Below are 57,671 nucleotides of genomic sequence, written 5' to 3'. Positions count from 1 at the left end.
GAGACCGTCGCGTGCGGCAGCCGTGTCGCCCGTACGGCGTGTCCCTGCGGTGCCACCCCGCCGTGCCGGGCCCCCTGGACGACGACCAGCGGCTTGACGGCCGCCGTCCGCCGGGCCAGGCGGGTGAACTTGCGCGGGTTGCCGATGGACTCCAGGTACATCAGCGCGACGTCGGTCTCCGGGTCGTCGTACCAGTACTGCAGGACGTCGTTGCCGGAGACGTCGGCCCGGTTGCCGGACGAGACAAAAGTCGACACACCCGTCACACCCGTCACACCCGTCACACCGGTGACCCCGCCACCGCGCCGGTGCAGCCGGGACAGCAGGGCGATGCCGATGGCACCGGACTGGGCGAACAGGCCGATCCGGCCGGGGCGCGGCATCTCGGGGGCGAGGGAGGCGTTGAGCCGCACGTCCGAGGAGGTGTTGATGACCCCGAAGGCGTTGGGCCCGATGATCCGCATGCCGTACGTGCGCGCCTGCCGCACCAGCGCGCGCTGGCGTTCGCGTCCCTCGGGGCCGCTGTCGGCGTATCCGGCGGAGACCACCACCAGACCCTGTACACCGTGCTCCCCGCACTCGGTGACGACGTCGGGGACCTGCTCGGCGGGCACGGTGACGACGGCGAGGTCGACGGGTCCGTCGATGCCACGTACGCGGCGACGGGCCGGCACCCCGTCGAGATCCTGCCGGTCCTCGGAAAAGGCCCTGTTCACGGCGTAGAGCCGGCCGGTGTAGCCCGCGTCGCGGATGTTGCCGAGGATGCTGCGGCCGACGCCGCCCGGGGTGCGGCCGGCGCCGATGACCGCCACGGAGCCGGGTTGCAGCAGCCGCTGGACGGAGCGCGCCTCCGCGCGGTGCTCGCGCGCGTACTGCACGGCGAGCGAGCGGTCGGTGGGTTCGAGGTCGAACTCGAGGCGGACCACGCCGTCCTCGAAGCTGCGCTTCTGGGTGTACCCGGCGTCCATGAAGACCTTGATCATCTTGGTGTTGGCGGGCAGCACCTCGGCGGCGAAGCGGCGGATGCCGCGCTCGCGGGCGACGGCGGCGATGTGCTCCAGGAGCGCCGAGGCGACGCCGCGTCCCTGGTGGGCGTCCTGGACGAGGAAGGCGACCTCGGCCTCGTCCGCCGGTGCGGGAGCGGGTGTCCCGCCGGTGCCGATCCGGTCGTAGCGTACGGTGGCGACGAACTCGCCGCCGATGGTGGCCGCGAGTCCCACCCGGTCCACAAAGTCGTGGTGCGTGAAGCGGTGGACGTCCTTGGCGGACAGGCGAGGGTACGGCGCGAAGAAGCGGTAGTACTTCGACTCGTCGGAGACCTGCTCGTAGAAGCTGACCAGGCGCTCGGCGTCATCAACGGTGATGGGGCGGACGCGCGCGGTGCCGCCGTCGCGCAGCACCACGTCGGCTTCCCAGTGGGCGGGGTACTCGTGCCGGTCCGACGAGGTCTGCATGGGCCCCAGAGTACGGCTCGCGTACGACAGCGGCGCGGGGCAGTCTGTGGAGGACGGAAGGTCGGGCCGAGGCCGCGGTCCGACGGCCACACGGGGCGGCGCACAGCCGTCCCGGCACGCTTCACGATGTGGGAAACTGGTCTAGACAAGAGTGGTCTAGACAACATCAGACCCCCCTGAACACCTGAAGGGCAGCATCACATGGCTGAGCGCCGCGTCAACGTCGGCTGGGCCGAGGGTCTCCACGCCCGCCCCGCCTCCATCTTCGTCCGAGCCGCCACGGCCACAGGCGTCCCGGTCACGATCGCCAAGGCCGACGGTTCGCCCGTCAACGCGGCCTCCATGCTGGCCGTCCTGGGCCTCGGCGCCCAGGGTGGCGAGGAGATCGTGCTCGCCTCCGACGCCGAGGGCGCGGACGCCGCCCTGGACCGGCTGGCGAAGCTGGTCTCCGACGGTCTCGAGGAGCTTCCCGAGACCGTCTGACCGACGGCACCACCGGAAAGGCCCGCCCGGACACCGGGCGGGCCTTTCGTTTCACTTTTCCCCGGTAATCCATTCGCCTTTCACGGGCAGCGGAAAACAGCCCTCCCAATTCCCCTGTCCTTGTATACGGCGCACGTGTTAATGCCGCAGGCTCGGCATGTTTACGGCACGTTGCGGGTTCCTCACACGCTCCGCCCGTTCACCGCCGGAGGCGAAGCGCAGCCGGTGCGCCGGCGCCGACCGCTCGATGTGCAGCGTCATGAGCGCCCGCGCTCGCTCGCCGTCACCCCGGGCCACCGCGTCGACGATGGCGCCGTGCTCCGCCCAGCACCCCACCGGGTCGGCCGGAGCCTGCACGACGTACATCCAGGCGATCTTGTGCCGCAACTGGGTCAGCAGCGCCGCCAGGGAGGGACTGCCGGCGGTCTGGGCGAGGGTCTCGTGGAACCATCCGCCCAGCGAACGCAGGTCCTCGCCGCCCCCCTGCCTGGCGCGTTCCTGCCCCAGCCGCACCAGCCCGCGCAGGACCTTGAGGTGGGCCTCGGTGTGGCGCCGGGCGGCGCGGGAGGCACCGAGGGGTTCGAGGAGCATGCGGGTCTCCAGCAGGTCGGCCGCCTCCTGCTCGGTCGGTTCCGCGACGCACGCGCCCGCGTGCCGCCGGGTGACCACGAACCCCTCGGCCTCCAGTGTGCGCAGGGCCTCGCGGACGGGGACGCGGGAGACGCCGTAGCGGCGGGCCAGGAGTTCCTCGGTGAGGCGGCTGCCGCGCCCGTGGACACCGGAAACGATGTCGTCCCGGATCGCCGTGCACACCGAGTGCGCCGGAATACGCATGCCCGACCTCCGCCTTTATCCCCGTGAAACGTCGACGATTGACGTGTGTTCAGCGACTCTAGGCCAGTACAGCGGATATTCCGACGGGGAGGGGGATTTCATGGATACTTTTTGGACAGCGGCCCCGCCGGGACCGGTGGTGGAAATGCGAAAGCCCCGGCTCGGGGAGCCGGGGCTTTCGGATGCCGTACCGTCCGCCGTCAGACGTTCACGCCGTGGGAGCGGAGGTAGGCGACGGGGTCCATGTCCGAGCCGTACTCGGGGCTCGTACGGGCCTCGAAGTGCAGGTGCGGCCCGGTGACGTTGCCGGTGGCGCCGGAGAGGCCGATCTGCTGCCCGGGCTCGACCGCCTGACCGACCGAGACGCCGATGGACGACAGGTGGCCGTACTGCGTGTACGTGCCGTCGTGCATCCTGATCACGACCTGGTTGCCGTACGCCCCGCCCCAGCCGGCCTCGACGACGGTGCCGACGCCGACCGAGTGCACGGAGGTGCCGCTGGAGGCGTGGAAGTCGATGCCGGTGTGGCTGCCGGACGACCACAAGGAGCTGCCGGCCCGGTAGGCGGTGGAGACGTAGGAGGCGGTGATCGGCGACACGAAGGTGTTGAGGCGCTCGCGCTCCGCCTCGCGTGCGGCACGCTCCTTGGCCTCACGCGCCTCCTCGGCCGCCTCGGCAGCCCGCTCGCGTGCGGCTTCCTGGGCCGCCGCGCGGGCGGCGGCGTCCAGCGCGGCCTGCTTCTGCGCGGCGGCCTGGGCGTCGATCTCGTCCGCCACGGAGTCGCCGATGCTGATGACGGGGGTGAGCCCGGTCTGCTCGGCCTCGGGCTCGGCGGCGAGCGCCGGAGCCGCGAGGGTGCCGACGACGCCGGTGGTGGCGAGGGCGGCGACACCCGCCGCGCGGGTGGTGGTGCGGTGCATCCGGCCGGGGCGGCGGTGCTTCCCGGTGGCGCGCGTGAACGCCATGTAGAGGCTGGTCCTTTCCTTCCCTCTCGCCTACCGGGTTAGCTGACGGGTTCGGAGGTGGAAGGTCTCCTACGGACCCCCTCGCTGCACGCGCGGGCGCCCGATTCACCCCAGGGACTACGGTGGGTCCCCGGCTCCCCTGGCTCGCGCCGTACGGGGACTCGGCGATGACTGTCCGGTGCCGCGGGTGCGGCGCACTGCCTGACGAACAGCCCGGAAGACGCTAAACGCGGTTGTCTTCGAAGCTCAAACGCAACCGGTCTTTTGTAGCGCATGCCACAGGGCAGACAGGTAGCCTCTCCCTCAATTCGGACAAAGAAGCGGCCCTGGTGACGCTGGTTCACCAGGACCGCCACGCGCGCGTGCCGCTATTCGGCCGCCACCACGGTGACTTCACCGATGCCGAGGGCCTCGACGGGCTCCCTGATCTGCGCCGCGTCGCCGACGAGGATCGTCACCAGACGGTCCACCGGGAAGGCGTTCACGACCGCCGCCGTCGCCTCCACGGTGCCCGTCGCGGCGAGTTGGCGGTAGAGCGCGGCCTGGTAGTCGTCGGGCAGGTGCTGTTCGACCTGGTCGGCCAGCGTGCTCGCGACGGCCGCCGCCGTCTCGTACTTCAGCGGCGCCACGCCGACCAGGTTCTGCACGGCGACATCGCGCTCGGCGTCGGTGAGTCCCCCCTCCGCGAGCTTGCGCAGCACCGTCCACAGGTCCTCCAGGGCGGGGCCGGTGTTGGGGGTGTCGACGGAGCCGCTGATGGCGAGCATGGCGGCGCCCGTACCGTCGGGCGCGGAGCGCAGGACCTGACCGAACGCCCGTACGCCGTAGGTGTAGCCCTTCTCCTCGCGCAGGACGCGGTCCAGACGCGAGGTGAGGGTGCCGCCGAGGCAGTAGGTGCCGAGCACCTGAGCGGGCCACACGCGGTCGTGCCGGTCGGAGCCGGTGCGGCCGATCAGCAGCTGGGTCTGGACGGCGCCGGGGCGGTCCACGATGACCACCCGTCCCCTGTCGTCGGCGGTCACCGGGGGCACGGGGCGCGGCTCGGCGGCGGAGCCGGTCCACGCGCCCAGCGTCTCGCCGAGCAGCGCGTCGAGGTCCACACCGGTGAGGTCCCCGACGACCACGGCGGTGGCCGTGGCGGGCCGGACGTGCTTCTCGTAGAAGGCGCGCACGGCCGCGGAGTCGATGTTCGCGACCGTCTCCTCGGTGCCCTGGCGGGGGCGCGACATGCGCGTCCCGGCCGGGAACAGCTCCTTGGAGAGCTCCTTGGCGGCACGACGGGCGGGGTTGGCCAGCTCGTGCGGGATCTCGTCGAGCCGGTTGCGGACCAGCCGTTCCACCTCGCCGTCCGCGAACGCGGGCGCCCTGAGGGCGTCGGCGACCAGGCCGAGGGCCTTGGCGAGACGCGAGACGGGCACCTCCAGGCTCAGCCGGACGCCGGGGTGGTCGGCATGCGCGTCCAACGTGGCGCCGCAGCGCTCCAGCTCGGCGGCGAAGTCCTCGGCGGAGTGCTTGTCGGTGCCCTCGGAGAAGGCCCTCGCCATGATCGTGGCGACACCGTCGAGACCGGCGGGCTCGGCGTCCAGGGGCGCGTCGAGCAGCACCTCTACGGCGACGACCTGCTGGCCGGGGCGGTGGCAGCGCAGCACGGTCAGGCCGTTGCCGAGGCTGCCGCGCTCCGGTGCCGGGAACGCCCACGGCCTGGGCTCGCCGGCCTGCGGCTGCTGGTGGAATTCCATGGTGGCGAGCTCGGTCACTTGGCCGCCTCCTCGTTCTCGTCGGTGGCGTCGTCCGGGCCGGCGGCGGTCGCGTCGGCGGGTGCGGTGGGCTCGTAGACGAGCACCGCGCGGTTGTCGGGGCGCAGGCGGGCCTTGGCGATCTCCTGGACCTCCTCGGCCGTCACCTCCAGCACCCGCTGCACGGCGGTGAGGGCGAGCTGCGGGTCGCCGAACAGGACGGCGTACCGGCACAGTTCGTCGGCGCGGCCCGCTACCGTGCCCAGGCGGTCCAGCCACTCGCGCTCCAGCTGGGCCTGGGCGCGCTCCATCTCCTCGGCCGTGGGGCCCTCCTCGGCGAACCGGGCGAGCTCCTCGTCGATGGCGGCCTCGATGACCGGCACCTCCACGTCACCGGACGTCTTCACGTCCAGCCAGCCCAGGGAGGGCGCTCCGGCGAGCCGCAGCAGACCGAAGCCGGCGGCGACGGCCGTGCGGTCGCGGCGCACCAGCCGGTTGTACAGGCGGGACGACTCGCCGCCGCCCAGGACGGTGAGGGCCAGGTCGGCCGCGTCACATGCGCGCGTGCCGTCCTCCGGCAGGCGGTAGGCCGCCATCAGGGCGCGGGCCGGCACCTCCTCCTCGACGACCTCGCGCAGCTGCTCGCCCATGACGTCGGGCAGCGAGCCGTCCCTGGGCGGCTGCTTGCCGTCGTGCGAGGCGATGGAACCGAAGTACTTCTCGATCCAGGCGAGCGTCTGCTCCGGATCGATGTCGCCGACGACCGACAGCACCGCGTTGTTCGGCGCGTAGTACGTGCGGAAGAACGCGCGCGCGTCCTCCAGGGTCGCCGCGTCCAGGTCGGCCATGGAGCCGATCGGCGTGTGGTGGTAGGGGTGGCCCTCCGGGTAGGCGAGGGCGGTCAGCTTCTCGAACGCCGTGCCGTAGGGGACGTTGTCGTAGCGCTGGCGGCGCTCGTTCTTGACGACGTCCCGCTGGTTCTCCATCGACTCGTCGTCCAGGGCGGCGAGCAGCGAACCCATGCGGTCGGCCTCCAGCCAGAGGGCGAGCTCCAGCTGGTGGGCGGGCATGGTCTCGAAGTAGTTGGTGCGCTCGAAGCTGGTGGTGCCGTTGAGCGAGCCGCCGGCGCCCTGCACCAGTTCGAAGTGACCGTTGCCCTTGACCTGGGCGGAGCCCTGGAACATCAGGTGCTCGAAAAGGTGAGCCAGGCCGGTGCGCCCCTTGACCTCGTGGCGCGAGCCGACGTCGTACCAGAGGCACACCGCCGCGACCGGGGTCAGGTGGTCCTCGGAGAGCACCACGCGCAGGCCGTTGGCCAGGCGGTGCTCGGTCGCTGTCAGGCCGCCGGAGTCTGCCTGGGCTGTGGCCGTGTGACCCATGGGCATGTACGTCCCTTCGATCGCGAAATCCTCAGTGGAATCGTCGGGCGGAACTGCGGAATTCCGCCGGTCCTGCCACTGTATGCAAGCGTGCGGGCCGCCGGTGGAGTTCCCGTGCCTCGTACGCCGAGAGCGAGAACGGGGTTGGCGGGCCTCCGGGTGCGAGGGCGTACCCTGCGGGCAGCGCCGGGCCGGGCAGCCCGTGACGGGTCCTGGTCGGTCGCTGTCAGTGCCGCGGTCCACAATGGACCGCGTCAGATCACCGTTCACGCTCAGCAAGGAGCCGGCAGCGATGGCCCGCCGTAGCACGAAGACCCCGCCGCCCGACGACTCGTTCGAGGAGAGGATCCTCGACATCGACGTCGTCGACGAGATGCAGGGCTCCTTCCTCGAGTACGCGTACTCGGTCATCTACTCCCGTGCGCTGCCGGACGCCCGCGACGGCCTCAAGCCGGTGCACCGCCGCATCGTGTACCAGATGAACGAGATGGGCCTGCGGCCCGAGCGCGGCTACGTGAAGTGCGCCCGTGTCGTCGGCGAGGTCATGGGCAAGCTGCACCCGCACGGCGACGCGTCGATCTACGACGCCCTGGTGCGCATGGCCCAGTCCTTCTCCATGCGCGTGCCCCTGGTGGACGGCCACGGCAACTTCGGCTCGCTGGGCAACGACGACCCGCCGGCCGCCATGCGGTACACCGAGTGCCGGATGGCCGAGGCGACCAGCCTCATGACGGAGTCCATCGACGAGGACACCGTCGACTTCGGTCCCAACTACGATGGCCAGGAGCAGGAGCCGGTGGCACTGCCCGCCGCCTTCCCGAACCTGCTGGTCAACGGCGCCTCGGGCATCGCGGTCGGTATGGCCACGAACATGCCGCCGCACAATCTGCGCGAGGTGATCGCGGCCGCCCGGCACCTGATCCGGTACCCGAACGCCGACCTCGAAGCCCTGATGAAGCACGTGCCGGGCCCCGACCTGCCCACCGGCGGCCGGATCGTCGGTCTGCCCGGCATCCGGGACGCCTACGAGAGGGGCCGCGGCACGTTCAGGATCCGCGCGACGGTGTCCGTGGAGACCGTGACGGCCCGCCGCAAGGGCCTGGTCGTCACCGAGCTGCCCTTCGCCGTCGGCCCCGAGAAGGTCATCGCGAAGATCAAGGACCTGGTCGGTTCGAAGAAGCTGCAGGGCATCGCCGACGTCAAGGACCTCACCGACCGCCAGCACGGGCTGCGCCTGGTCATCGAGATCAAGAACGGCTTCGTGCCCGAGGCGGTCCTGGAGCAGCTCTACAAGCTGACGCCGATGGAGGAGTCCTTCGGCATCAACAACGTCGCCCTGGTGGACGGCCAGCCCCTCACCCTGGGCCTCAAGGAGCTGCTGGAGGTCTATCTCGACCACCGCTTCAACGTCGTTCGGCGCCGCAGCGAGTTCCGCCGCAGCAAGCGCCGCGACCGCCTGCACCTGGTCGAGGGCCTGCTCACCGCCCTGGTCGACATCGACGAGGTCATCCGCCTCATCCGCTCCAGCGAGAACTCCGCACAGGCCAAGCAGCGCCTGGTGGAGCGGTTCTCGCTGAGCGACGTGCAGACCCAGTACATCCTGGACACGCCGCTGCGCCGGCTCACCAAGTTCGACCGCATCGAGCTGGAGTCCGAGAAGGACCGGCTGAACGCGGAGATCGAGGAGCTGACCCGGATCCTCGACTCGGACGCGGAGCTGCGCAAGCTGGTCTCCGCCGAACTGGCGGCGGTGGCGAAGAAGTTCGGCACCGACCGTCGTACGGTCCTGCTGGAGTCCTCCGGGGCTCCGGTGGCCGCGGTGCCGCTCCAGGTGGCGGACGACCCCTGCCGGGTGCTGATCTCGTCGACGGGGCTCATGGCCCGCACCGCGAACGACGCACCTCTGGTCGCGGAGGCCGGCGCCAAGCGCGTCAAGCACGACCTGATCGTCTCGGCGGTGCCGGCCACGGCCCGCGGCGAGGTGGGTGTGGTGACGTCCGCCGGCCGGCTGCTGCGGGTGAACGTCGTGGACCTCCCCCAGCTCCCGGAGTCCATGCCCACGCCGAACCTCTCCGGCGGTGCACCGCTGGCGGAGTTCGTCTCGCTGGAGGACGACGAGACGGTCATCTGCCTGACCACGCTGGACGAGTCGTCGCCGGGGCTCGCGCTCGGGACCGAGCAGGGCGTCGTCAAGCGCGTGGTGCCCGACTACCCGTCCCACAAGGACGAGTTGGAGGTCATCTCCCTCAAGGAGGGCGACCGGATCGTCGGCGGCGCCGAGCTGCGCTCCGGTGACGAGGACCTGGTCTTCATCACGGACGACGCGCAACTGCTGCGCTACCAGGCCGCGCAGGTCCGCCCGCAGGGCCGCCCGGCGGGCGGTGTGGCGGGCGTGAAGCTCGCCGACGGAGCCAAGGTCATCTCCTTCACGGCGGTGGACCCGGCCGCGGACGCGGTGGTCTTCACGGTCGCCGGTTCGCGCGGCACGCTGGACGACTCCGTGCAGACCACGGCCAAGCTCACCCCGTTCGACCAGTACCCGCGCAAGGGCCGTGCCACGGGTGGCGTGCGCTGCCAGCGGTTCCTGAAGGGCGAGGACTGCCTGGCCTTCGCCTGGGCGGGCGCCAACCCCGCGCTCGCCGCGCAGAAGAACGGCTCTCCTGCCCAGCTCCCGGACATCGACCCGCGCCGTGACGGCTCGGGCGTGTCCTTGCCGAAGACGGTGGCCGTGGTGACGGGTCCGGCTTAGACCGCACCCTGGGAGCCGGGCGGCGGCGCCTCGACGTAAGGTCCGGCGCCCGGGTCCCCGGCATCCGGGTCCGGTACGTAGCGCAGGACGCCCCACATGCCGTGTTCGTCGGCGGGCGGGGCGTCGGCGGGCCGTCGGCACGCGTCGAGTTCCTCGCGGAGGGCCGGCGCGTCGATGCCGGAACCGATGAGCACCACCTGGGTGCGGCGGTCGTCGTCGGGCGCCCACGGCTCCGGGTAGAAGCGCAGGAACCGGCCGACGGCGTGGACGGCGTACCGGTTCCGCGTGTCGTACGGGCCGAAGTCGACGTAGCCCTTGATCCGGTACAGGCCCTCGGGCCTGCCGTCGAGGAAGGCCATGAGCCGGCGCGGGTCGAGCGGAAGGCCGGAGACGAACGACAGGGTGTCGTAGGCGGCGTGCAGATGCCCGTCGTGCGCGCCTCCCCCGGAGTGGTCGTGCAGGTCGTCGAAGGACAGCTGTCCCACCCGCTCCTCACTGGGCCGGCAGTCGTAGAGGAACTCGGGGTCGACGCGACCGTAGGTCGCGGGCACGACGGCCGCGCGGTCACCGAGCGAGCGGACCAGAGCGAGCACGCGCTCGGGATCCGGGACCCGGTCGGTCTTGTTGACCACGATCAGGTCGGCGAGGGCCAGATGCCGGTCGATCTCGGGATGCCTGGCGCGCGTGGCGTCGAACTCGGCGGCGTCGACGACCTCGACGAGTCCGCCGTAGACGACGCCGGGCTGCTCGCTGGCGAGGAGCATGCGCACGAGTTCCTGCGGCTCGGCGAGACCGCTGGCCTCGATCACGATGACGTCGATGCCGGCGTCGGGACGGGCCAGGCGCTCCAGGTAGCCGTCCAGCTCGCCGGCGTCGACGGCACAGCACAGGCACCCGTTGCCGAGCGAGACGGTGGAGTCGCCGAGTGCGCCGGCGACGGCCATCGCGTCGATCTCGATCGAGCCGAAGTCGTTGACGATGGCGCCGATGCGGCTGCCTCCGCTGCGGTGGAGCAGGTGGTTGAGGAGTGTGGTCTTCCCGGAGCCGAGGAATCCGGCGAGTACGACGACCGGGATCTGCTGCGGAGTCGGGCGCTGCCCCACCGTGCGACCTCTCTCTCACCCACGTGTACGCCGACGCGTACACCCACGTACGGAATTGCCTGCTCAGGATACGAGCCGACGCGGCCGGCACGGAGTGAACGACGACCCGGCCCCCCCCGTCCTGCGGGCTCCACCCTGCCCCGGTGCCGCCCCATCCACGACCGGAGCAACGCTCAGGCGCGGCTGGAAGCGACCGGGAGGAAGTCAGGTTAGGCTCACCTCTGTGAGTACGTGCTCAACCGTCTCCCGGGACCTCGACGAACCCGTTTCGGGCACCGCGCCCGTCGCGAGGACCTGGTTGCTGCTCGAACAGCCCGGCCCCTGGGGTGCCAAGGCGCTCACGTCGAGTCACCTGGATCCGGTGCTGGGACGCGCTCTGGAGGCGGCCGCGAAGGGTACGGGCGTACGCGTCGCGCTCATCCGCCGCCCAGGGCGCCACGCCGACCGCGGCGCCCCCGACGAGCGCCGGGTGTACGCGGCCCACACCGTGCCGGGAAACGTGTGGCTGCACAGCGCCGCGCTCACGGACCCCCGTCGCCTGCTCGACCTCGATCTCGCCGCGCTCGGCAGAGGCGACGACCGTACCTTCGACTCGGCGCTCGAAGGCGGCCCCCACCTCGGTGATCCGCTGGCGCTGGTGTGCACCAACGGCAAGCGCGACCGGTGCTGCGCGCTCCTCGGCCGGCCGCTGGCCGCCGAGCTCGCCGCCTCCGGGGCGGGGGACGTCTGGGAGGTCACCCACCTGGGCGGTCACCGCTTCTCGCCGACGGTGCTCGTGCTGCCCGACGGATACGCGTACGGCCGGGTCCGGGCGCACACCGTCAAGGAGGTCCTCGGCGGTGCCCGGGAGGGGCGGGTCGTCACCGACGGCTGCCGCGGGAACTCCGCGTGGGAGCGCCCCGGACAGGCGGCCGAGCTGGCCGTGCGCGCGGCCGTCGGGGAGGATGCGGCCCAGGCCCTGCGCGTCGTGCGGACGGACGGAGCCGCACCGCGCTGGGAGGTGACCCTGGCCCACCGCGACGGCCGGCGCTGGCGGGTCAGCGTCGCGCAGGGCGCGTCCGCTCCCCCGCGTCCGGAGAGCTGCGGGGCGTCGGTGCTGGGCTCGCCGGCGCGGGTGCGGGTCACGGCGGTGCGCGAACTGTCGGTGACGGCGGCGCTCGCCGGCTGAGCGGCCCGTCGGCGCACGGCGCCCGCCGCCGGTGGCGATCACGAGATACGCGCCACACCCCTCCACGGCATGCCGCCTCCTCCTCCCACGTACCGTCTTGGGCATGAGCCCCACTCCCCCCGCGCGCCGCCTGCGCCTCGGCCTGCCGCGGCGGGTGTTCTCCCAGGTCCTGCTGATGCAGCTGGCGATCGCCGCGGGAGTCGCCGTACTCGCGACCGGGCTGTTCCTGGCTCCCCTCGGTGATCAGCTGGACGACCAGGCGATGCGCCGGGCGCTCGCGATCGCGCAGACCACCGCGCAGCAGCGGCAGGTGGTGCAGGAGCTGCGCACCACCCGGCCGGCTCCGAACGGCCCGGTGCAACGGGAGGCGGAGCGCATCAGGAAGGCCACCAGGGCGGAGTACGTCGTCGTGATGGACCGGCAGGGCGTGCGCTGGTCGCACACCGACCCGCAGCGGATCGGCCAGGTCGTCTCCACCGACCCCGGGCAGGCCCTGGCGGGCCGCGAGGTCATGGAGATCGACGACGGAACGCTCGGCCGCTCCGCGCGCGGCAAGGTGCCGTTGCGCGACGGCGACGGCGCCGTCGTCGGAGCGGTTTCGGTCGGCATCGCGTACGACAGCGTCCGGGCCAGGCTGGTCCACGCCATTCCCGGCCTGTTGGCGTACGCCGGGGGCGCGCTGGCCGTCGGCGCGCTGGCCGCCTGGCTCATCTCGCGCCGGGTGCAGCGGCAGACCCGGGACCTGGCCTTCTCGGACATCGCGGGGCTGCTCGCGGAGCGGGAGGCCATGCTGCACGGCATCCGGGAGGGTGTCGTCGCCCTGGACCGCGGCGGTCTGGTCCGTCTCCTCAACGACGAGGCGCAGCGCCTGCTGGGCATCGGCACCGAGGCCGTCGGCCGCTCCCCCGAGGAGGCACTCGGCGCGGGCCGCACGGCCGACGTCCTGGCCGGCCGGGTGACCGGCACCGACCTGCTCACCGTCCGCGGCCAGCGGGTGCTGGTCGCCAACCGGATGCCGACCGGCGACGGCGGTGCCGTGGCCACCCTGCGCGACCGCACCGAGCTGGAGCAGCTCGGCCGGGAGCTGGACTCGACGCGTGGCCTGATCGACGCCCTCCGCGCCCAGGACCACGAACACGCCAACCGCATGCACACCCTGCTCGGGCTGCTCGAACTGGAGATGTACGACGACGCCGTGGAGTTCGTCGGTGAGGTCGTGGGTGATCACAGGGTCACCGCGGAGCAGATCACCGAGAGGATCCGGGACCCGCTCCTGGCCGCCCTGCTGGTCGGCAAGGCGACCGTCGCGGCCGAACGGGGAGTCGCCCTGTGGGTGTCCGACCGGACGCGGCTGCCGGACCGTCTGGTCGACCCCGGAGGGCTGGTGACCATCGTCGGCAACCTGGTCGACAACGCGCTCGACGCCGCCGCGGGGACGCCGCACGCGCGCGTGGAGGCCGAACTGCGTGCCCAGGGGCGCGCCGTCACGCTCACGGTGCGCGACACGGGGCCCGGGGTCCCGGCGGAACACCGGGAGCTGGTGTTCACGGCGGGCTGGTCCACCAAGGAGCGGCCGGCGCACCGGCAGCGCGGCATCGGACTGTCGCTGGTGCGCAGACTGGCCGAGCGGCAGGGCGGCAGCGCCACCGTCGGCGCGGCGTACGGCGGGGGCGCGGAGTTCGTCGTCGTCCTGCCCGAGGCGCTGGCCGAGCCGGAGCCGGCGCCCGCCCTCACCGCCCCCGCGGACACCGTTCCCGCGAACACCGCCGTCGAGGAGGAGGCCCGATGATCGAGGTCCTGGTCGTGGACGACGACACGCGGGTCGCGCGGGTGAACGCCGCGTACGTCGGGAAGGTGCCGGGCTTCCACGTCGCCGGCCAGGCGCACAGCGCGATGGAGGCGCTGCGCGGTGTGGAGGTGCTGCCCCGCGTGGATCTGGTGCTGCTGGACCACTACCTGCCGGACGGAACCGGTCTGGAGGTGGTCCAGGAGATGCGGCGACGGGGCCACCAGACCGACGTGATCATGGTGACGGCGGCGCGGGACGTCTCGACCGTCCAGGCGGCGATGCGCCAGGGCGCCCTGCAGTACCTGGTCAAGCCGTTCGCCTTCGCGGGGCTCCGCGCCAAGCTGGAGGCGTACGCGGAGCTGCGGCGCACCCTCGACGGTGGCGGTGAGGCGGAGCAGGCGGAGGTCGACCGCATCTTCGGCGCCTTGTCGGCGCCGACGGAGCCCGGACTGCCCAAGGGGCACTCGCCCACCACCGCCGAGCTCGTGCGCCGGTGCCTGATGCAGGCCGACGGTGCGCTCTCCGCCCAGGAGATCGCCGACCGCACCGGGGTGAGCCGCCAGACGGCGCAGCGCTACCTGAAGCTGCTGGAGCGCACGGGGCGGGCCACGCTGACCCTCAGGTACGGGGACGCGGGCCGCCCGGAGCACCGCTACACGTGGGCGACCCGTACGTGAGGAACCGGGCCGGGCGCCGCCGTCCCCTACACGGCCCCCGCCCCGGTCAGTGACCGGACCTCCGTCTCGGCGTGCTTGGCCTCGTCCGCCACCTCGGGCGAGGTGACCGTGCCCAGCCAGCCCGCGAGAAAGCCCAGCGGGACCGAGACCAGGCCGGGGTTCTGCAGCGGGAAGTACTGGAAGTCGACGCCCGGGAGCAGCGACTGCGGGCTGCCCGACACCACCGGGGACAGCAGCACGAGAAGCACGGCCGGGACGAGGCCGCCGTAGACGGCCCACACAGCGCCGCGCGTGGTGAACCCGCGCCAGAACAGCGAGTAGAGCAGCACGGGCAGGTTCGCGGACGCCGCGACGGCGAAGGCGAGGCCCACCAGGAACGCGACGTTCAGGTCGCGGGCGAGCAGACCGAGTGCGATCGCGACGGCGCCGATCCCGACGGCGGCGACTCGCGCGACGGCGACCTCGCTGCGCGGCTCGGCGCGGCGGCGCCGCAGGGACGCGTACAGGTCGTGGGCCACGGAGGCCGAGGAGGCCAGGGTGATGCCCGCGACCACCGCCAGGATGGTGGCGAACGCGATGGCGGCGACGACCGCGAACAGCACCGTCCCCCCGGTGGAGCCCGCGCCGCCGCCCAGGTCCAGGGCCAGCAGCGGCACCGCCGTGTTCCCCGCGGCGTTCGACGCTCGTACGGCGTCCGGCCCGACCAGGGCGGCCGCGCCGAACCCGAGCACGATCGTCATCAGGTAGAAGCCGCCGATGAGCCCGATCGCCCAGACGACGGACCGCCGCGCCGCCCGGGCGGTGGGCACGGTGTAGAAGCGGGACAGGATGTGCGGCAGCCCGGCCGTGCCCAGCACCAGGGCGAGTCCCAGGCTGATGAAGTCGAAGCGTGAGGTCCAGTCCCCGCCGTACGCCAGCCCCGGCGCCAGGAACGCCTCACCGTGACCGCTGCGCTCGGCCGCCGTGCGCAGCAGCCGGTCGAAGTCGCCGTGGAAGCGCACCAGGACCAGTGAGGTCAGTGCCACGGTGCCGCCGAGCAGCAGCACCGCCTTCACGATCTGGATCCAGGTGGTGGCCCGCATCCCTCCCAGCGACACGTAGATCACCATGAGGGCGCCGACACCGATGACCGTCCAGGTCCGCGCCGCATCGGTCGTACCGCCGAGCAGCAGCGCGACCAGGCTGCCCGCGCCCACCATCTGCGCCACCAGGTACAGGACGGACACGGTGACCGACGAGGTCCCCGCCGCCATCCGTACCGGCCGCTCACGCATGCGTGCCGCCACGACGTCGGCGAGCGTGAACCTCCCGCAGTTGCGCACCAGTTCGGCGACGAGGAACAGGACGACGAGCCAGGCGACCAGGAAGCCCACCGAGTACAGCATGCCGTCGTAGCCGTGGAGCGCGATGAGCCCGGAGATGCCGAGGAAGGAGGCGGCGGACATGTAGTCACCGGCGATGGCAAAACCATTCTCCATGGGGGAGAACAGCCGGCCGCCCGCGTAGAACTCCTCCGCCGAGCCGTGCCGGTTGCGGCTCACCCAGGTGGTGATCGCCAGCGTGACGGCGACGAACGCGCTGAACAGGAAGAGCGCCAGGGTCTGGTGGTCTTCCGTCACGACGCCCCTCCTCGCACTCCGCGCGTCAGCTCCTGGGTGTCCCAGCGCAGTTCCAGCGCGGCCCGGTCCCTGCGCAGCCGCGCGTGCCGGGCGTAGGCCCAGGTGAGCAGGAACGTGGTGAGGAACTGCCCGAGCCCGGCGAGCATCGCCACGTTCACCGCCCCGGCCACGGGCCGGGCCATCAGCGCGGGCGCCGTCGTGGCGGCCACCACGTAGACGGCGTACCACCCGAGGAAGGCGGCGACCGCCGGCACCACGAACCGCCGGTAGCGGTTGCGGACCTCCTGGAAGGCCGCACTGCGCTGGACCTCCAGGTACACGTCGGCCGCGGCCCGGGGCGGCTCCTGCGCCGGTTCCCGGCGCATCGGAGGCAGCGCCCCCTCGGCATCCCGGGCGTCGGACGACTCACCCCAGCCGGAGGCGAGGGCGTCGTACCACGGGTCGTCGTACCCCGGACCCGGGAACCTTTCGCGGGCCGGCCGGTCCAGGGCGTCGCGGTGGTCCACCGCGCTCTCGGGACCACCCCCGGCACCGCGGAGGCGATCGTTGCTTGACTGCATGCCCAAGGATGGACAGAACGGGAAGAGCGCCGACTCTTCTTCCCCCGGCACTTCACCCCATCAGGTGACGCGCCCCCTGGTGGTCGCACGGTCCCCTTCGCCTGCGCGTAACGCGCCGCGGACGGAATCGGACCCGCACCAGGCGGCCGGGCACCGTACGGCGAACCCGGCCGCGTACCGCAAACCGGGCCCGGGTCCAGGTCACCGGTCACCGGCCACCGGCCACCGGCCACCGGCCACACACGGTCACGCGTCGATGCGCGACCGGTCCAGGGTCGCCGCCGAGCTGGAGATGAACTCCTTGCGGGGCGCGACGTCGTTGCCCATCAGCAGGTCGAAGACCTGCTCTGCGGAGTCCAGATCGGTCAGGTTGATCCGGCGCAGGGTGCGGCGCCGGGGGTCCATGGTCGTCTCCGCCAGCTGGTCGGCGTCCATCTCGCCCAGACCCTTGTAGCGCTGGATGGAGTCCTTGTACCGCACGCCCTTGCTCTGGAACTCCATGAGCGTGTCGCGCAGCTCCCGGTCCGAGTACGTGTAGACGTACTTGTCCTGGCCCTTCTTCGGCTGGACGAGCTCGACGCGGTGCAGCGGCGGCACCGCGGCGAAGACCCGGCCCGCCTCCACCATGGGCCGCATGTAGCGGTGGAACAGGGTCAGCAGCAGCGTGCGGATGTGGGAACCGTCCACATCGGCGTCGGTCATCATGATGATCTTGCCGTACCGGGCCGCGTCGATGTCGAAGGTACGGCCGGACCCCGCTCCTATGACCTGGATGATCGCGCCGCACTCGGCGTTCTTGAGCATGTCGGTCACGGACGACTTCTGTACGTTGAGGATCTTGCCCCGGATCGGCAGCAGCGCCTGGAACTCGGAGTTCCGCGCGAGCTTCGCCGTACCCAGCGCGGAGTCGCCCTCGACGATGAACAGCTCGCTGCGGTCGACGTCGTCGCTGCGGCAGTCGGCGAGCTTCGCGGGCAGCGAGGAGGACTCCAGGGCCGTCTTGCGGCGCTGGGCGTCCTTGTGCTGGCGGGCGGCGATGCGGGTCCGGGCCGCGGCGACGGCCTTCTCCATGACGACGCGGGCCTGCTGGGCGGCGTCACGCTTCGTGGAGGTCAGGAACGCCTTGAGTTCCTTGCTGATGACGTTGTTCACGATGCGGCGGGCCGCGGAGGTGCCGAGCACCTCCTTGGTCTGCCCCTCGAACTGCGGCTCGGCCAGGCGGACCGTCACGACCGCAGTGAGGCCCTCCAGGGCGTCGTCCTTGACGATGTCGTCCTCGGCGACGCGCAGCAGCTTCTTGGTCCGCAGCGCCTCGTTCATCGTCTTGGCCACCGCCTGCTCGAAGCCCGCGACATGCGTGCCGCCCTTGGGGGTGGCGATGATGTTGACGAACGACTTGAGGGTGGTGTCGTAACCGGTGCCCCAGCGCATCGCGACGTCGACGCCGAGGTCCCGGGTGACCTCGGTGGGGGTCATCTGCCCGTGCTCGTCCAGGACCGGGACCGTCTCCTTGAAGCTGCCCTGCCCGCTGAAGCGGAGGATGTCGCAGACGGGCCTGTCACTGGCCAGGAACTCGCAGAACTCGCTGATGCCGCCGTCGAAGCGGAAGGACTCCTCGCCCTTGCTGCCCCCGTCCCCCAGACCGAACTCGTCGCGCACGACGATGGTCAGCCCGGGCACCAGGAACGCGGTCTGACGGGCGCGCTGGTGCAGGTGGTCCAGGGAGAGCTTGGCGTCCTTGAGGAAGATCTGGCGGTCGGCCCAGTACCGCACGCGCGTGCCGCTGCGAGCCTTGGGGATCTTCCTGGCCTTGCGCAGTCCGCTCCCGGCCTCGAACCCGGCGTCCGAGCCCGCCCCCGTGAACGCGCCCGGCACTCCGCGCCGGAAGCTGATGGCGTGCGTGTGCCCCCCGCGGTCCACCTCGATGTCCAGCCGGCTGGACAGGGCGTTCACCACGGAGGCGCCCACTCCGTGCAGGCCGCCCGAGGCCGCGTACGAGCCGCCGCCGAACTTGCCGCCGGCGTGCAGCTTGGTCATGACGACCTCGACACCGGACAGGCCGGTCTTCGGTTCGACGTCGACCGGGATGCCCCGGCCGTTGTCCCGGACCTCCACCGAGGCGTCGTCGTGGAGGATCACCTCGATGTGGTCGCAGTAGCCTCCGAGGGCCTCGTCGACCGAGTTGTCGATGATCTCCCACAGGCAGTGCATCAGGCCACGGCTGTCGGTCGATCCGATGTACATGCCCGGACGCTTGCGCACGGCCTCGAGCCCCTCGAGGACGAGCAGGTGCCGCGCGGTGTAATTGGATCCGTCCCGGTCTGCTCCTGCCAGCAGCGCAGTGGACGGCACGGATGTCTCGGCGGTCACGCGGTTCGCTCCTCGCTGAATTTCAGATGGGGCCCCGCTGGGTAAGGGCGCGGCTCGGTTCACCGGTCAGAGGGTACCGAGGCCTGGTAGAGCCCTTGTAACGCCACCCTCGTCGCGAACACACCTTAGTCCAGCGTCGTATACCTGTTCGATCCCTCGATGGGGTGAAGTACACATCACGTTCCCTTCGAGGCATGAACCATTTAGGCTCCGGGCACGTCCTCATGAACAAACCGGCAACCCAGCCGGCGGGACCGACACTGACCGACTGCGCGAACCCGTACGACACACAGACACGCAATACGGCACATTCGCCGCCAACCGGCAACAGCCTGCCCCTCGGAAAGTTTTTTCGAGGAAAAGCCACGAGCGGGAACGTTTTGGGGCTGGTTGGATGTTGACCCTGGTACGACAGCTCGTCGAGCTAGAGAAGAGGCGACGTGACTACTGTTCTGACTTCCGCAAGCCCGCTGACGGCCGCTGATCGGTGCGACCGCTGCGGCGCTCAGGCATACCTGCGCGTCGTCCTGCTGAGCGGCGGAGAACTGCTCTTCTGCGCCCATCACGGGCGCAAGTTCGAGCCGGAACTCAAGAAGATCGCCGCTGAGATACAGGACGAGACGGAGCGGCTCACGGCCGTTCCGGAATCTTCCGCCGAGGAAGAGCGCTGACGCTACGCGCCCGACGACGAGCCGGCTCGGCCCAGGCCGAGAAACGGGCGGCCGCCTCTGCTGGACAGAGGCGGCCGCCCGTGCTCGTACCCGGCGGACCCCTCAGGGGCCGTCAGACGCCCTCGCGCTGCCGTGTGGCGGCGTCGTCCCATCCCAGCGCCCGCAGCACGGCGGAGACGCGCGTGTAGACCCCGGGGCTGCCCGGGCGTCCGCAGCCGTCCCCCCAGGACACGAGGCCGATGAGCCTCCCGCGGGCGACCAGCGGCCCGCCGCTGTCCCCCTGGCAGGCGTCGGGACCACCGATGTCCTCACCGGCGCAGAGCATGGTCCCGGCGACGTAGAGTCCGTCGCCGCTCCCCGGGTACGCCCGCGCGCACAGCGTGTCGGGGAGCACGCGCACCCGGGCCGCCCGGAGGCCGTTCGCGTAGTCACCCGCACCCGAGGTGTCCCCCCACCCGTAGACGAGCGCAGCCGTCTCCGGCTCGTACGCGGGGTCACCCTCGGCGGCCATCCCCAGGGCCGAGCCGGCGGGCAGGGCCTGGGAAAGGGTGATCACCGCGAAATCCCCTTCGTTGCTGACGTCGTCGTGCCCAGGATTCACCCAGACCTCGCGGACGGGGATCTCGTGCCCCTGGGCCGACAGCAGGTCGGTCCGGCCGGCGATGACTCTCAGGTCGCGCACCTGCTCGGGCGGTGAGCCCAGCACCTTCTCCTCCAGGCAGTGCGCCGCCGTGAGCACGGTGGTGCTGCCGACGGCCACTCCCCCGCAGAACTGTCCCGCCCGCGTACCTCCGAACCGGTCACGACTGGACAGGGCGACGGCCCACGGGCTGTCGGACGCTTCGACCGGAAAGCCCCCGACGACGATGCTGTCGGCGGACGCGGGGGCAGTGGACACCAGCGGTATCGCGGTGGCCGCGGCCGCCAGGACCAGCGGCCGGGCCAGCGCCCGGGCAAAGAGGCGTCGCATGCAGGCTCCTCACTCCTGGGTGGTCATGGGACACCCAGAGTGATCCAGCACGCCGTACCGCGCACCCGGACGCGAAGCACCCCGGTCAACGCGGAGGCCCGGTCCCCCACCTGTGGCGGAACCGGGCCTGGTCGCTCGTAGGGCCGCGATCGAGTCCTCGTAGGGCCGCGGTCTAGTCGAGGTAGTCGCGCAGCACCTGCGAGCGCGACGGGTGACGCAGCTTCGACATGGTCTTCGACTCGATCTGGCGAATGCGCTCGCGCGTGACGCCGTACACCTTGCCGATCTCGTCGAGGGTCTTCGGCTGACCGTCGGTGAGACCGAAACGCATGGAGACGACGCCCGCCTCACGCTCGGACAGGGTGTCGAGGACGGAGTGCAGCTGCTCCTGGAGCAGGGTGAAGCTGACCGCGTCGGCCGGGACGACCGCCTCGGAGTCCTCGATGAGGTCACCGAACTCGCTGTCGCCGTCCTCGCCCAGCGGCGTGTGCAGCGAGATGGGCTCGCGACCGTACTTCTGGACCTCGATGACCTTCTCCGGGGTCATGTCGAGTTCCTTGGCCAGCTCCTCCGGGGTGGGCTCGCGGCCCAGGTCCTGGAGCATCTGGCGCTGCACGCGCGCGAGCTTGTTGATGACCTCGACCATGTGCACCGGAATGCGGATGGTGCGGGCCTGGTCGGCCATCGCGCGGGTGATCGCCTGCCGGATCCACCAGGTGGCGTACGTGGAGAACTTGTAGCCCTTGGTGTAGTCGAACTTCTCCACCGCGCGGATCAGACCGAGGTTGCCCTCCTGGATGAGGTCCAGGAAGAGCATGCCGCGGCCGGTGTAGCGCTTGGCCAGGGAGACCACCAGGCGGAGGTTGGCCTCCAGGAGGTGGTTCTTGGCGCGGCGGCCGTCCTCGGCGATGATCTCCAGCTCGCGCTTGAGCTTGGGGGCGAGCTTGTCGGCGTTGGCGAGCTTGTCCTCGGCGAACAGGCCGGCCTCGATGCGCTTGGCGAGTTCGACCTCCTGCTCGGCGTTGAGCAGGGGAACCTTGCCGATCTGCTTGAGGTAGTCCTTGACCGGGTCGGCGGTGGCGCCGGCCGCGGCGACCTGCTGGGCCGGCGCGTCGTCCTCGTCGTCGTCGGACAGCACGAAGCCCGCGTTCTCGGTGCCCTCGGGCTCCTCGGTCGCGGCCTTCGGCTCCTCGATCGCCTCGTCCTCGAGGAGCTCGCCGTCCTCCTTCTTGGCAGTGGTCTTCTTCGCCGCCGTCTTCTTGGCGGTCGTCTTCTTGGCCACCGTCTTCTTGGCGGTGGCCTTCTTCGCCGCCGCCTTCTTGGCGGTCGTCTCTTCCTCGCCGGCCGGGTCGGGGGCGGGCGACGCCGGGACGGCGGGGGCGGCGGCCTTCCTGCTGGTCACCGGCTTCGCCGCGACCGCCTTGGTGGCGGTGCGCTTGGCGGGACTCTTCGCTGCGACGCTCTTACGGGTGCGCTTGGGCTCCGCGGCACTGACCATCAGCGTCACACCCTCTTCCTCGAGGATCTGGTTGAGGCTGCGCAGTACGTTCTTCCACTGAGTGGCCGGAATCTGGTCAGCTTCGAAGGCCCGACGCACGTCGTCGCCGGCGATCTGCCCCTCAGCCTTTCCCCGCTCAATGAGCGCCATGACAGAGACGGACTCGGCGATCTCCGGCGGGAGCGTACGGGATGTGCTGGCCGACACGAACAACCTCTCGGAACGTTGGAAAACGGCTTCCGGCCCCGTCCGTGACGGACAGGAGCCGACCACCGGCTTGGGAATGGGCCGACGGCGCGGGCGGGCCGGGAGATGCACAGCGCCGTGAACGGCGTCCGTATTCCCTCCGCGGCTGTCACCTCTTAGGTCATCGCGTTGTTCCCGCGAGCGTTACGCCCAATCCGCGTGGCCCGAGTCACACCCCGTAATCATCCAAAACCGGTCAGAAGCGGAGGAACAAGGTCAAGAGTGAACACAATCCGGCCATCCGAGGATGCCCAGCCTCTCATCACACCGTCGGACCCCGTGGAATCAGGAACGATTCCACGGGGTCCGCGGTGGCGGCGAGGCGGCCGGCCACTGCCGTAGGAGGGGTCCGGCGTGTCCGGTCCGCGCCGTTCCGGTGGAACGCGATCAGTGCTCGCGGGGGGCGGGCACCACGCGCTCCACCTCGGGGTGGACGGTCAGGAGCTGGCGCATGGCCGCCTCGGCCGCCGCCCCGTCCCCCGTGGCGAGGGCGTCGATGATCCTGCCGTGCTGCGCCAGCGTGACGTCGTTCGGGCGGTCGCAGGACGTGACCGGGCCGCCGGAGACGTGGAGGGCCGCGGAGACGATCCCGGAGAGGTGGTCCAGCATGCGGTTGCCCGCGACCTGGATGAGGAGCCCGTGGAACTCGGCGTCGGCACGCGAGAAGGTGAGCGCGTCGCCCTGTCCCATGGCGTGACCCATGATGCCGACCATGTCGGACAGACGCTGCTGGACCTCCTCGCGTCCGTGCCCGGCGGCGAGGCGTGCGGCGAGCGGCTCGATCGTCCAGCGCAGCTCACTGAGCTCGCGGCGCTGGTTGTCGCGCTGTGGGCCGAAGGCACGCCACTCGATGATGTCCGGGTCGAGGAGGTTCCAGTCACTGACGGGACGCACTCGCGTACCGACGTTCGGACGGGCGCTGACCAGCCCCTTGGCCTCCAGGACCCGGAGGGACTCGCGGACCACGGTGCGGGACACCTCGAAACGCTGGCCGATCTCCTCGGGCACCAGCGGGCGGTCGGCGCCCAGGTCGCCCGAAACGATCATCTGACCCAGCTGCTGAACGAGTTGCCCGTGCAGTCCGCGGCCCCGGCTGCCCCCGGCACGCCTGCCCATGCGGCCCAGCTCGGGCTCGGCTCCGTCCCAGGCGGACATCCCGACGCGGTCGACGGGGGGCGTCTCGGGGTACGGGTAGCGGTCGAGGTCGCCCGGGTTCGCGAGGCCGGAGTCGGCGGAACGGGCGGCGGTCATCATGGAGTGCGCAAGGGTAGTCACGCATCCTTTGTCGGCGCCCTCTCCAACTCCCTTGAGGTCTTTGGTGAAAAGCACACGAAAGGGTGATCGCTCACCCCGTCGCAATTGACGCCTTATCGGAAAGAAACGGGCGCACCCCGGGGAGTTGCGCACAGGGTCGGACCGGGCCGGGCGTGACGGACGTCAGCGGGCTCTGCTGCGGACGGTCATGAGCAGATAGGCGCAGAGCAGCGAGGTCAGCGACAACGTCAGGGCACTGCCCACGGGTTGGACGATCACGCTCAGCACCTCGGCCACGTACCGCTCACCGCCGAACGGCCACGTCGTCAGGAGGGACTCACGGATCCGCATCGGGAGGCCGGCAGCGGCCCGCACGGACGGTCCCTCCCAGACCTCTTGTACGAGCGGTACGACGAGGACGGGAACGGCGACCACCGCGGCGAGTCCGGCCGTGGTGGACCGGAAGACGCCCGCGGCGAGCAGGCCGGACCAGGCGCATCCGACGACGAGCCCGAGCCAACCCGCACCCAGTGCGGGCCAGTCGGCGGGGACCCGGCCGATCTCCTGTCCGTAGAGCAGGTGGAGGACCTCTGCGTCGCAGGCCACCGTCAGGACGGCCAGCACCAGCGCGGTGACCGCGGAGACGAGGAGTTTGGCGGCCAGCAGCCCCATCCGGCGGGGCACGGTGCCGCGGTCCGCCGCCAGAGCGGGGTGGCGGAACTCGTCACCGAAGGCGAGTGCCCCGAGCAGCCCCGCGCCGAGCGCCGCGGGCGGCAGGGGCAGCTCCCGGGGCCAGGCGGCCAGGAGACGCGGCTGCGGGGTGTGCCCGATGCGGGCCAGGACCACCGCGGTGACGGCGGACGCGACGAGCACGACGGCGGCGGTCACGAACGCCGTGCTGATGCCGACCGCACGCCGGAGTTCGTACCGGAGCGGGCGGAGCGGGCTGGGGGCGGAGCGGACGGAGATGGGGGGCGGCAGCGAGGACACCGCCTCGCGGGCGGTGACCGCGGCGGGGGTGAGGGTGGCCCTGGGGCGCGGTGCGGGCCACTGGGCGGCGCGTTCCGGTGGCGTGCGGTGGGGCCCGGGGGCGGAGGGGCGGTCCGGCGCGTCGGCGTCGCCGCCGGCGACCGGGGGCGTCTGCCCGGCACTGCCGGCGGGCTGGAGGCCGGTGACGGGAGGCTGCACGGCCCCGGCCGGCGGGTGCGAACCGGTGGAGGGCGGTCCGGGGGCTCGGCGCAGGGGCTCGGGAGCGGCGGGAGAGCGCCCGGCACCCGGGGTCACGGGCAGCGCCTCGGCGTCCGCCACCGGCCGTCCGTCGGCCGGCCGTGACCCGGGCGCGTCGGCACGGGGGGACGGCTCCTCGGCGGTGCCGCCGGGGCCGCCGGTCAGTGGCCGAGCGCGGCCGGCGAGAAGCCGGGCCTTCGGGGCGACCGGTGCCGTGCCCGCACCGGGTCCCATGTCTCCGACCTCGTCGGCCAGTTGGTGTACGAGGATGCCGTGACGGAACGCGGTGTCACCGATACCGGCACACGTACTGCCGTACACCGCGAGGCGGTTGCCGCCTTCTCGTACGACCTCGACGGAACGGCGGGACTCCCGCGCCTCCTTGGCCAGGACGGAGGCGAGACGGGCGGCGTGCGGGCTGCGGACGGCGACGCGGGGACGCAGACGCGTACGGGAGAAGTCCGCCGCCGTCTGGTCGGCGACGACCCGGCCCTGGTCCAGCGTGACGACGTGGTCTGCGACCCGCGCGGCCTCCTTGGTGTCCGCCGTGCCGAACAGCACGGTGCCGCCGTGGGCGGCGTGGGCGCGCAGCGTGTCGTGGAGCCAGTGGGCGTCGCGGGCGCAGAGCGCGCCGGCGGGGTCGTCGAGCACCAGGGTGTGCGGGTCGGGAAGGAGGGCGCAGGCCAGTCCGAGGCGTCGGTCCATGCCACGGGACAGGGTGCCGAGGCGTTCGTCGCGCAGGCTCGCGAGTCCGAACGCCTCCATCACGTCGTCGGCCCGCCGGGCGGGCTCACCGGCCGCCGCGCACAGCATGCGGAGATGGCCCCGGACCGTGCGGGCCGGGTGCCCCGGCACGTCTCCCAGCAGTACGCCGACCTCGCGTGCGGGGTGGGCGATGCGGTGCAGGGGGCGGCCTCTGAAATGGGTGAGGCCACGGCCGCGTTCGAGCTCCAGCATAAGTCTGAGCGCCGTCGTCTTGCCTGCGCCCGGCGCTCCGAGCAGTGCGGTGACACGTCCCGCGCGCGCCTCTAGGGAGACGTCGTCGACGGCGGGCGCAAGGTCCTTGCGGGGGGTGCTGGTCAGTCCGAAGGCCTGGATCACCCGCAGCAAGATAGCCTGTTATGACCTGTTTTTCGGGTATCGCTGGGCCTCCCGGTACGGGCGAGGGGTCTGCCGGCTTCCTGCTCGCCCTTCACCCCGGGGCCCCGTCCGGGCTCGGCCTCACACCTCGGGGCGCAGCATCGGAGGGTTGAGCAGGGTCGCGCCACCGGCCCGGAAAAGCTGGGCGGGACGGCCGCCCTGGCGGGTGGTCGTCCCGCCGGTGGGGACGAGAAAGCCCGGGGTGCCCGTCACCTTGCGGTGGAAGTTGCGCGGGTCGAGCGCCACACCCCACACCGCCTCGTAGACGCGGCGCAGCTCTCCGACGGTGAACTCGGGCGGGCAGAACGCGGTGGCCAGCGACGAGTACTCGATTTTGGACCGGGCTCGTTCCACCCCGTCCGCCAGGATCTGGGTGTGGTCGAAGGCGAGCGGCGCCACGGGCTCGCCGTCGCGACCGTACCCCGCCTGCTCCAGCAGCTCCTCGACCGGCGCCCAGCGCGCGTTGCTGGCGTCACCGCCCGCCCGCGGTGCGGGCAGGTCGGGAGCGAGCGCGAGGTGGGCGACACTGACCACGCGCATCCGGGGATCCCGCTCGGGGTCGCCGTACGTCGCGAGCTGCTCCAGGTGGGCACCGTTGTCCTGGGTGGGCGCGGCGGGGTCGTGGACGCACAGCCCCGTCTCCTCGGCCAGTTCCCTCGCCGCCGCCTGCGCCAGGTTCTCGTCGGCCCGCACGAAACCACCGGGCAGGGCCCAGCGGCCCTGAAACGGCGTTTCCCCCCTGCGCACCGCCAGCGCGCACAGGGAGTGGTGGCGCACGGTCAGCACGACCAGGTCCACAGTCACGGCGAAGGGCGGGAAGGCTGACGGGTCGTAGGGCATGCGGCGATCATAGTCGTCTGCCTGACGATAAACACGTCCTTCGCCGACCGCACCGGCGGCCGCTCCACTTCCGTCGGACGTGTGCCCCACCGCCCGCCCCCGCCGCTGTGCGGAAGCGCGTCGTGCCACGTCACGCTCCTAGCCGTAGGCCGTCGGCGGCCTCTTCGACCATGGCCATGCCGAGCCGGCTGACCCGTACCGAGAACGGCTCCCCGGCGACCCTCAGCCCCGTCAGCCCCAGCTCTCCCAGGGGAGCACAGCGCAGGGGACGCAGGGTGACGGTCGCGGCCGGGGCGTCGGGGCGGATGCCCACGAGCGTGGTCAGCAGCATCACTCCGGCGGCGGCCGCGGTGGCGGCGGGACGGCAGGCCGCTGGATGCGGCAGCGGAGCACTCGCGTCGGTGCGTTGCTCCCCCACGTACATCTCGGGCAACCGGTGCCCGAACGCGCCGGCAGCGGTCAGTACACCGCGCAGCAGCGAACTCGCCTCGTTCTCGTGACCGGCGGCGGCCAGCCCCGCCACCGCGATCGCCGTCTCCTGGACGCGTACCGCACCGGCACGGTGCCCGAAGGGGTTGTATCGGGTGTCGTTCACGGCCAGGCCGCGCAGTCCCCAACCGGAGTCCATGACCGGGCTGCCCAGCAGCCGGGCGAGCCGGCCGGTCCGCGTGGGGTCGAGCAGCCCCGGGGCCGTGGTGCCTGCACCGAGCAGTCCGGTGTCGAGGAGATGGACGGCGGCCGCGGTCAGCTGCGGCAAGGGCCGCCCGTCCGGGGTGCGGGCCGCCGCGGGCCTTCCGCCTGCCGGGTCGTCGATCCAGAAGTCCCGCCGGAACGCCTCGCGCAGCCGCTGGGCCCACTGCCGCAGCGCGTCGGCGCCCGGTCTGCCGAAGGCGTCGAGCAGCTCGGCGCCGAGCAGGGCGGCGCGGTGCGCGTGGGCCTGGGTCTCGCAGCGAGCGGGGCCGCCGGGGTACGGGTCGCGCACGTACGTGCCGTCCCCGGTGGTGGCCAGCAGCCAGGTCAGGCACCGTTCGGCCGCGGGCAGCAGTTGCCGTGCCTCCTGATCGCCGAGCCCCCAGCGGCGGGCCTCCGCGAGGAGCACGGGGAAGAGCAGGGTCGCCTCCGTGCCGGTACAGCCCGGTGGCAGGTGGGGGCCGGTGTCGCGTCTCGGTCCGGGGATCAGGCCGCACCCCGGACCGGAGCCGCGTCGCTGGGTGCGGGCCAGGATGCGCAGTGTGCCCGCGGCCAGGCGGGTGCCGAGAGGCAGCGTCATCCGGGCGGCCGAGAGCGCCTCGGCGGGGGCCGGGCCGCAGCGCCAGGGGACACCGGCCGCGAGATGGACGTCGGCGGGATGCGCGGGATCACGCAGCAGGAGGGCACGGAGGTCCTCGATGCTGGTGCGCAGCAGGGCGGTGGCCGCGGGGTCGTCACCGGTGGCGTGTGCGGGGGCCAGCGGATCGGCCGCCGTGCGCCCCACCGGCCGGACCGGACCCGCGCCGTCCGGCCGCACACGCAGTTCGATGGTCGTGCTGCCGCCCGGAGGCAGTACGCACTCCCACCGCAGCAGCCCGGCGGAGGCCAGCGCCTCGTCCGGCGGTGGGACGGCCGTGACCGATGCGGTGCCCGCCGGGCAGGACCAGCGCAGGCCGGAGCCGTGAACGCCGGCCGGCAGGTCGGGGCCCGCGCCGCCTGCGGCGATCGACCCCAGGTCGGCCATGTCCGTACCGAGAGCCACCTCGACGGGCAGGCGCAGCGGACGGGTGGCCCAACTGCGCAGGGTGATCCACTCGGTGCCGTCGGCGTGACGGGCCCGCTCGACCAGCACGTCCGGGTCCGGCCCCGGAGCGGACGACGTCCGGAGCGTGCCCGCGAACAGGACCCGGTCGGCTCCTGCCCTCCGGGCCCGCAACGGCAGTGGTTCTCGCCCGGCCACGCGGAGGCGGCAGCGGGAGAGCAGGCGTCGGCCCGCGCGGTAGAAGCCCTCCAGCCCCAGGCCGGTCAGCTGCCCTTGTTCCGTGGAAATCACGAGGCCCGGGAGGGCCACCGCGGTCATCGTCACGTGGTGGGAGGGCAGGTCTCCCAGGCGGTGGGGGGACATCGCAGGCGGTGCGCTCCGCGGAGCGGCCGGCTGCGCCCCGGGAGGCCATGACGACGGCAGGGCAGGCGCCGGTTCGGGCCGGGCCGTCGGCGGGTCCGGGTTCCGGCTCTGCCCCGGGCCGCTTCTTCCGGCGGACGCCGTGGGCTGGGCGGGAAGCGGCGGAGTGGTCCAGCGGCGGAGAGCAGCGGTGTGAGTGACTGCGGCGGACGGAGTCGGTCGGTGCACGGGAAGGCTCCCTCTGTACTCGGTGCGCCTCGGGCCCAACGGCGCCGTACGGCAGGTCGACCGGACGGACGGGGTGCGACGCGGTGCCCCGGCCGGCCCGGCCGTTCCGCCACTCAGGTGAACGGATCGGGTGTCCTCCGGGTCACGCCCGCGCCGTGACGGCCCGCCAGGTGACGGTGCGCAACGCGGACCGCCTTCCTGACGCCCCCTCCGGACTCGGCGCGGGCCGGCCGAACCGGTGGACGAATGCTGCTGCTCGAAGTGAACGGAACCGCCCGCCCTCGCCCGGTGAGTGCCGGGAGTCGCCGAGCGCCCCTTCACAGCCGCTCGCCGTTCCCTTCCGTCCCGCGCTCCCCTGAACGCGCTCCGCCCGGGCAGGCTTCCTTCCGGCCCGCTCCCTCCTTCCCCGAGGTGCGCGAAGGCGTGCGGCCCGTCCGCGCCCTTCCTGGGCGCTCACCAGCCGCCGAAGTACGCGGACGCGCCGGGTTCACGCCCGGCTCACGCCCCTGTGTCCCCGCACGGCGGCGGACTCCGTCGGCCGAAACGCCGGCGCGGGTGCGGCGCCGACGGCCGGGTGGGGCCGGCACGGTGGCCGGGGAACCGGTGCGTTCGCGGCGCACGGGCCCGTCGGCCTGTCCGTCGTCGTCCGGGGTCTCGCCTTCCGTGTCCCCGAGGTTCTCGCGCTCGGCACGCAGGCAGCGGCGGACCGATTCCGGGTCGAGGCCCTCGTTGCACGCCTGGTGCAGGAGCCGGGCGAAGAGGTAGTCGCGGTCTGCGCCGAGTGCCATGGCCAACGCCTCCCGGGCCTCCAGCTCGTCACCGGTGGACCAGGCGACCCACCCCGCGAGGGTGAGGGGCGCGGCCGCGTGCTCACCGTACGAACCGACACAGCGGCGGGCCAAGGCCCTCCAGAGGCGCAGTGCGGGGGCCGCCTCGCCGCCCTCCATCCACTGGGCCGCGCGGTCACGTGTCGTACGGTCCTGGAGGCCGAGGATGAGCGCCGCCGCCTCGTCGTTCCCCAGCAGCTGGTCGTCACGCAGGTCCTCGGCGGGAATGCCCGACACGGCCCGGGCCAGGTCGAGGCGTCGCATGACCCGACGCGCCAGGTCCAGCGTCTCCTCGGCCACCTCCGAGCGGCCGGTGTCGTCGAGGATCCGGGAGACCAGCGGCACGGCGGCCGCGTCCAGCGCGGCCTCCTGTTCGCCGGCCGCGGCGCTCTCCCGGGGGAGCAGCCTGGCCCGCAGGTCACTCAGCGAGCCGCGCACCTGGATGCCCGCGTAGGTGGCCGCCGCGGCCAGTACCGACGTACCCGGCAGTCCCATGGGGATGCCCGCGGACGGACAGCAGGCCTCGTCGTCGCAGCAGTACGACCAGAAGCGCCCCGCCGAGATGCACAGCGCCTCGACCACCGGCACGTCGAGGACGCCGCACTCGACGCGCAGCCGCTGGGCCAGGGGCCGCAGTCGCTCCATCACCTGCCGTCCGGTCTCGCCCGGCGCCGGTTCCTGGCAGAGGTAGGCGACCATCTGCTCGGGACGCACGCCTCGGCGCTCGCTGCCGGTCACCAGGCCTTGAGCCAGCTGACCGGCCGCGCCGGCCCAGTCCTCCGTGTTCGCGGGAATGCCGAGCCGGGCCCGGCCGCCGAAGCGGCCCTGCCCGTCCCTGTCGCGGAGGGCGGCCAGGACGATGCTGTCCTCGGGGCGGTACCCGAGCAGGTACGGCAGGGCATCGGCCAGTTCGGCGGGGGTGCGCAGGGTGACCTGGTGCTCGTCACCGGGACCGTCGAACCGGGTGCGGGCCGCCCGGCCCGGCTGCACGGGGCCCGGGAGGTCGCCGTTCTCGGAGGATCCAGTGGTCTCGCTGTGGTTCGTCATGGCCCGACGATCTCGCGGATCCGAATATTCCGCTTTGCCCTGTGGACAACTCCCATCAGGTCCACGTCATTCAAGCGCTCCGTTGACGGCATCGTCCCGCCCCGCCGCCCGTCTGTCGGTCCCGTCCTGTTGTATGGAACGCATGGAGCACACGAGCAACGCGGATCTCCGGGCAGCGGCCGACTCGGTCCTCGCCCGCCTCGTCGGGGACTCATCCGGGACCGCCCGGCTGCGGGAGGACCAGTGGCGGGCGATCGAGGCGCTGGTCGCCGACCGGCGCCGGGCCCTGGTCGTCCAGCGCACGGGGTGGGGCAAGTCCGCGGTCTACTTCGTGGCGACCGCCCTGCTGCGTGAACGCGGCGCCGGGCCCACCGTGATCGTCTCCCCGCTGCTCGCGCTGATGCGCAACCAGGTGGAGGCCGCGGCCCGGGCCGGTATCCGCGCCCGGACCATCAACTCCTCCAACACCGAGGAGTGGGACGCGGTGCAGGACGAGATCGCCGCGGGCGGGGTCGACGTGCTGCTGGTCAGCCCCGAGCGGCTCAACAATCCCGACTTCCGCGATCAGGTACTGCCCAGACTCTCCGCAGCGACCGGGCTGCTCGTGGTGGACGAGGCACACTGCATCTCCGACTGGGGCCACGACTTCCGCCCGGACTACCGACGGCTGCGCACGATGCTCACCGACCTCCCGCCCGGCGTGCCGGTCCTGGCCACCACGGCCACCGCCAACGCGCGCGTGACCGCCGACGTGGCGGAGCAGCTCGGCACCGGCGGCACGTCGGACGCGCTGGTGCTGCGCGGCCCGCTGGACCGGGAAAGCCTCAGCCTGGGCGTGCTGCGGCTGCCCGACGCCGCGCACCGGATGGGCTGGCTCGCCGACCACCTCCATCAGCTCCCGGGCTCCGGGATCATCTACACACTCACCGTGGCCGCCGCGGAGGAGGTCACCGCCTTCCTGCGCCGCCGTGGCCACACCGTCGCCTCCTACACCGGCAAGACCGAGAACGCGGACCGGCAGCAGGCCGAGGACGACCTGCTCGCCAACCGGGTCAAGGCACTGGTCGCCACGTCGGCGCTGGGCATGGGCTTCGACAAGCCCGACCTGGGCTTCGTGGTGCACCTCGGCTCGCCCTCCTCCCCCATCGCCTACTACCAGCAGGTCGGCCGTGCCGGGCGTGGTGTCGAGCACGCCGAGGTGCTCCTCCTGCCGGGCAAGGAGGACGAGGCGATCTGGGAGTACTTCGCCTCGCTGGCCTTCCCGCCGGAAGATCTGGTGCGCCGTACGCTCGACATCCTGGCGCGCGCGGAGCGGCCCCTCTCGCTGCCCGCCCTGGAGCCCCTGGTGGAGTTGCGCCGCTCCCGCCTGGAGACCATGCTCAAGGTCCTCGACGTGGACGGAGCGGTCAAGCGGGTCAAGGGCGGCTGGATCGCCACGGGGCGGCCGTGGACGTACGACGCGGAGCGCTACGACTGGGTCGCGCGGCAGCGGAGGGCCGAGCAGCAGGCGATGCGCGACTACGCCTCGACGACGGACTGCCGGATGGAGTTCCTGCAACGCCAGCTGGACGACGAGGGGGCCAAGCCCTGCGGCCACTGCGACAACTGCGCGGGGCCGCGCTTCACCGCGGACACCACGGCCGACGCCCTCGACGCCGCACGGGTCGACCTGGGCCGGGCCGGCGTGGAGGTGGAACCGCGCCGCATGTGGCCGACCGGACTGCCGGCGATCGGCGTCGATCTGAAGGGCCGCATCCCGGCCGGGGAACAGGCGGCGCCGGGACGGGCGCTGGGCCGGCTCTCGGACATCGGCTGGGGCAACCGGCTGCGACCGATGCTCTCGGCGCAGGCCCCGGACGGCCCGGTGCCGGACGATGTCGCCAAGGCCGTCGTGGGGGTGCTGGCCGACTGGGCGAAGGGGCCCGGCGGCTGGGCCTCGGGGGCGTCCGGCGCCCCGCCGCGCCCCGTCGGCGTGGTGACCGTCGCCTCACACACCCGACCCCAGCTGATCCGATCGCTCGGAGCACGCATCGCCGAGGTCGGCCGACTGCCGGTGCTCGGCTCCGTCGAGTACACGGGCGAGCCGCCCAGGGCTTCCCGCAGCAACAGCGCACAACGGCTCAAGGCACTCGACGGCGCCCTCACGGTGCCCCCCGCGCTCGCCGCCACGCTCACCGGCCTCGGGGGGCCGGTTCTCCTCGTGGACGACTGCACCGAGACCGGCTGGACCCTCGCGGTGGCGGCCAGACTGCTCCGGCGGGCGGGCGCGCAGGCGGTCTTCCCCATGGTCCTGGCCGTGCAGACATGATCGCCCGTGGCAGGCCCGTGCCCCCGCTCCGCGGCTCCGCGCGGTCGTGAGCGGTGCACCCCATGCGTCACCCTGCCGCACTCTGGGTAGGGATATAGGACGCCTATCATCCGATAACGGTCGTCGGTCCCATTTGCTCGTTGCCGCATCCAAGTTCGACAGGAAGAATCGAAGTCCGCTCCCCGCACGGCTCGTCCGTGATCCGGCAGGGCTTCACTGCGGTGCGCGCTCCCCCGAATCCGTCCCCGCCCGCAGTGTGGGCGCGCAGCCGAAGGGAGGAACGTGACCTTCGGATTCGCTCCGTCCTCGGCGGCGTCATTGTCATCGTCCGCCGCTTCCGCCACTCGCATGCTCGAACCGGCGGAGTGGGCCGCCGCCGGAATCCCTCTGCTGCGCAATCCGCGAGAGGTCGTCAGCGGGCTGCACGCGCGGCACCACCCCAAACCGGCGACCGCGGTCGTGGCCGTACTCGATCCGGACGAACGCCTGTGTGCGAGTGCCTCGTTCACCAGTCGCCGAGCCCCGGCCGACGGGTGGATGTTCCGCAACGCGCTCCTCGCCCAGTTGCGTCGCGTCATCCCGCACGACCTGCGGCGCCGCACTCCGGTGCGCACCGCCGTGTTGCTCTACTGCCGTGAGGGGGACGCGCGTTGGACCGAGGAGGACGGCGCGTGGATGTGGGGGCTGCGGGACGCGTGCACGTTGCACGGGCTGCGGTGCGGCGCGTACATCACGCTGACCGGTGACGGCTGGCAGGTCCTCGGCGAGGGTCGCGGCGGGCGCCGGCCCCACGCGGCGTCGGAGCGCGAGCCGTTCGCCACGTCCGAGACGCCGCCACCGCGCACCGGCGGCGTCGCCTCGGACGTGCTGCGCCGCGCGGCGGCGCGCTGAGCGACCTCGACACGGTCCGCCGGTCGCCGTACCGGCGGCGGAGCCTGGGCCGGACGGGCGGGGACCGCCTACGTTCCGAGGCCCCGCCGCGACGTCCCGGACCTGTGTCCGGGACGCCGAAGGCACCGCCGACGCCCATGCGCCGACTGGCCACTTCGGCTCCGGGACACACCGGGGCGACCACCGGGCGGCGGCCGGTTCAGCGGCCCCGGCGCCACAGCGACGACCGGTGCGGGTGCCGGGACGGACTCAGGCCGCCGTGCCCAGCACCGAGTTGACGCGCTGCGGGTCACCACAGACGATCAGCAGGGTGCCGGCCCGGGAGCGGGCCGTGGACAGGGCGGTGACAGCGGCTGCTTCGGGGCCACCGTTGAGCGCCACCACGACCACGGCCCGCGACACCGCACGGTCCGCGACGGCGGCGTCCGCGTAGAAGACGTCGTCGCCCGCGTCGTGCTGCGCCCAGTAGGCGGCGTCGCCGAAGGACAGTTCGTGGGCGGCCCACGGGTGGGGTTCGCCGGTAGTGATCACCAGCACGTCGCCGGGGGTACGCCCCGAGTCCAGCAACAGGTCCACGGCCTCTTCGGCGGCGTCGAGCGCGCCTTCGGGAGAGGCCGGGATCAGCTGGATCTGCGGGGCGGCCGGGGCGGCGGCCGGAGCAGCCGGACTCGACGGGCCTGGTGTGGCCGCGGCCGATTCGCGCGACGCACGCTGCGTCGGCGGTGCCGGCCGCACGGGGCCGGGGCGGCCGGGGCGCGGTGGAGCCGCGGGACGGGGGCCGGGTACGGGGCGGGGGGTCGGCGCGGTACGGCCGCTGGCCGGAGTGGCGCGGGGACCCTGGGCCTTCTCGTGAATCTGAGGCTCCTCGGGAATGAGAGGCATGAGCTGATGTTTATCAAACGTTGGTGCGGCTCGCGTCGGCGGGTGGCACATACCGACGTGGGGAACCGTCAGAAATCGAATCCGAGCTGACCCTCGATTTCCGGAGCGCTTCCGTCCACCGCACTGCGGACCTTCTTGAGGTGCCGCCACTGGGGCAGCGCATCAAGATACGCCCACGACAAACGGTGGTGCGGGGTGGGCCCCCGCTCCGCCAGTGCCGCCTTGTGCACGGGCGACGGATAGCCGGCGTTGTCCGCGAAAGCGAAGTCTGCATGGTTGACGCCCAGTTCGGCCATCATTTTGTCGCGCTGGACCTTGGCGAGCACCGAAGCGGCCGCGACGGCCACGCAGGACTGGTCGCCCTTGATCACCGTACGCACCCGCCAAGGCGCCCCGAGATAGTCGTGCTTGCCGTCGAGGATGACGGCGTCGGGACGGATCGGCAGGGACTCAAGAGCACGTACCGCCGCCAGCCTCAGCGCCGCGGTCATCCCCAGCGCGTCGATCTCCTCGGGAGAGGCATGCCCCAGGGCATGGGACGTCACCCATGTCCGCAGCTCCTCGGCGAGTTCGGTGCGTCGCTTGAGGGTGAGCAGCTTGGAGTCGGTGAGGCCGGCCGGGGCCCGGCGCAGTCCGGTGATCGCGGCGCAGACGGAAACGGGACCGGCCCATGCACCGCGCCCCACCTCGTCGACACCGGCAATGATCCTCGCTCCGGTCGTGGCGCGGAGAGAGCGCTCGACGGTGTGAGTAGGCGGTTCGTACGGCATGACGCCCTTAGCGTACGCCGCCCCGATCCTTCGGCGACACCCCGGTCCCCCCAACCCGTTCCGGACCCGCGCAGGCGGGGGCGGACGCCGTCGGACCGCGGCTGCGGCATCATCGGCCGGCCGATCGACTCCTCGACCACCGGCACGTCCATGGTCCCCCCTCGTGTCCGTCACGGCGCCGCGCGGTGCACACCGCTCGCGCAGCGGATGTCACGACAACGGACGGACGGTCACGTGGGGTTCCCTGCGGACACGGAGAGTCGCCGACACGGGCCCGTCGAGCCGGACGTACGGCACGGACCCGCTAGGCCGGCGTCGCCAGCCACCCGGGCAGCGCCTCGACCCGCCCCGCCCACTCGGCCGGCGGCGCTCCCGCCGTGTCGGCGGCGACCACCCCGCCGACGATGGCGCAGGTCGTGTCCACGTCCCCGCCGGCCTGAGCGGTCGTCCAGAAGGCACGCTCGTAGTTCCCGAGGGAGCGGGCGGCGGACCAGAGCGCGAAGGGCACGGTGTCGTGGGCGGTCGTACGCCTGCCACAGCCCAGCACGGCCGCGACCGTGGCGGTGTCGCCGTAGTCGAGCATGTCCCGGGCGCGTCGCAGTCCGGCGCCGACCGCGCTCCTCGGGACCAGGGCGATCACCCCGTCCAGGAGCGCGTGCGCGGTCGGCGGACCGCCGGGGCCCGCGGCCAGGGCTGCGGCAGCGGCGACCGCCATGGCACCGACCACCGCCTCACGGTGCTGATGGGTGGGGTAGGCCGAGATCTCCGCCTGGTGGGTCGCCTGCTCCGGGTCGTCCGCGTACCAGGCGCCCAGCGGCGCGATGCGCATCGCGGCCCCGTTGCCCCAGGAACCCTGGCCGTTGAACAGCGCGGCGGCCTGCTCGCGCCAGTCGCCGCCTTCCCGGACCAGACGCAGCAGCCGGTTGACCGCGGGACCGTAGCCGCGGTCGACGTCGTGGTGACGGGCGAAGGAGAGCGCCAGGGCGTCCTGGTCGACGCGGCGGTGGGCGGCGAGGACGGAGACCACGGAGCAGGCCATCTCCGTGTCGTCCGTCCACTGCCAGGTGCCGGGGGGCGGCTCGCGGCGTTTCAGCAGCGGGTGGTTCTGGGGCACGAAGAACTGTGATCCCAGCGCGTCCCCCACCGACAGGCCGCGCAGGCTGGACAGCGCCCGGTCCAGGCGCTCGTCGGGAGATGAATGAGCGGTCATCGCCCTGCCACTCTATCCGGTGCTTCCGTACGGTTCCGGATCCCGCCAGCGTTCGAAGGGCCGGTCGAGGGCGTACTTGCCGTCCGCACCGAGCACCAGCATCCGCACCTCGCCGTTCCCCGGGTTCGACAGCGACTCGAACTCCGCGACCGTCCAGTGGAACCACCGCATGCAGAACAGCCGCATGGCCAGGCCGTGCGTCACCAGGAGCACGTTCGGCGGATGGTCGGGATCCTCGAAACTGCGGAAGAGGCTTTCCAGGAAGCCGCCGACCCGGTCGTACACGTCGGCCCCGGACTCGCCCTGGGCGAAGCGGTAGAAGAAGTGCCCGTAGGCGTCCCGGTAGGCCTTCTGCAGGCGCACGTCGTCGCGGTCCTGCCAGTTCCCCCAGTCCTGCTCGCGCAGCCGGGGCTCCTCCCGTACCCGTATCAGCCCGGGATCGAGGTGGAAGGCGCGCAGCGTCTCGTGGGTCCGGCGGTACGGGGAGACGTACACGCTGACCCGCTCAGGGCCGAACACCTCGCGCAGCCCCTTGCCCGTCTCCTCGGCCTGGGCCCAGCCCTGCTCGGTGAGGGCGAGCGCATGGTCGGGTTCGCGTTCGTACACGGAGTCGTCCATGTTGCCGATCGACTCTCCGTGCCGGACCAGAACGATGCGCCGTGGTCGTGCCATGTCAGAACCCTAGATCGAGAGGGGCGCGACCAAGGACTCGAACAGGCACCGTACGGCGTACGTCACACAGGCCCCCTCGGGTCCGGCGCATGCCGGCACCGGGGAGGCGTCCGGCTCTCAGACCGTCCAGGTCGGTTCCAGTCGCACGATGTCCCCCGTCAGGGCCGCTATGTCGGCCTCCGTCTGGGCGCGCAGGGCGAGGCGCTCCACCCGCTCGGCGCGGTATTTTCCGTGCTCGGCGGCCGACCGCCACATGGACAGCACCAGGTACTCGTTCCCGGGCGCCTCGCCGAACAGCCCGCGGACCATGCCGGGAGAACCGGCCATCGCGGGGTTCCAGACCTTCTCCTGCATGAGCACGTAGTGCTCGGCCCGCTCCTCGTGCACGCGGCAGAGCGCCACCCGCAGGAGGTCGGCGTCCGTGAAGCGCGGCTCGAAGCCCGTCTTCACGTCGAACCGGTAGTCGAAGAGCCTGACCTGGGCGTTCTTGAAGGTGCCCGCCTGGGCCGAGGCGAGCCGGGTGTGGGAGCGAGCCATGAAGGAGTCGTAGAAGGCACGGCTCTCCCAGAAGGCGAAGACGTGCGCCACGTCCGGCCGTCCCCGGCTCCAGCCACCCCCCTGCCCCCGAAAACCCGGCTCCCCCGGAAGCCCCGCCCACTTTCGCTGCCCCCGCTCGAAACCGCGGCGGTCCACCACGGTGCAGCGAATCCACTTGACCAGCACCGCGCCATGGTAAGGCCAGGAACGTGGCACCGGTCACGGTCCGGAGGACCGCTCGTCCGCACCCGGCTCGCTGTGCGTGGCAGGATGGGCAACCGTCCGTCACCGTTCGGCAGTTGAGGTCGACGGAGGGGACGGGGACCTGGGAAGGGGAAGTCTGTGAACGGCCTCAGCAAGGGCATTGGCAAGGTCGAGGTCGCGCTGCGGTGGGACCCGAGCGCGGCGGGGCAGCCACCCGCCGACCTGGACGTGGTCGCCGGGACCTACCTGGCGGACGATCCGTACGGCGATCCCGCGTACGTGGTGCACTTCGACAGCCGCTCCCCCGACGGCACCATTTATCTGAACCGGGACAGTCAGGACGGCCAGGGTTTCGGGTTCGACGAGGTCATGACGCTGGAGCTGGAGCGGCTCGACGCACGGTACGGGCGCGTGGTGGTGGGCGTCGCCATACAGCAGCGCACCGAGGGGCGCACCTTCGGGGACGTGTCCCAGCCTGGTCTGCGCATCAGGGAGGGGTACACCGACCTGGCCACGGACGACTTCAGCGGCGTTTCCGGCGCCACGGCGGCCACGGTCGCCGAGTTCGTCCGGAGCGAGACGGGGGCGTGGCAGTTCCGGGCCGGTGTGCACGGCTTCGAGGGCGACCCCGCCGCCTTCGCCGCGACCATGGGCGCGGCACGCAGGCCCTGACGACACGGGCGTGAGCGCCGGACGTCATCCGATGGGTAAGGGGCGCCCACCAGAGTGGGCGCCCCTTACTCACTGGGACCTACCGATCACCACGCGTCAGCTGCAGCCGCTGGTCGAGCCGCAGCCCTCGCAGATGTAGCAGGATCCGGCGCGCTGCATCTTCGTGCCGCACGAGAAGCACAGCGGGGCGTCGGCCTGGATGCCCAGCTGCATCTCCACCAGCTCGGCGCTGGTGTGCGCCTGCTGCGGAGCGGGCTTGGCGGCCTCGACCTCGGCCTTCGGCGTGGCGACGGCCTTCAGTTCCTGGGCACGCGGCGCCGACTGGGCCAGGCCCTCGACGTCCAGCTCGTCGTCCGACGGCTCGTACGAACCGGTCTCCAGGTGGCGCTGACGCTCCTCGGCGGAGTGGATGCCGAGCGCGGAGCGCGTCTCGAAGGGCAGGAAGTCCAGCGCCAGGCGGCGGAAGATGTAGTCGACGATCGACTGGGCCATCCGCACGTCCGGGTCGTCCGTCATGCCGGCCGGCTCGAAGCGCATGTTGGTGAACTTCGAGACGTACGTCTCCAGGGGCACGCCGTACTGGAGGCCGACGGAGACCGCGATGGAGAAGGCGTCCATCATGCCCGCGAGGGTCGAACCCTGCTTGGACATCTTCAGGAAGACCTCGCCGAGACCGTCGTCCGGGTAGGAGTTCGCCGTCATGTAGCCCTCGGCGCCGCCGACCGTGAACGAGGTGGTGATGCCGGGCCGGCCCTTCGGGAGGCGCTTGCGGACCGGCCGGTACTCGACGACCTTCTCGACCGTCTCGCGGATGGCCGCCTCGGCCTTCTCGGCGACCTCGGTCTTCTCCTTCTCCTTGGTCTTCGCGGAGAGGGGCTGGCCGACCTTGCAGTTGTCGCGGTAGATGGCGAGCGCCTTGACGCCCATCTTCCAGGCCTCGAAGTAGACCTCCTCGACGTCCTCGACGGTGGCCGACTCCGGCAGGTTGACCGTCTTGGAGAGGGCCCCGGAGATCCACGGCTGGATCGCGGCCATCATGCGGACGTGGCCCATCGCGGAGATGGAGCGCTCACCCATGGCGCAGTCGAACACCTCGTAGTGCTCGTGCGCGAGACCGGGGGCGTCGATCACGTTGCCGTGCTCGGCGATGTGGGCGACGATCGCCTCGATCTGCTCCTCCTGGTAGCCCAGGCGGCGCAGGGCCTGCGGGACGGTGCCGTTGACGATCTGCATCGAGCCGCCGCCGACCAGCTTCTTGAACTTGACCAGGGCGAGGTCGGGCTCCAGGCCGGTGGTGTCGCAGGACATCGCCAGACCGATGGTGCCGGTCGGGGCGATGACGGACGCCTGGGCGTTACGGAAACCGTTCTTCTCGCCGAGGCGCAGCACGTCCTGCCAGGCCTCGGTGGCGGCGGCCCAGATCGGCGTGTCCAGGTCGTCGACACGGACGGCCTTGGCGTTCTCGTCGGAGTGCTGCCTCATGACCCGCAGGTGGGGCTGCTCGTTGCGGGCGTAGCCGTCGTACGGGCCGACGATCGCGGCGAGCTCGGCGGAGCGGCGGTACGACGTACCGGTCATCAGGGAGGTGATGGCACCGGCCAGGGCGCGGCCGCCGTCGGAGTCGTACGCGTGGCCGGTCGCCATCAGCAGGGCGCCGAGGTTGGCGTAGCCGATGCCGAGCTGGCGGAAGGCGCGGGTGTTCTCGCCGATCTTCTGGGTCGGGAAGTCGGCGAAGCAGATGGAGATGTCCATCGCGGTGATGACCAGCTCGACGACCTTGGCGAAGCGCTCGGCGTCGAAGGACTGGTTGCCCTTGCCGTCGTCCTCGAGGAACTTCATCAGGTTCAGCGAGGCGAGGTTGCAGGACGTGTTGTCCAGGTGCATGTACTCGCTGCAGGGGTTCGAGCCGTTGATGCGGCCGGACTCCGGGCAGGTGTGCCAGTGGTTGATGGTGTCGTCGTACTGGATGCCCGGGTCGGCGCAGGCCCAGGCGGCCTCGGCCATCTTGCGGAAGAGCGCCTTGGCGTCGACCTCCTCGATGACCTCGCCGGTCATGCGGGACGTCAGGCCGAACTTGCCGCCGTCCTGGACGGCCTTCATGAACGTGTCGTTCACGCGGACCGAGTTGTTGGCGTTCTGGTACTGGACGGACGTGATGTCGTCGCCGCCCAGGTCCATGTCGAAGCCCGCGTCACGCAGGGCGCGGATCTTCTCCTCCTCCTTGACCTTGGTCTCGATGAAACCCTCGATGTCGGGGTGGTCGACGTCGAGGATGACCATCTTGGCGGCCCGGCGGGTGGCGCCGCCGGACTTGATCGTGCCGGCGGAGGCGTCGGCACCGCGCATGAAGGAGACCGGGCCGGAGGCGTTGCCACCGGAGGACAGCAGTTCCTTGGAGGAACGGATCCGGGAGAGGTTCAGGCCGGCGCCCGAGCCGCCCTTGAAGATCATGCCCTCTTCCTTGTACCAGTCGAGGATCGACTCCATGGAGTCGTCGACGGACAGGATGAAGCAGGCGGAGACCTGCTGCGGCTGGGGCGTGCCGACGTTGAACCAGACGGGGCTGTTGAAGCTGAAGATCTGGTGCAGGAGGGCGTAGGCCAGCTCGTGCTCGAAGATCTCGGCGTCGGCGGGTGAGGCGAAGTACCTGTGGTCCTCACCGGCCTTCCGGTACGTCTTCACGATGCGGTCGATCAGCTGCTTGAGGCCGGTCTCGCGCTGCGGGGTGCCCACAGCACCGCGGAAGTACTTGCTGGTGACGATGTTGACCGCGTTCACCGACCAGAAGTCGGGGAACTCGACGCCGCGCTGCTCGAAGTTGACCGAGCCGTCGCGCCAGTTGGTCATGACGACGTCGCGACGCTCCCAGGCCACCTCGTCGTAGGGGTGGACTCCGGGGGTGGTGTGGACGCGCTCGACCCGGAGTCCCTTGCCCGCCTTCGGGCCCTTGGCGCGGGAACTCCGTGCCGGACCGCTCGCCGTCTCTGTCATGCCGCCTCCCTGTACGGGCTAAAACGCCCTGAAGTGCCCCGATTGTTCCTGGGGCACGGTGTTCTGTCTGGTATTGCGGGCGTCTCTCATTCCGCCCGCAACAGGTCCTTCTCACGTGCCGCCGTCCGGCCGGGCCCAGGCACCGGAGTCCGGGCCCGGCCCGCCGGTCAGTCGGCGGCGCCTGCGGGCTCGGGGACCTGTGCCGTCCCCGTGGGCCCGCGGTCGTTCTCCTGGCTCCCCGCGCCGGCCTCGCCGTCGTCCGGGCCGGGTCGCTCCGTCGCCTCCCTCAGCTCCGCGATCGCGGCCTCGAAGTCCTCGAGCGAGTCGAACGCCCGGTAGACGGAGGCGAATCGCAGATAGGCGACGAGGTCGAGTTCCTGCAGCGGGCCGAGTATGGCCAGACCCACGTCATGGGTGGTCAGCTCGGCGCTCCCGGTGGCCCGAACCGCCTCCTCGACCCGCTGGCCGAGCTGGGCGAGCGCGTCCTCGGTGACGGGCCGGCCCTGGCAGGCCTTGCGCACGCCGTTGATGATCTTGGTGCGGCTGAACGGTTCGGTGACCCCGGACCGCTTCACCACCATGAGCGAGCACGTCTCCACGGTCGTGAAACGACGGGAGCAGTCCGGACACTGGCGGCGCCGGCGGATCGACGTGCCGTCGTCCGTCGTACGACTGTCGACGACGCGGCTGTCGGGGTGCCTGCAGAAGGGGCAGTGCATGAACTCCGAACCCTCCTCACAGCAGACTCAATGACCCCAAAGGGCTCTTCAGGCCCCTCGAAGCAGCCCCCAGCATAGGCGATCGCAGCGGGCCCGAAGACCCGGGGGACCACAACTTGTGGGCTGCTGGTGCCATCCAACCACTACATGTAGGGATCGGCTCACACATACACACACTGCACGCGTGTCGCTCCCGTGCGTACCGGCGGCCACCCCGCTGTGGAGCGGCCGCCCCCGTACGGACGGACGCCCACCCGCATGCCCGCATCCTCCCGGGGCATGCGGAGATACCGTGGGCGCCTCGGGGAGGGGGCGTGGGACTGCCGCAGAGATGACGGGCCCGCCCCGTCGAACGGGATGCCGGATGGCAGACTGGAGCGACGCCCGCCGAGGTGGTCACCACGGCGGTGAAGAGTACAGCAATGATCCCTTTTGTCCGCCGGGCCTCGCGGTAGCCATACACCCCTACATGCGTTCCGGGTAAACGATTCGCGTTTTTTCACTCGAACGTGTGTTTGGCGCAACCTTTCGAAAGCTACTACCGTTGTGCAGCAGGGAGACCATCGAGAGGGGCCGACGTGACCACCACCGCCGACAGTGCCATCATCACTGCCCAGGACCGCCCCCAGGGCCGACCTGAGCCGGTGCACGCGATGAACGACGCCACCAATCCAGAGGGACACAAGCGCTCCCTACCGGGCCGACCTCCGGGCATCCGGGCGGACAGCTCGGGTCTCACCGACCGGCAGCGCAGGGTGATCGAGGTCATCCGCGACTCCGTGCAGCGGCGCGGGTACCCGCCGTCGATGCGGGAGATCGGCCAGGCCGTCGGCCTTTCCAGCACCTCCTCCGTCGCGCACCAGCTGATGGCACTGGAGCGCAAGGGCTTCCTGCGCCGCGACCCGCACCGTCCGCGCGCCTACGAAGTGCGCGGCTCCGACCAGGCCGCATCCGTCCAGCCCACGGACACCGCAGGCAAGCCGGCCGCGTCGTACGTGCCGCTCGTCGGGCGCATCGCCGCCGGTGGCCCGATCCTCGCCGAGGAGTCGGTCGAGGACGTTTTCCCCCTGCCCCGGCAGCTGGTCGGCGACGGCGAGCTGTTCGTCCTGAAGGTCGTCGGCGACTCGATGATCGAGGCCGCCATCTGCGACGGCGACTGGGTCACGGTCCGCCGCCAGCCGGTCGCCGAGAACGGCGACATCGTGGCCGCGATGCTCGACGGCGAGGCGACCGTGAAGCGCTTCAAGCGCGAGGACGGCCACGTCTGGCTCCTCCCGCACAACGCGGCCTACGAGCCGATCCCGGGTGACGACGCGACCATCCTCGGCAAGGTGGTGGCCGTACTGCGCCGCGTCTGAGCGCCACGGCGGGCGGGTGCGCGTCGACAGCGCCCCGCCGACCCGACCGGGCCCCGGAACCACTGCGCCGGTTCCGGGGCCCAGCGCTGTCCGGGCCGCCCCCGGGGCGGGCGCCAAGGCCCCGCGCTCAGCCGCCTTCCGCCTGCCGGGCCGCCGCGTCGATCGCGGCGAGTGACTTGCGGACCTGGTTGCGGTCCGTGGTGCACCAGAAATCGGGCAGGGACGCCTTCAGATAGCTCCCGTACCGGGCCGTGGCCAGTCGCTGGTCGAGTACGGCGACCACCCCGCGGTCCCCCGACGCCCGTACGAGGCGGCCGGCGCCCTGAGCCATCAGCAGCGCGGCGTGCGTTGCGGCGACCGCCATGAAGCCGTTGCCGCCGGCCTCCTCGACCGCCTTCTGGCGGGCGCTCATCAGCGGGTCGTCCGGGCGCGGGAACGGGATCTTGTCCATGACGACCAGCTGACAGCTCGGTCCCGGGACGTCGACGCCCTGCCAGAGCGACAGCGTGCCGAAGAGGCAGGTCTCCGGATCGGCGGCGAAGTTCTTGATCAGCTCGCCGAGGGTCTCCTCGCCCTGGAGCAGGATCGGGAACTCCGGAATGCGCGAGCGCAGCTCCTCGGCGGCGAGCTGGGCGGCCCGCATGGAGGAGAACAGCCCCAGCGTGCGACCGCCCGCCGCCTGGATCAGTTCCGTCAGCTCGTCGAGCATGTCACCGCGGTCGCCGTCACGAGCGGGACGCGCCAGGTGCTTGGCGACGTACAGGATGCCCTGCCTGGGGTAGTCGAAGGGCGATCCCACGTCGACGCCCTTCCAGCGCGGCACGTCGTCGCCCTCGGTGCCCTCCGGGGCGAGGCCCAGCGAGGCTCCGACGCCGTTGAAGTCGCCCCCCAGTTTCAGGGTCGCGGAGGTCAGGACGACCGAGCGGTCGCTGAAGAGCTTCTCGCGCAGCAGGCCCGCGACGGACATGGGGGCGACCCGCAGCGAGGCGCCGAAGCGGTCGTGCCGCTCGTACCAGACGACGTCCCACTCGGAGCCGTTCGTGATCCGCTCCGCCACGTCGTGCACGGACTCCACCGAGGCCAGCGCCTGCTTGCGGACCGCGTCCTCGTCCTGCACGGACTTGTCGCGGGTCGCGCCGATCGCCGAGATGACCGTACGGCAGGCGTCGCGCAGCGCCATCAGCGCGTAGCCGAGATCCTCCGGGATCTCCTCCAGGCGGCCCGGCAGCGCCAGCTCCATCAGCCGCTCGAAGCCCTCGGCGGCCGTCTGGAGCTGGTCGGCGGCCTTCTCGTTGACGAGCTTCGCGGCCCGCCGCACCGCACGGTTCACCTGGCCGGAGGTGAGTTCGCCGGTGGCCACCCCGGTGACCCGGGAGACCAGCTCGTGCGCCTCGTCCACGATCAGCACCTCGTGCTGCGGAAGCACCGGGGCGCCCTCGATGGCGTCGATCGCCAGCAGTGCGTGGTTCGTGACGACGACCTCGGAGAGCTTCGCCCGTTCGCGGGCCATCTCGGCGAAGCACTCGGCGCCGTAGGCGCACTTCGAGGCGCCCAGGCACTCCCGGGAGGACACCGACACCTGCGACCAGGCGCGGTCGGAGACGCCGGGCGTGAGGTCGTCGCGGTCGCCGGTCTCGGTCTCGTCCGCCCATTCACGCATCCGCAGCAGGTCCTGGCCCAGCCTGCTGGTGGGGGCGGCGGCCTCGAACTGGTCGAAGAGGCCTTCCTCCTCGTCCTGCGGCACCCCCTCGTGGAGCCGGTGCAGGCACAGGTAGTTCGACCTGCCCTTCAGCATGGCGAACTCCGGCCGCCGGCGGAGCTGGGGGTGGAGCGCGTCGACCGTCCGCGGCAGGTCCCGCTCCACCAGCTGGCGCTGGAGGGCCAGGGTCGCGGTCGCCACGACCACCCGCTCCCCGTGGGCCAGTGCGGGCACCAGGTACCCCAGCGACTTGCCGGTGCCGGTGCCGGCCTGGACCAGCAGATGGGAGCCGCCGTCGATGGCTTCCTCGACGGCTTCGGCCATGGCCACCTGGCCGGGACGCTCCGTGCCGCCGACAGCGGTGACGGCGGCGTGCAGAAGTTCAGGGAGTGAGGGCTTCGTCATAGCGCGACCACCCTACGGCCCAGGACTGACAAACGTGCGGGCAAGGCGGGCGCGAGGGACGGGCGGGGCTGGGGAGGCGACGGTGACACGGGGGCTCCTGGAGGGACGGGGCCGGTGGGCGGAGTGGCGGGGCCGCGGCCGGCGGTGCGGAGCTGCGGCCGACGGGGCGGGGCGGGGCGGGGCGAGTGGCGGTGCTGAGGCCGGGGCACGATGTTGAGGCCTGCGGTGCTGAGGCCGGTGCACGGCAGTGCGGCCAGCGGTACGGTGCCGCGCCGGGAGGACACGGCACCGTGGGCCGGGCGGGGGGGCGCTACGGCAGTTCGTGCGAGGAGCGTTCACGGATCATGAGGGCGGCACGTTTGGCCGGCAGGTCGACCTCGGCGGAGAACCGGTACCCGGCACCGAGGAACGCGGCGACGGAGGGCGTGTTCCGGACGTCCGGTTCGGCGAGCACGCGCGTGCAGGCGGGCCGCCTGGCGAGGACGAGGTCGGTGACGGTCCTGAGCAGCGTCGTACCGAGACCCTGCCCGCGGTCGGCGGAATCGCCGATCAGCAGGTGGAGGCCGGTGTCGTGCGGCCGGACGGGACAGTAGCGGGCCAGCGGGTCGAGGTCGGCCCGGTAGATCTCCCAGTAGCTCATCGGCACGCCCTCCAGCACGCCGACGCACGGCACGCTGCGCCCGTCACCCGCGAGCTGGTTCCGTACGTGGTCCCCGGTGCGACCCTCCGGGCCGGTCAGCTCCCAGAACGCGGCGACGGCGGGGTCGTTCATCCAGCGGGCGATCAGCGGAACGTCCCGTTCGACGTGGACGGGCACCAGGTGGAACTCACCCTCGGGGGTGGCGGCCGGCCCCCAGCCGGCGACACGGTCGAGCAGGTCGTCGTGGGGCGGTGGTGTCCGCGTCCCGGCCCGGCCGCCGCCTTCCTGCCTGAAGAGGGCGATGAACTCCTCGGGCAGGTGGAGGTCCAGGGTGTCGTCGGTGCTCGCATCGGTGGAGGCCACGGTGTCGCTCTTTCGGCGGAGGAGCAGAGGAAGAGGAGGTGCAGCGGGAGAGGAGCAGGAGGGGAGAGGGCAGGTGGATGGGGGAACCGGGGGGCCGGCGACCCGCTCAGGTGTGCAGCGGGTTGGTGATGGTGACGTAGACGGACTGGGTGTCCACCGGACCGACGAGTTCGTCGAGGCCGTGCAGCCGGGTCAGCAGGTTGGCCTTGCAGCGCAGTACGGGTGAGTCGAGGAGGTGCTCGGGCAGCGGACTGCGCAGCGGGCTCCGGCCCAGGGCGAGGCCCCGGAGGAAGCGCCGGAAGGCCGCCAGCAGCAGCCGTTCGTCGGCGAGGTGCTGGGAGCCGAAGGCTCCGACGAGGCCGAAGACGTTGTTGACGGCGAGGTAGTAGGCGAAGCGTTCGTCGGTGACCGCGTCGGGGACGAAGGTGTCGCTGTGCTCGCCGATGCCGGGCAGCCGGGCATCGAGTTCCGCGCGCCATGACTCGCGGAAGTAGTAGCCCTGGTTGTCCCGGTAGCGGCCCCCGGCGGGCCATCCGTCGGCGTCCAGCAGGACGAGTGTGTTCTGCTGGTGTGCCTCCAGGGCGATCCCGGCGTTCGCGTCCAGCCACAGCACGGGGTGGACGACCTGGTGCAGGTAGCGCAGGAACCACTCGGTGGCCACGGCTGCGCGGGGGCGGCCGGTGCGCCCGGCGAGCCGGGTGACGACCTCGGCCAGCCGGGATCGCGGGACGCGGGCGGGATCCCGGTCCGAGCCGTCCGCGCGCCCGTGCGGCCTCGGGGCGACGAGACCGGCGACGCAGGAGACGTCGTCCGAGGGCCGGAACGGGTTGTGCCGGATGACGGCGTCGAGCCCTCGTACGGGTTCGCCGTCCGGCCCGTCCACGGCGAGCCAGGCCGGATCGCGCACGATGTCGAAGCCCGGGTGGACGGCCTGCCACTGGCGGGACAGACCACTGCGCAGCAGACGGTGGACCTCGACTCCGCGGTGGAGTTCCTTGCGGAGGTTCTCCCGGCGGGAGTTGGTGATGTGCAGGGCCAGCGAGAGCTTGAGCATGGCGGGGGCGCCGGTCTGGTGGACGGTCCGCAGGGAGGAGGTGGGGTGCCACGGGGCGCCCTGGGCGCCGAGGTCCCTGAGCAGTCCGGCGTCCAGCATGGCCGCGGTCTCCGGCCGGTGCCGCACCGCGCGCGACTGCCAGGGGTGCAGGGGCAGGAGTGCGTATCCGTCGGGCGGCGCCGGGCCGTCGCCGGCGAGGCGGGCGGTGAGCCGGGGAGCGGTGACCGGACGGCCGCGCTCGGTCCAGGCCGAGTCGGTGGCGAGTACGGACGGGGCGACCGCCAGCCAGTGCAGGGGGAAGGAGCCGCGCAGTTCGGGTGAGTACAGGCGCGCCTCCGCCTCGGTGAGGCCCTCCCTGCTCTTCGGGGTGGGGTGCAGCGGATGCCCCAGGAGGAGCGCCTGCTCGGCGGCGAGGAAGAGGTCGGAGCGGTCGCGGGGGCCGTGGGCGGGGCGTTCCCGGCGGTCGCGGAGGAACACGGCCGTGCGGCGGACGGAGTCGGCGACGCGTGCCACGAGGTCGGCGCCGTCGGACCCCCGATCGCCGGTCATCTCCCGTACGAACAGGGCGGCGAGCGTGACGGCGTCCACGGGGGGCGTCGAGGCGGGGGCGTCGGCCAGGCGGGGCGGGCCGAAGCGGTGGCAGCCCGTCGGCGACCAGTAGGCAACGGGAACGGTCAGGGAGGTGCCGCTGGCCGGGAGCGGCACACGGAGGCCGCCGTTGCCGGGAGCGGACGCGTCGGTCTCGCGTGCCCAGCAGCGCAGCAGGTTCTCCACGGCCGCGGCCCGGGCCTCGGTGCAGGGGCCGGGCCGGCCCCGGGGGTCGGCCGGCGGCGGCACGGGGACGGAGGCCGGCACAGGGGCGGAAGCCGGTACGGGAGCGGAGGCGGGGGCCGGCACGGACGCGGGGTCGGCGGCGGCACTGGCGTCTGCTTCAACTTCGGCGTCTGCTTCGGCTCCGGCTTCGGCTCCGGCTTCGGCTCCGGCTTCGGCTTCGGCTTCGGCTTCGGCTTCGGCTTCGGCTTCGGCGGTCGAGTCCGGCACAGGACCGGATGATGCGCGGTGCACCGCGGAAACCTGCCCGGGAAGCACGGGACCGGCGACGGAGGCCGGTGTGGAGCGGGCGGGTGCCCGCTCCGGCTCCGCGCGGGCGGTCGCGGGTGATCCGGTGGCGGTGGTGGTGGATGGCCCTTCGGGCGTGGGGTCGGTGTGCAAGGCGGGTCCTCGTGACGTGCTGGGCCTGGACGGCGGAGTTCAGCGCGCGGCGCGTGCCGTGCGTGGTGGGGCGTGGTCGCCGTGGCTGCGTTCCACCGCTCCCACGGCGTCGGCGAGGCGGTCCAGGACCGCCGAGGCCTGCTCCTCGGTGATGATCAGCGGCGGCAGCAGTCGTACGACGTTCCCGCTCGCGCCCGCGAGGTCCACGATCAGCCCGCGGCGCAGACACGCCCGCCGGACGGCTGCCGCCACTTCGGCGGCGGCAACGGACGCGGCGCCCGCGCCGCTGCCGGGGGTCGGGCGCGTACCGTCCGGGGCCATCAGCTCGACACCGATCAGCAGACCCCGCCCGCGCACGTCGCCGACACACCGGAACTCCTCGGCCAGGCCGCGCAGCCGGCTCAGCATCCGGGCCCCGAGCGCTGCGGCGTGTGCGGCGAGGCGGTGTTCGCGCACGTGGGCGAGGGTGGCCGCGCCCGCTGCCAGCGCGAGCTGGTTGCCGCGGAAGGCGTCGGCCCCGGGCCCTCCCGGGTGCAGCTCGTCGCGGTGCACCACCGCCGCGAGTGGCAGGCTGCCGCCGATCGCCTTGGAGAGGACGAGGACGTCGGGGACGACTCCAGCGTGCTCGACCGCCCAGAGGGCGCCGGTGCGGCCGACGCCGGTCTCGGTCTCGTCGGCGATCAGCGGGACGGACCGTTCGGCCGTGACGCGGCGCAGCTCCCGCATCCAGGCATCGGGGGCGGCCAGCACTCCGGCGTCACTGCGGACCGGTTCCAGGATCACGCCCGCCGGTCGTCGCGCGGGGCCGGCCGCGCAGCAGGTCCCGGTGCTCGAACCGTGGTCGGACTCGGTGAGGGTGACGATCCGGGTGCGCCCGGTGACGGCGCGGACCAGAGCCGCGGCGGCGGCGACCGGCTCGGTACCGGCCGGTCCGCAGAACCGTACGCGCGCGTGGTCGGCCAGCCCGGCCGGCAGGGTGCGCAGCAGCTCGGTGACGAAGGCGTCCTCGACGGGGGTGGCGAGGCCCATGGCCTGCAGGGGTGCGCCGGAGTCGAGGACTCTGCGGATCGCCTCCAGCACGACCGGGTGGTTGTGTCCGAGGGCCAGTGTCCCCGCACCCGACCCGCAGTCCAGGTAGCGACGGCCGTCGGCGCCCTCGATGGTGAGCCCCCGGGCCCGGACGGGCACGACCGGGAGGGCGTGCGCGTAGGTACGTGCCGCTGATTCACGCGCCGACTGACGCTTCGGGGCGCTCCCCAGCCTGGCGTGCGCCCCCGCGGGCGCCTCACCCGCGGAGCCCGTTCCCGTGACCGGCCCGGCGTTCCCACCCTCGGACGCCAACCCCCCGTACGCGGATCCCGCCACGGCTTCCGACCTCCCGCTGTCCGCACGTGCGCCGACGTGTCGGGGGCGCCCTCGGCACGGGGGACCGCGCCCGGACAGCCGGACCCCACCGCTAACAACAGCGGCCCGTTCGCCGGGTTACGGGTGGACCGGAGATCAGTGACGTGGCCGGAGGCAGCCCTCACCGCACGGGGCGTACACGCTCCCGGCCGGCCCACCGGACGAACGCGCCCGGCGAGCGCCGGCGGTCCCGGAGTGCTCTCGTGCAGGCCGCCCGTACGTCCTCGGCCGAGCGGAGGCCGACGGCCCGGGTCTCGGAGGCGCACGGCCCGAGGACGGGTCCCGGAAGCGCACGGCCCGAGGACGGGTCCCGGAGGCGCCACGCCCGGGGAGGCGCTCCGCCCAGGGGTGCCCGGGCCGATGGTCCGAGGCGGCGGGCCGACGGACCGTGCGGTGCCGGGCGAGGGCGCCGCCGGTCCGCCGGTCGCCCTCGCACGGAGCGTCAGCCCGTTGATGCGACGGGCCAGGTCAGACGGCTTGTATCCGAACCGTTGCCGTTCCGTCGGAACTCCCCCACAGCCGGCCCATAGTGTGTGGTGCCGTTCCAGTGCAGTTCACAGTAGGGGGAGTCACCACCATGCGATCCATACGGCCGTCGTTCACCACGCGCGGAGGCAGCCGCGGGCGGCGCACCGCCTCCCCCGTGCCGGTCACCCTGGCGCTCGTCTCGGCGCTCGCGCTCACCGCCACCGCCTGTGGGTCCGGCGACGCCGAGGCCGGCGGTGGCACCTCGGCATCCGCGACCGCCGCGGACGGCGGCAACGGCGAGATCCGCATCCCGGACCACATCAAGGACAAGCTCAAGGAACACGGGATCGACGTCGACGAGTGGAAGAACGGCGCCTGGAAGAACTGGAACAGGGACGACTGGCTGCGTGAGGCGCAGGACTTCGTCAACCCGATCATCGAGGGCCTGTGGGACCCGGACCGGATGCGGGACGCCGAGGAGCCGGACCAGCAGGTCGACGACAGCGACCTCTCGGGCGACCAGGGCGTGACCGACCCGGAGCCGGCGCCGGTCGAGGCGCAGGCCGTGCCGCCCAAGTACCACGACAGCGCCGCCACGGCCGGGAAGCTGCTCTTCGACTCCCCCGAGGGCTCGATGGTCTGCTCGGCGACCGTCGTGGAGGACCCCGCCCACCCGGGCGAGTCCAACCTGGTGTGGACGGCGGGCCACTGCGTGCACGCCGGCAAGAAGGGCGGCTGGTACCGCAACATCGCCTTCGTGCCGTCGTACAACGACGCGGGCCGCTCGAACGAGGAACTGCAGAACGCCACCAAGGAGGAGGTCGCTCCCTACGGCGTCTGGTGGGGCGACTGGGCGCAGACCTCGGACCAGTGGATCGAGCAGGGTGGTGCGACGGGAGGTGACGGCGCCCCGCACGACTATGCCGTCATCCACGTGACACCGGAGAAGGGCAGCGACGGGAGGTCCCTGGAGGAGACGGTGGGAGCGGCGCTTCCGGTGGACTTCGCCGCCCCCGCCGTGCCGCAGGTCGAAAGCATCAAGGCGATCGGCTACCCGGCCGCGCCGCCCTACGACGGCCAGAAGCTGTTCCAGTGCGAGGACAAGCCCGGGAGGCTGTCGCTCAGCGCCTCCGACCCGACGATGTACCGCATCGGCTGCACCATGACCGGCGGGTCGTCCGGTGGCGGCTGGGTCGCGGCCGGTTCCGGCGGCAAGCCGGCGCTCGTGTCCAACACCTCGATCGGCCCGGTGACGTCCGGCTGGCTGGCCGGTCCGCGGCTGGGCGAGGAGGCCAAGGGCGTGTTCGACGCGGTGAGCGGCAAGTTCGCCGGCCGGTGATCGTGCGCCGAGGGCCGGGCACCGGACACGGGGGGCGGTGGCGTCGACCGGTCCGGCCGGCGGTCGCCGAGCCCGGCGTACGGCGGTCAGTGCCCCGCACGTGCTGAGGGCCCGCTCCCCTGTCGGTGGGGGAGCGGGCCCTCGTCGCCGCCGGGCGTGCGTCAGCCGAGCGGAGCCGGGACGTACGGCGTCAGTTCCGCCGCCAGCTCCTCGTGCACGCGCACCTTGAGCAGGGTGCCCTCCGCGGTGTGCTCCTCGGAGAGCACCTCGCCCTCGTCGTGGGCGCGGGCGACCAGCTTGCCGTGGGTGTACGGCACGAGCGCCTCGACCTCGACCGACGGGTGCGGCAGCTCGTTGTCGATCAGCGCGAGCAGCTCGTCGATGCCCTGGCCGGTGCGCGCCGAGACGGCGATGGACCGCTTCTCGACCCGCATCAGCCGCTGGAGCACCAGCGGGTCCGCCATGTCGGCCTTGTTGATCACCACGATCTCCGACACGTCGGTGGCGCCGACGTCCCTGAGTACCTCGCGCACGGCGGCCAGCTGCTCCTCGGGGACCGGGTGCGAACCGTCGACCACGTGCAGGATCAGGTCGGAGTCGCCGACCTCCTCCATCGTGGAGCGGAACGCCTCGACCAGGTGGTGCGGCAGGTGCCGGACGAAGCCGACGGTGTCGGCCAGGGTGTACAGGCGGCCGCTCGGCGTCTCGGCGCGGCGCACGGTCGGGTCGAGGGTCGCGAACAGCGCGTTCTCGACCAGCACGCCCGCGCCCGTGAGCCGGTTGAGCAGCGAGGACTTGCCCGCGTTCGTGTAGCCCGCGATGGCGACGGACGGCACCTTGTGGCGCTTGCGCTCCTGGCGCTTGATGTCGCGGCCGGTCTTCATCTCCGCGATCTCCCGGCGCATCTTCGCCATCTTCTCGCGGATGCGGCGCCGGTCCGTCTCGATCTTGGTCTCGCCGGGGCCACGGGTGGCGAGGCCGCCGCCCTTGCCGCCGCCCATCTGCCGGGACAGCGACTGTCCCCAGCCGCGGAGCCTCGGCAGCATGTACTGCATCTGCGCGAGTGCGACCTGCGCCTTGCCCTCTCGGGACTTGGCGTGCTGGGCGAAGATGTCCAGGATCAGGGCCGTACGGTCGATGACCTTGACCTTGACGACGTCCTCGAGGTGGATGAGCTGACCCGGGCTGAGCTCACCGTCGCAGATGACGGTGTCCGCGCCCGTGTCGAGGACGACCTCGCGCAGCTCCTCGGCCTTGCCGGAGCCGATGTAGGTGGCGGCGTCGGGCTTGTCGCGGCGCTGGACGACGCCGTCGAGCACGAGCGCGCCCGCGGTCTCCGCGAGGGCGGCCAGCTCGGCGAGGCTGTTCTCCGCGTCCCGCACCGTGCCCGAGGTCCACACGCCGACGAGGACGACCCGCTCCAGACGGAGCTGGCGGTACTCGACCTCGGTGACGTCCTCGAGCTCGGTGGAGAGGCCCGCGACCCGGCGCAGGGCCGCGCGGTCGGCGCGGTCGAGCTGCTCGCCGTCCCACTCCGATGCGATGTCGTGGCTCCAGGCGACGTCCTCTTCCATCAGGGCATCGGCCCGAAAGCCCTCGGGGTAGGTCTGCGCGAGACGCTTGGTGTCCTGGGAGGGGGAAGAAGAGGAGGTCATTGGATCCTTACGTAGCTGGGAAACGTGTCGTGCGGCACGGGTACCGCATCACCGTTCACAACGCGCGAGCCGCCGGGGAGATTCCCGCGGCCCGTACCGCGTCGTTGCGAAGATGGTCGCACGGGACGGGCCGTCTCGTCACCGGTTTATCCGCCGTGCGCCCCGGCGGTGGCGGCGGCCGGGGTCTGGTCGGCCGCCGTCGGCTTCCAGTCGGGGTGGCCGGGCATCGGTGGGGTCTGCTGACCGTACAGCCAGGCCTGGAGGAAGGCGCCCAGGTCACGGCTGGAGATCTCGGAGGCGAGCCGGACGAAGTCGGCGGTCGTCGCCGTGCCGTCCCGGTGACGGGTGACCCAGGCCCGTTCGAGGCGCTCGAAGGCGGGGCGGCCGATCTCCTGGCGCAGGGCGTAGAGCACGAGGGCCGCGCCGTCGTAGACGTTGGAGCGGAAGATCCCGGTCTTGCTGCCGGAGGTGGGCGGCTTCGGGGCGGCCGGCGGTCCGCCCTTGGCCCGCCAGCGGTCGGAGGCGCCGTAGGCGGCCTTCATGCGTGCCTCCACGGGCCTGTCCGCCGTCTCCTCCGCGTACATCGCCTCGTACCAGGTGGCGTGCCCCTCGTTGAGCCAGAGGTCGGACCAGGTGGCGGGGCTGACGCTGTTGCCGAACCACTGGTGGGCCAGCTCGTGCACCATGATCGACTCGACGTACCACCGGGGGTAGCCGGGTTCGGTGAACAGCTCTCGTTCGAAGAGGGAGAGCGTCTGGGTCTCCAGCTCGAACCCGGTGGTGGCGTCGGCCATGAGCAGGCCGTACGTCTCGAAGGGGTAGCCCCCGACCTTGTTCTCCATCCAGGTGATCTGGTCGGGGGTCTTCTCCAGCCACGGTTCGAGCGCCGCGCGGTGCTCGGTCGGCACGACGTCCCGGACGGGCAGTCCGTGCGGGCCTCTGCGGTGCAGCACCGTGGAGCGGCCGATGGACACCTGGGCCAGTTCGGTGGCCATGGGGTGTGCGGTCCGGTAGGTCCAGGTGGTCGTCCCGCCCGTCCTCTCCACCCCCGTCGGCAGACCGTTCGCGACGGCCGTGAGCCCGTCGGGGGCGGTGACGCGGATGGTGAACCGCGCCTTGTCGGAGGGGTGGTCGTTGCAGGGGAACACCAGGTGGGCGACGTCGGCCTGGTTCGCCATGGCGAGGCCGTCGGCGGTGCGCACCCAGCCGCCCTCGCGGTCCTCGGGGTGGACGGGGTCGCTGCTGTGCCGGACGGTGATCCGGGTCCACTCGCCCTCGTCGAGCGCGAAGTCGGGGGTGACGACCAGGTCCTCGCCGGCCGTGGCGAAGGCGGCGGGTTCGCCGTCGACCTCGACGGAGTCGACCTCGCCGTGGGCGAAGTCGAGGTTGACCCGGTCCAGGTCGGCCGTCGTCCGGGCGTCGATGGTGGTGACGGCCTTCAGTGGCTCGCTGTTGCTGCCGGAGTAGGTGAAGGACAGGTCGTACGCCGCCACGTCGTAGCCCGGGTTGCCCAGGTACGGGAAGAGGCGGTCACCGACGCCCAGGGGGGCCGGCGGGGCGCTCGCGGCGACCATGCAGACGGAGACGGCCGAGGCGAGCAGCGCGGCGATCCTCAGCCGGCGGCGGGAGCGGCCACGGGGTCGCGGAGTCGGTGTGTGAGGGGTGTGCGGCATACCCCACGGCTATCAACGCGCGCGTGCGCGGCGGCGACGACGCGCGCCCGGGACACCCGAACGGGTACGTCCGGCGGGCCGGTGCGGCTCAGACGCCCGTGGTCTGCGGCTGGGCCCGGCTCACGTCGTACACACCGGCCACGTCGCGCATCGCGCGCATGAGGGCGGGCAGCCGGGCCGCGTCCGGGAGCAGGACGGTGTAGGAGTGGCGGACCCGCTGCCGGTCGGGGGGCTCGACGGTGGCGGAGATGATCTCGGCGCCTTCGAGGGCCATGGCCTCGGTGAGGTCGGCCAGGAGGTGCGGGCGGCCGAACGATTCGGCGAGCAGGGTGACCCGGCACTGGGTGCTCTCGCCCCAACGCACGCCGACCTCCGGACGCCCCGCGCCCTTCATGCGCGCCACCACGGCGCACTGCGCGCGGTGCACGGTCACCACTCCCCCGCGCACGGCGAAGCCGGTGATCTCGTCGGGCGGTACGGGGGTGCAGCAGCCGGCCAGCCGTACGGTCGCCCCCGGCGGGTCGACGAGGACGTCGGCGGCGGGGCGGGAGGAGGGCCCGTCGGCCGTGGGGCGCGGGGCGGGGGCGTCGCCGGGGGCGGAGGCTCGGGGCGTCCGCTCGGCCTCGGCGGGCGCGGGTTCCGGGTGGGCGGCGAGCCGGCGCTGGATGGCGATGCGCGCGGCGGGCGTGTGGGCGTGCTCCAGCCACTGCCTGGAGGGCTCGGAGGCGGGGTCCTGGCCCATCAGGAGCTGCACGGTGTCACCGTCCCGGAGCACCGTGCTCATGGTGGCCAGGCGGCCGTTGACCCGGGCACCCATGGACGCGTGCGCGTCCTCTCCGTACTGGGCGTACGCGGCGTCCACGCAGGTCGCGCCCTCGGGAAGGCCGAGGGTTCCGCCGTCGGGCCGGAAGACGGTGATCTCCCGGTCCTGGGCGAGGTCCTCGCGGAGGGTGGACCAGAAGGTGTCGGGGTCGGGGGCCCCCCGCTGCCAGTCGAGCAGCCGGGACAGCCAGCCGGGCCGGGTCGGGTCGGCCCGTTCGCCGTCGCCCGGGCTCTGCTCCTCGGACGGCTGGGCGTAGGGATTGCCGAGCGCGACGACGCCGGCCTCGGCGACCTTGTGCATCTGGTGGGTGCGGATGAGGACTTCGACGACCTGCCCGTCCTGCGCGCGGGCCACGGCGGTGTGCAGCGACTGGTACAGGTTGAACTTGGGTACGGCGATGAAGTCCTTGAACTCCGACACGACGGGCGTCATGCAGGTGTGCAGCTCGCCGAGGACGGCGTAGCAGTCGGCGTCCTCCTGCACGAGCACCAGGAGGCGGCCGAAGTCGGCGCCGCCGAGCGGGCCGCGCTTGCGGGAGACACGGTGCACGGAGACGAAGTGGCGGGGCCGGATGAGGACTTCGGCGGTGATGTCGGCCTCGCGCAGCACCTTGCGCACCTCGTCGGCGACCGCGGCCAGCGGATCGTCCGCGCGGGCGGTGTTCTCGTCGACCAGCTCCCGCGTGCGCTCGTACTCCTCGGGGTGCATGACCGCGAAGACGAGGTCCTCCAGCTCGGACTTGAGCGCCTGTACGCCGAGCCGTTCGGCGAGCGGGATGAGCACGTCCCGGGTGACC

At 72.3% G+C, this 57,671-nt stretch carries 41 protein-coding genes and 1 riboswitch (2 of these 42 running past the window's edge); of the genes, 11 read left to right on the top strand and 30 right to left on the bottom strand.

The genetic code is table 11. The features are described 5' to 3' along the window. Positions 1–1,454 carry the start of a bifunctional acetate--CoA ligase family protein/GNAT family N-acetyltransferase gene (locus ACVV2G_RS23265; RefSeq protein ID WP_453844685.1) on the bottom strand. 1,612 nt of this gene lie to the left of the window's left edge, so the window shows 1,454 of its 3,066 coding nt (coding positions 1–1,454); the start codon lies at positions 1,452–1,454; the stop codon falls past the left edge of the window. A gap of 201 nt (positions 1,455–1,655) precedes the next feature. Here ACVV2G_RS23265 and ACVV2G_RS23260 point away from each other — a divergent pair, with 201 nt between their 5' ends. Next, positions 1,656–1,937 (top strand): HPr family phosphocarrier protein, encoded by a 282-nt coding sequence (locus ACVV2G_RS23260; protein WP_453844684.1) that lies wholly within the window; start codon positions 1,656–1,658, stop codon positions 1,935–1,937. Positions 1,938–2,075: 138 nt separating this feature from the next. On the opposite strand, the gene ACVV2G_RS23255 is transcribed toward ACVV2G_RS23260, so the two are convergent. From ACVV2G_RS23255 to ACVV2G_RS23240, 4 genes are all read right to left on the bottom strand, one after another. Continuing rightward, entirely contained in the window at positions 2,076–2,771 is a 696-nt protein-coding gene (locus ACVV2G_RS23255) for a GntR family transcriptional regulator (protein WP_453844683.1), read from the bottom strand. Between the two features lie 200 nt (positions 2,772–2,971). Next, complete coding sequence (locus ACVV2G_RS23250; RefSeq protein ID WP_453844682.1) at positions 2,972–3,736, bottom strand: M23 family metallopeptidase; 765 nt, start codon at positions 3,734–3,736, stop codon at positions 2,972–2,974. Between the two features lie 12 nt (positions 3,737–3,748). After that, positions 3,749–3,913, bottom strand: a riboswitch (cyclic di-AMP (ydaO/yuaA leader). A gap of 191 nt (positions 3,914–4,104) precedes the next feature. Further along, positions 4,105–5,493 carry a M16 family metallopeptidase gene (locus ACVV2G_RS23245; protein ID WP_453844681.1) on the bottom strand — a complete coding sequence of 463 codons (1,389 nt, stop codon included), beginning with the start codon at positions 5,491–5,493 and terminating at the stop codon, positions 4,105–4,107. Continuing rightward, a complete protein-coding gene (locus ACVV2G_RS23240) occupies positions 5,490–6,857 on the bottom strand; it encodes a M16 family metallopeptidase (RefSeq protein WP_453844680.1) in 1,368 nt (455 codons plus the stop codon). Before ACVV2G_RS23240 ends, ACVV2G_RS23245 begins: the two co-directional genes overlap by 4 nt. 286 nt (positions 6,858–7,143) lie before the next feature. Here ACVV2G_RS23240 and ACVV2G_RS23235 point away from each other — a divergent pair, with 286 nt between their 5' ends. After that, positions 7,144–9,600 (top strand): DNA gyrase/topoisomerase IV subunit A, encoded by a 2,457-nt coding sequence (locus ACVV2G_RS23235; RefSeq protein WP_453844679.1) that lies wholly within the window; start codon positions 7,144–7,146, stop codon positions 9,598–9,600. Here the strand turns inward: ACVV2G_RS23235 and ACVV2G_RS23230 are convergent. Further along, positions 9,597–10,703 (bottom strand): CobW family GTP-binding protein, encoded by a 1,107-nt coding sequence (locus ACVV2G_RS23230; RefSeq protein ID WP_453844678.1) that lies wholly within the window; start codon positions 10,701–10,703, stop codon positions 9,597–9,599. The two genes, ACVV2G_RS23235 and ACVV2G_RS23230, sit on opposite strands and share 4 nt — an antisense overlap. A 223-nt stretch (positions 10,704–10,926) precedes the next feature. Here ACVV2G_RS23230 and ACVV2G_RS23225 point away from each other — a divergent pair, with 223 nt between their 5' ends. The 3 genes from ACVV2G_RS23225 (at position 10,927) to ACVV2G_RS23215 (ending at position 14,337) form a co-directional block, all read left to right on the top strand. Then, entirely contained in the window at positions 10,927–11,871 is a 945-nt protein-coding gene (locus ACVV2G_RS23225; protein WP_453844677.1) for a ferredoxin family protein, read from the top strand. A 103-nt stretch (positions 11,872–11,974) separates the two neighbouring features. Next, complete coding sequence (locus ACVV2G_RS23220) at positions 11,975–13,660, top strand: sensor histidine kinase (protein WP_453844676.1); 1,686 nt, start codon at positions 11,975–11,977, stop codon at positions 13,658–13,660. Further along, positions 13,657–14,337 carry a response regulator gene (locus tag ACVV2G_RS23215; RefSeq protein WP_453844675.1) on the top strand — a complete coding sequence of 227 codons (681 nt, stop codon included), beginning with the start codon at positions 13,657–13,659 and terminating at the stop codon, positions 14,335–14,337. The genes ACVV2G_RS23220 and ACVV2G_RS23215 overlap by 4 nt, the downstream gene beginning before the upstream one ends. A 26-nt stretch (positions 14,338–14,363) precedes the next feature. On the opposite strand, the gene ACVV2G_RS23210 is transcribed toward ACVV2G_RS23215, so the two are convergent. The 3 genes from ACVV2G_RS23210 to ACVV2G_RS23200 all read right to left on the bottom strand — a co-directional run bounded on the left by ACVV2G_RS23210 (position 14,364) and on the right by ACVV2G_RS23200 (position 18,886). Further along, a complete protein-coding gene (locus tag ACVV2G_RS23210; protein ID WP_453844674.1) occupies positions 14,364–15,956 on the bottom strand; it encodes a solute symporter family protein in 1,593 nt (530 codons plus the stop codon). Continuing rightward, positions 15,953–16,516, bottom strand: a complete 564-nt coding sequence (locus tag ACVV2G_RS23205; protein ID WP_453844673.1) for a DUF485 domain-containing protein — start codon at positions 16,514–16,516, stop codon at positions 15,953–15,955. Before ACVV2G_RS23205 ends, ACVV2G_RS23210 begins: the two co-directional genes overlap by 4 nt. Positions 16,517–16,762: 246 nt before the next feature. Next, complete coding sequence (locus ACVV2G_RS23200) at positions 16,763–18,886, bottom strand: DNA gyrase/topoisomerase IV subunit B (protein WP_453844672.1); 2,124 nt, start codon at positions 18,884–18,886, stop codon at positions 16,763–16,765. 440 nt (positions 18,887–19,326) lie between these two features. On the opposite strand from ACVV2G_RS23200, the gene ACVV2G_RS23195 reads away from it, so the two are divergent. After that, positions 19,327–19,557, top strand: a complete 231-nt coding sequence (locus tag ACVV2G_RS23195) for a DUF7455 domain-containing protein (protein ID WP_031035360.1) — start codon at positions 19,327–19,329, stop codon at positions 19,555–19,557. Between the two features lie 112 nt (positions 19,558–19,669). On the opposite strand, the gene ACVV2G_RS23190 is transcribed toward ACVV2G_RS23195, so the two are convergent. The 7 genes from ACVV2G_RS23190 to ACVV2G_RS23160 form a co-directional block, all read right to left on the bottom strand. Then, positions 19,670–20,527 (bottom strand): S1 family peptidase, encoded by an 858-nt coding sequence (locus ACVV2G_RS23190; RefSeq protein ID WP_453844671.1) that lies wholly within the window; start codon positions 20,525–20,527, stop codon positions 19,670–19,672. A gap of 172 nt (positions 20,528–20,699) precedes the next feature. After that, positions 20,700–22,232 carry an RNA polymerase sigma factor gene (locus ACVV2G_RS23185; protein ID WP_453844670.1) on the bottom strand — a complete coding sequence of 511 codons (1,533 nt, stop codon included), beginning with the start codon at positions 22,230–22,232 and terminating at the stop codon, positions 20,700–20,702. Positions 22,233–22,658: 426 nt separating this feature from the next. Continuing rightward, the gene (locus ACVV2G_RS23180) at positions 22,659–23,546 is read right to left on the bottom strand and encodes a FadR/GntR family transcriptional regulator (protein WP_453844669.1); all 888 of its coding nucleotides are present in this window, start codon (positions 23,544–23,546) and stop codon (positions 22,659–22,661) included. A 162-nt stretch (positions 23,547–23,708) separates the two neighbouring features. Further along, entirely contained in the window at positions 23,709–25,853 is a 2,145-nt protein-coding gene (locus tag ACVV2G_RS23175; RefSeq protein ID WP_453844668.1) for an ABC transporter ATP-binding protein, read from the bottom strand. A 120-nt stretch (positions 25,854–25,973) separates the two neighbouring features. After that, complete coding sequence (locus ACVV2G_RS23170) at positions 25,974–26,732, bottom strand: NUDIX hydrolase (protein WP_453844667.1); 759 nt, start codon at positions 26,730–26,732, stop codon at positions 25,974–25,976. 130 nt (positions 26,733–26,862) lie between these two features. Next, positions 26,863–28,827 (bottom strand): glycogen debranching N-terminal domain-containing protein, encoded by a 1,965-nt coding sequence (locus ACVV2G_RS23165; RefSeq protein ID WP_453844666.1) that lies wholly within the window; start codon positions 28,825–28,827, stop codon positions 26,863–26,865. A gap of 542 nt (positions 28,828–29,369) precedes the next feature. After that, the gene (locus ACVV2G_RS23160) at positions 29,370–30,926 is read right to left on the bottom strand and encodes a DUF4192 domain-containing protein (RefSeq protein WP_453844665.1); all 1,557 of its coding nucleotides are present in this window, start codon (positions 30,924–30,926) and stop codon (positions 29,370–29,372) included. A 142-nt stretch (positions 30,927–31,068) separates the two neighbouring features. Between ACVV2G_RS23160 and ACVV2G_RS23155 the strand changes: the two genes are divergently transcribed. Both ACVV2G_RS23155 and ACVV2G_RS23150 read left to right on the top strand, forming a co-directional pair. Beyond that, positions 31,069–33,234, top strand: a complete 2,166-nt coding sequence (locus ACVV2G_RS23155) for a RecQ family ATP-dependent DNA helicase (protein WP_453844664.1) — start codon at positions 31,069–31,071, stop codon at positions 33,232–33,234. 282 nt (positions 33,235–33,516) lie between these two features. Then, on the top strand, positions 33,517–34,125 hold the full coding sequence (locus ACVV2G_RS23150; RefSeq protein WP_453844663.1) for a hypothetical protein: 609 nt from the start codon (positions 33,517–33,519) through the stop codon (positions 34,123–34,125). Between the two features lie 249 nt (positions 34,126–34,374). On the opposite strand, the gene ACVV2G_RS23145 is transcribed toward ACVV2G_RS23150, so the two are convergent. The 5 genes from ACVV2G_RS23145 to ACVV2G_RS23125 all read right to left on the bottom strand — a co-directional run bounded on the left by ACVV2G_RS23145 (position 34,375) and on the right by ACVV2G_RS23125 (position 38,382). Then, the gene (locus ACVV2G_RS23145; RefSeq protein ID WP_453844662.1) at positions 34,375–35,007 is read right to left on the bottom strand and encodes a hypothetical protein; all 633 of its coding nucleotides are present in this window, start codon (positions 35,005–35,007) and stop codon (positions 34,375–34,377) included. A gap of 68 nt (positions 35,008–35,075) precedes the next feature. Continuing rightward, on the bottom strand, positions 35,076–35,777 hold the full coding sequence (locus tag ACVV2G_RS23140; RefSeq protein ID WP_453844661.1) for a ribonuclease HII: 702 nt from the start codon (positions 35,775–35,777) through the stop codon (positions 35,076–35,078). Positions 35,778–36,081: 304 nt separating this feature from the next. Beyond that, positions 36,082–36,987 carry an ADP-ribosylglycohydrolase family protein gene (locus tag ACVV2G_RS23135; protein ID WP_453844660.1) on the bottom strand — a complete coding sequence of 302 codons (906 nt, stop codon included), beginning with the start codon at positions 36,985–36,987 and terminating at the stop codon, positions 36,082–36,084. Positions 36,988–36,999: 12 nt separating this feature from the next. After that, complete coding sequence (locus tag ACVV2G_RS23130; RefSeq protein ID WP_453844659.1) at positions 37,000–37,659, bottom strand: histidine phosphatase family protein; 660 nt, start codon at positions 37,657–37,659, stop codon at positions 37,000–37,002. Positions 37,660–37,776: 117 nt separating this feature from the next. Further along, complete coding sequence (locus tag ACVV2G_RS23125; protein WP_453844658.1) at positions 37,777–38,382, bottom strand: YdbC family protein; 606 nt, start codon at positions 38,380–38,382, stop codon at positions 37,777–37,779. 156 nt (positions 38,383–38,538) lie between these two features. On the opposite strand from ACVV2G_RS23125, the gene ACVV2G_RS23120 reads away from it, so the two are divergent. After that, the gene (locus tag ACVV2G_RS23120; RefSeq protein WP_453844657.1) at positions 38,539–39,072 is read left to right on the top strand and encodes a TerD family protein; all 534 of its coding nucleotides are present in this window, start codon (positions 38,539–38,541) and stop codon (positions 39,070–39,072) included. Between the two features lie 96 nt (positions 39,073–39,168). Here ACVV2G_RS23120 and ACVV2G_RS23115 read toward each other — a convergent pair whose 3' ends face one another. Then, positions 39,169–42,063, bottom strand: a complete 2,895-nt coding sequence (locus ACVV2G_RS23115) for a vitamin B12-dependent ribonucleotide reductase (protein ID WP_453844656.1) — start codon at positions 42,061–42,063, stop codon at positions 39,169–39,171. A 167-nt stretch (positions 42,064–42,230) separates the two neighbouring features. Further along, positions 42,231–42,782 carry a transcriptional regulator NrdR gene (gene nrdR, locus ACVV2G_RS23110; protein WP_453844655.1) on the bottom strand — a complete coding sequence of 184 codons (552 nt, stop codon included), beginning with the start codon at positions 42,780–42,782 and terminating at the stop codon, positions 42,231–42,233. A gap of 578 nt (positions 42,783–43,360) precedes the next feature. Between nrdR and lexA the strand changes: the two genes are divergently transcribed. Further along, positions 43,361–44,140, top strand: coding sequence for a transcriptional repressor LexA (gene lexA, locus ACVV2G_RS23105; protein ID WP_453844654.1), 780 nt, complete (start codon positions 43,361–43,363; stop codon positions 44,138–44,140). A gap of 127 nt (positions 44,141–44,267) precedes the next feature. On the opposite strand, the gene ACVV2G_RS23100 is transcribed toward lexA, so the two are convergent. From ACVV2G_RS23100 to ACVV2G_RS23085, 4 genes are all read right to left on the bottom strand, one after another. Next, the gene (locus tag ACVV2G_RS23100; RefSeq protein ID WP_453844653.1) at positions 44,268–46,244 is read right to left on the bottom strand and encodes an ATP-dependent DNA helicase; all 1,977 of its coding nucleotides are present in this window, start codon (positions 46,242–46,244) and stop codon (positions 44,268–44,270) included. Positions 46,245–46,554: 310 nt separating this feature from the next. Next, complete coding sequence (locus ACVV2G_RS23095; RefSeq protein WP_453844652.1) at positions 46,555–47,247, bottom strand: GNAT family N-acetyltransferase; 693 nt, start codon at positions 47,245–47,247, stop codon at positions 46,555–46,557. A gap of 106 nt (positions 47,248–47,353) precedes the next feature. Then, entirely contained in the window at positions 47,354–49,198 is a 1,845-nt protein-coding gene (locus ACVV2G_RS23090; protein ID WP_453844740.1) for an IucA/IucC family protein, read from the bottom strand. A gap of 354 nt (positions 49,199–49,552) precedes the next feature. Further along, the gene (locus ACVV2G_RS23085; RefSeq protein WP_453844739.1) at positions 49,553–50,773 is read right to left on the bottom strand and encodes an aminotransferase class III-fold pyridoxal phosphate-dependent enzyme; all 1,221 of its coding nucleotides are present in this window, start codon (positions 50,771–50,773) and stop codon (positions 49,553–49,555) included. Between the two features lie 721 nt (positions 50,774–51,494). Between ACVV2G_RS23085 and ACVV2G_RS23080 the strand changes: the two genes are divergently transcribed. Then, positions 51,495–52,724: a trypsin-like serine peptidase gene (locus ACVV2G_RS23080; RefSeq protein WP_453844651.1), complete on the top strand. Its 1,230-nt coding sequence runs from the start codon at positions 51,495–51,497 to the stop codon at positions 52,722–52,724. A 161-nt stretch (positions 52,725–52,885) separates the two neighbouring features. Here ACVV2G_RS23080 and hflX read toward each other — a convergent pair whose 3' ends face one another. The 3 genes from hflX to ACVV2G_RS23065 all read right to left on the bottom strand — a co-directional run. Further along, the gene (gene hflX / locus ACVV2G_RS23075; RefSeq protein WP_453844650.1) at positions 52,886–54,379 is read right to left on the bottom strand and encodes a GTPase HflX; all 1,494 of its coding nucleotides are present in this window, start codon (positions 54,377–54,379) and stop codon (positions 52,886–52,888) included. Positions 54,380–54,525: 146 nt separating this feature from the next. Then, positions 54,526–56,052: a M1 family metallopeptidase gene (locus ACVV2G_RS23070; RefSeq protein ID WP_453844649.1), complete on the bottom strand. Its 1,527-nt coding sequence runs from the start codon at positions 56,050–56,052 to the stop codon at positions 54,526–54,528. Between the two features lie 88 nt (positions 56,053–56,140). Beyond that, positions 56,141–57,671 carry the 3' portion of a RelA/SpoT family protein gene (locus ACVV2G_RS23065; protein ID WP_453844648.1) on the bottom strand. The gene runs 635 nt beyond the window's last position, so 1,531 of the gene's 2,166 nt are visible here — the last part of the coding sequence; its start codon lies off the right edge, out of view; the stop codon is at positions 56,141–56,143.

It is taken from the genome of Streptomyces sp. JK94 (assembly GCF_053613315.1).
This window is presented reverse-complemented; position numbering and strand designations above follow the sequence as displayed.

Excerpts from the sequence above, each read along its gene's own strand:
- ACVV2G_RS23260 (WP_453844684.1), top strand. The coding sequence starts at position 1,656 with ATGGCTGAGCGCCGCGTCAACGTCGGCTGGGCCGAGGGTCTCCACGCC.
- ACVV2G_RS23255 (WP_453844683.1), bottom strand. The coding sequence starts at position 2,771 with ATGCGTATTCCGGCGCACTCGGTGTGCACGGCGATCCGGGACGACATC.
- ACVV2G_RS23250 (WP_453844682.1), bottom strand. The coding sequence starts at position 3,736 with ATGGCGTTCACGCGCGCCACCGGGAAGCACCGCCGCCCCGGCCGGATG.
- ACVV2G_RS23240 (WP_453844680.1), bottom strand. The coding sequence starts at position 6,857 with ATGCCCATGGGTCACACGGCCACAGCCCAGGCAGACTCCGGCGGCCTG.
- ACVV2G_RS23235 (WP_453844679.1), top strand. The coding sequence starts at position 7,144 with ATGGCCCGCCGTAGCACGAAGACCCCGCCGCCCGACGACTCGTTCGAG.
- ACVV2G_RS23220 (WP_453844676.1), top strand. The coding sequence starts at position 11,975 with ATGAGCCCCACTCCCCCCGCGCGCCGCCTGCGCCTCGGCCTGCCGCGG.
- ACVV2G_RS23215 (WP_453844675.1), top strand. The coding sequence starts at position 13,657 with ATGATCGAGGTCCTGGTCGTGGACGACGACACGCGGGTCGCGCGGGTG.
- ACVV2G_RS23205 (WP_453844673.1), bottom strand. The coding sequence starts at position 16,516 with ATGCAGTCAAGCAACGATCGCCTCCGCGGTGCCGGGGGTGGTCCCGAG.
- ACVV2G_RS23190 (WP_453844671.1), bottom strand. The coding sequence starts at position 20,527 with ATGCGACGCCTCTTTGCCCGGGCGCTGGCCCGGCCGCTGGTCCTGGCG.
- ACVV2G_RS23170 (WP_453844667.1), bottom strand. The coding sequence starts at position 26,732 with ATGCCCTACGACCCGTCAGCCTTCCCGCCCTTCGCCGTGACTGTGGAC.
- ACVV2G_RS23165 (WP_453844666.1), bottom strand. The coding sequence starts at position 28,827 with ATGTCCCCCCACCGCCTGGGAGACCTGCCCTCCCACCACGTGACGATG.
- ACVV2G_RS23160 (WP_453844665.1), bottom strand. The coding sequence starts at position 30,926 with ATGACGAACCACAGCGAGACCACTGGATCCTCCGAGAACGGCGACCTC.
- ACVV2G_RS23155 (WP_453844664.1), top strand. The coding sequence starts at position 31,069 with ATGGAGCACACGAGCAACGCGGATCTCCGGGCAGCGGCCGACTCGGTC.
- ACVV2G_RS23145 (WP_453844662.1), bottom strand. The coding sequence starts at position 35,007 with ATGCCTCTCATTCCCGAGGAGCCTCAGATTCACGAGAAGGCCCAGGGT.
- ACVV2G_RS23140 (WP_453844661.1), bottom strand. The coding sequence starts at position 35,777 with ATGCCGTACGAACCGCCTACTCACACCGTCGAGCGCTCTCTCCGCGCC.
- ACVV2G_RS23135 (WP_453844660.1), bottom strand. The coding sequence starts at position 36,987 with ATGACCGCTCATTCATCTCCCGACGAGCGCCTGGACCGGGCGCTGTCC.
- ACVV2G_RS23130 (WP_453844659.1), bottom strand. The coding sequence starts at position 37,659 with ATGGCACGACCACGGCGCATCGTTCTGGTCCGGCACGGAGAGTCGATC.
- ACVV2G_RS23115 (WP_453844656.1), bottom strand. The coding sequence starts at position 42,063 with ATGACAGAGACGGCGAGCGGTCCGGCACGGAGTTCCCGCGCCAAGGGC.
- nrdR (WP_453844655.1), bottom strand. The coding sequence starts at position 42,782 with ATGCACTGCCCCTTCTGCAGGCACCCCGACAGCCGCGTCGTCGACAGT.
- ACVV2G_RS23100 (WP_453844653.1), bottom strand. The coding sequence starts at position 46,244 with ATGACGAAGCCCTCACTCCCTGAACTTCTGCACGCCGCCGTCACCGCT.
- ACVV2G_RS23080 (WP_453844651.1), top strand. The coding sequence starts at position 51,495 with ATGCGATCCATACGGCCGTCGTTCACCACGCGCGGAGGCAGCCGCGGG.
- hflX (WP_453844650.1), bottom strand. The coding sequence starts at position 54,379 with ATGACCTCCTCTTCTTCCCCCTCCCAGGACACCAAGCGTCTCGCGCAG.
- ACVV2G_RS23070 (WP_453844649.1), bottom strand. The coding sequence starts at position 56,052 with ATGCCGCACACCCCTCACACACCGACTCCGCGACCCCGTGGCCGCTCC.